Origin of the sequence: Mangrovibacter plantisponsor, from assembly GCF_003182475.1 — a bacterium.
GTDB classification, from domain to species: Bacteria; Pseudomonadota; Gammaproteobacteria; order Enterobacterales; family Enterobacteriaceae; genus Mangrovibacter; species Mangrovibacter plantisponsor.
On sequence record NZ_QGTS01000005.1, the window covers coordinates 1 to 57,671 of the forward strand.

A 57,671-nucleotide genomic window follows, 5' to 3' on the forward strand; every position below is an offset into this window, starting at 1 on the left:
GGTGTGTAAGCGCAGCGATGCGTTGAGCTAACCGGTACTAATGAACCGTGAGGCTTAACCTTACAACGCCAAAGATGTTTTGGTGTGAGAGACGACGATTTTTAGCTTGTTAACGGATAAGTAAAGTCGTGATGGATTTTACGTTATGGCAAGGCGCAGAGCCGCACAGCGCAGGGAGCATACTGAAGTATGTGACTGAGCGAGCAGGCGAAAGCAACACAGCAAGAACGTAAAAGAGACACGACCGAGCACAAAGAATATGCCTGGCGGCAACAGCGCGGTGGTCCCACCTGACCCCATGCCGAACTCAGAAGTGAAACGCCGTAGCGCCGATGGTAGTGTGGGGTCTCCCCATGCGAGAGTAGGGAACTGCCAGGCTTCAATTAAGAAGAACCCTCAGCGAAAGCTGGGGGTTTTTTGCTTTTGTGTTTCAGCATTCAGCAAATTAACAGTCAGGCAGAAGAGAACCAGCCTGTACAGGGTTAACATAGACAACACCACAAATATGTTAAGCCGCAATGGAAAACAAATACGAGCAGTATCAAATAAGAGTGGGAATAACTGGCTTAATAAGACAGGAATAGCAGGAGAGAATAAAACCTTGCCTGGCGAACCCAGACAAGGAAATAAAGGCAGGTTACAACATTCTGCTAATCAACTTATCGATACGGATTCGGCGTAAACGGCGAATGAGTTTACGCACTTTAACCGGGTAGTCTGCAATACTTTGCAGGTCACGATAATGCTGAACTATAGTTGTGTGCTGGCGAATTAACTGGAGTTCGTGCTCTCGTGAAGCTTCCAGTTCATTAAGTGGGTCGTGCACCAGAATGGCATTTTCAAGATCAAGCCGCCACGCGCGGGGATTCAGGTTGTTGCCCGTTAATAGCATCCATTCTGTATCTACCCACATACCTTTCAGGTGATAGCTGTTGTCTGCATCTTTCCATAAACGAACAATTAACTGGCCACTGTTGACATAATATTGCAGCCGGCTAATAAACCTGCGCAAATTGATCTCATAAAGATATGGCAGGGCACCAATAATTTTAAAAGGCTGATCTTCGGGGATGTAAAAATCATTGGCCGTTTTATCGCCCACAATAATTTCGACTTGCTTACCTGCTCGTAGTAGCCCAATGATATTACGCACTAAAATAGCGGGTAAATTAAAATAAGGTGTGCAGATAGTCAGCTTATGTTCAGTGCACGGAATCAGATGGCAAATGGTTCTGTTCAGTAAACTGGATTTACCGAGACCAACTAGTGGTGTCACCGATAATGTTTCGTTATCTGACCGCCCGGTATAGTGGTAGCTACTTTCCCGTAGTTTCTGCCGGTATAAGCGAATATCATTTTTGATATCCTGGCTTTTTGGCCGCTCAGGCGCATCGAGCCGGTTTACCGCCATGCCAGCTACCAGATTTTGTTTTACCCAAACATACAGCGTATCTGCCAACGCGCCGTTGCGGATTAAGTGGTAGCGGTCGTAGCGGTATTTATCATGCTGATGAAGGTATACATCGTTCAAACTGGCCCCGCTGTACAAAACAGCGTTATCAATGATGAACCCCTTAAAATGCAGTACGCCCAATGCTTCACGTGTGTTGACAGGAACGCCATAGACGGGAATAACCGTACCCGGATGTTCAGACGCCATTCTGGCGTACCAGTCTGCGTTTGTATCAGATGCCGCAACACCTATGCGGCCGCGCTGTGCACGGTGCCAGTCAACCAGCACCGTTACCTCTAATTCTGGCCGGAGCTTTTTAGCCTGATACAGAGCCGCAAGCACTGCCTGTCCGCCATCGTCCTGCTCCAAATACAGCGCAACAATACAGATGCGCTTTGTCGCCGTCGCTATTTTTTCCAGCAGCGTTTCCCTGAAATCTGCAGGGGAAAAAAAGAACTCAACATCATCAACTGACTGAGGAAGCTTGGGTAACTGGGCAAGGTGTTGTTGATGTTTATTTCGCTTAAGTCTGGACAACATCACAGTGCTAATCTTCTCTCTATTTAGGGCAGCCAGGCGCTTAAGCCTGGCGACAGAATCTGTCGATGATACCACTACAAGGCATGAATGTAGCTAACATATTCATAATTCAGACTCTGTTGATAGTGGCAGGGTCAGGCTGACAATACCATCTTCCAGCATCGTCTCTATGCGAAACCCCAACTTTTTAGCCAGTGTTATCATCCCCTGATTTCCTGGCATGGTGATACCGTTTAAGTTATTGAGCCCATGATCCCGAGTATAGCTGATGAGTTTTTCCATCAATTTTCTTCCCAACCCCAGGCCCTTAAGATCAGAACGAACCAATACGGCAAATTCGGCATCGACATTATCGGGATCTGATATTGCCCGTGATACACCGATAATTTCATCTCCTCCATGTGTTGAACGAACGGCGACAAAAGCCATTTCTCGATCGTAGTCTATCTGCGTCATGTTAGCTAAATCATCATGGGTAAATTCATTGATTTCGCTGAAATAGCGGTAATAGAGATCTTCTTTTGTCACCTGGCTGATAAACAGCTGCAGCAGGGGTTCATCCTCTGGAAGAATGGGGCGAAATAAACAGTTGGCTCCACTTTTCAGTACGACTTGCTCTTCGAGTTCATGGGGATAAGGGCGAATAACAAGCTGGTGTGGTGTTGTATTTTCTGGAGAAGCCAGTTGCAATGTTACATCCAGCAAACTGAAATCACTGCCAGAAACCAGCAACGGATGAATATCCAGCTTACTGATTTCCGGGCAATCAATAATCAGGTTGGATACTTGCACCAGAATGTGGCTCAGGCCAGCAATATCGAGTGGTGATAGCGCACTTTGCCCCCGAATTTTCCCTAATTTAATTGCCTGAATGATCAAATAGCGCGCCAGATTCATATTCAGGGGAGGTAAGGCAACAACGGCTTGTTTATCCGGTTGCCAGTCTCGGCCACCTTCACCCAGCATGATCAGCGGGCCAAACAGTGGGTCGTTATCCACCTGAATACGGAGTTCCTGCGCTCCCGCCCGGTTAGCCATGCTTTGAACTAACAGACCATGAATACTTGCCTGAGGCCAGGTCAGCCTGACACGGTCAATAATTGCTTCTGCCGCATGCTCAACTTCGGCGGGAGTCCTGAGGTACAACATCACCCCCTGAACTTCAGATTTATGAGGAATGTCTGGGGAACGTAATTTCAGGGCGACCGGGTAGCCAATTTGCTCCGCAATATGCACGGCTTCAGCACTGTCACCTGCAATCCATGTTGGCAGTGTTTTCAGACCGTAAGCTTCCAGAATTGGGCGAACCTCATGGGTATCGAGGGTGGTGACGCCTTGCTCTAATGCCTGCTGTAATCTCCGGTGCGCTTCTGTTGTATTCTGTTGCAGGTTTGCGGGCAAGGCTGGGGTTTCACGCAATTGCTTTTGGTTGCGCCGGTATTCAACCATATGCATGAATGCGGTGATGGCACCCTCTGGCGTCCGGTAAGTAGGGATGGCTGCGTCACTGAATAACCGCCGGGCCTCAATCGAGGAATGCTCCCCACACCAGTTAGTCAGGATGGTCAGGCGTTTGCCACGCGGGTGCTGTTTCAATTGCTGAATAATCGCCTGAGCACATTCTGTTGCCGGGGCTGCAGCACTGGGGGCGTGAATAATCAGTAACGTATCAATATTGCTGTCATCAAGCATACAGCTTAATGCCTGGCAATAATGCTCAGGAGTGGCATCATCCCGTAAATCAAGCGGGTTACTGGCCTCCACACTGGCAGGAAGCAGCTTTGCCAGATGGCTGCAGGTCTCTTCTGTTAGTTCACTTAGCTTGCCGTTTCTTAACCACAAAGCATCAATTGCCAGTGCGGCAGGGGCCGCCCCATTGCTCATGATCATAATTTTCTCGCCCTTTAGTGGGCGCATGTGGCTGAGGGTTTCTACTGCAGAGAAGAGATCATGGGTATCCTGAACTCGGAGCATACCCGCGCGCTGAATGGCCGCATCCCATGCAATATCCAGCCCACCGTGGGTTTTGAGCAACTTCCAGGCTTGTTCACTACGCCCACTTTTGATAACAACCACAGGTTTGTTACGGGAGGCACTTCTGCCGGCAGATACAAAACGGCGGGCATCAGAGAGGTGTTCAAGATACAACAGAATAGCGCTGGTCTTGCTGTCCCGGGCTAAAAAGTCGAGCAGTTCATCTACGCTGATGTCCAGGCTGTCACCAAGCGCGACAAAATAAGAAAAGCCCATTTCACGCTGTTGAGCCCAGTCAAGGATAGTGTTGGAGACAGCCGCCGACTGAGAAATAAATGCCAGTTTCCCCTTGCGAATAGGAACAGGAGAAAAGCTGGCATTCAACCCTTGCCATGGCGCAAGTAACCCTAGGCTATTAGGGCCAAGAATGCGCATTTGCCATTGTTGAGCACAGGCGAGTAGCTCAGCCTGTTGCTCCGGGGGAGAAGAAAGCACAATGCACGTTTTGCAGCCTTTTTTACCCAAGGCCGCCAGCAATTCAATATTGCGTTTGGCATGAGTGCAAAGTACCGCGAGATCTGGCGAAAAAGGTAATGCACTGACTTCAGGCCATGCCAGAACACCACAAACAGCTTTCCATGCGGGTGTGACGGGCAATACTGGGCCTTTAAACCCTCCGGCCAGTAAGTTTTGCATCATCAGAAAACCCGCACGCCCTGGTTTCATTGACGCGCCAATAACGGCAATTGATGCAGGCCGTAATAGTGCTTCCAGTCCTCTCTGGCTCATCTTCCTCTCCCTAAGAGATATGACTCGCTGAGTTTAAATGCTTTCTTCCAGTTTTGCTGTGACCTTGTGTGAATGATGAGCTTTTCCGGCAAGATAACGTTCGCGGAACAGCGTGAAATGCCGGGTTAATTGACGGGATGCAACAACATCGCCAGCAAGTTCCAGTAAGGCAATTGCCACTTCAGCTGTGCAATACTGCCCTTCACCGTGAGCTTCACGTAACTGGTAGCTGGAAGTGGCATTCAAATCCACAGAAATGACCGGTAGCGTGTCCAGCCAGGGGCTTTTGCGAAACATTTTTCGGGCTTCGCTCCATGTCCCATCCAGCATAATAAACAGTGGCGGTTTCCCGGTAGTTGGGGGGCGATGATATACCTTGCGTGATTCACCCGTATCGTTGGCTGGAAACACGACCATAGGTTGCCAGTTACCTGATGAAATTACTGATAATAGCGGTTCTGGTGGTTCGGTGCGTGACCACTGAAATGCGGTTGTTTCCGGCAGAATATCTGCAATCAGGCGGCCTGTATTACTCGGCTTCAATGGTTCAGTATCATACATAAGCAAACTGAACTGGCTGCGTGAAGGTGCTGTAACCAGGGTGTCACACAAGCATTGCGTCAGCGCAAGCAGGCAGCGCTGGCAGCGACGCACCTTGTTGCCACGGGCAAGAAATGGGCGAGTAGAACGGGCAAGTCTTGCCTCGCGTAAGCGGAGAACGGCGTTATCGTGCATGGAAGTGGCTTACAAGAAAAACGCCATTCTCTCAGAGTGGAGATATTGGAACAAGTGATTCAGGATTGTGGTTCCAGGCATTCATTCAACCATTCATCAAACGGAGCTTTTGGCATAGCACCATTGAGCATATCCACCAGTTCGCCTTGTTTAAACATCATGATGGTGGGGATACTGCGGATACGAAAACGCGCACTCAGTTCTTGTTCGGCTTCGGTGTTGATTTTCACGAAACGTATATGTTCACGGCGTTCCTCCGCGACTTCTTCAAAAACAGGTGCGAAGTTACGGCACGGGCCACACCAGGGAGCCCAAAAATCAATAACTACAGGCAGGTCATCTTTGAGGATAGTATCCAGTGTTTTACTGGTAGCATTGATGATACTGCCATCGAACAGTGCGTGACCGCACCGGCCACATTTTGCGCCATCCTGGAGGCGTTCTTCGGGAAGGCGATTGATGGACTGGCAGGCGGTACATACTGTTTTCATAGTTAACCTCAACGATAATTCGTCACTGTGAAGTTACGGATAAATGTTTAATATATGTTGCGTATTATTATTGTTAAGGTTGCTAACAGCAATGCGATTTATTCGATGGGTACAATAGTTGTTAGCTTTTGCGTAAAGGAAATAGATAACGCTTGCTACATCAGGTAATCTTCGCGCTTCGCGCAGCGCTGGTGGAGAATGAGAATGAGCGACGAAATGAAAGGTAAGAGCGGTAAAGTTAAGGTGATGTATGTTCGTTCGGATGATGCCTCAGGTGAACGTGGGCGTAATCCTCGCACAGGCAAGGGCGGCGGTCGTCCGGATAAGCCATCCCGGGGGCAGGGGAAAGGTCCACGTAAAGACACAGACAGCAAGGCGTCGCGCGAACGTTCTCCATGGCGTACTGTGTCCAGGGCGCCCGGCGAAGCAGAACAGCCTGAAGTGGATCATGGTGGCATTAGTGGCAAAAGCTTTATCGACCCGGAAGTTTTGCGTCGGCAGCGGGCAGAAGAAACGCGCGTATATGGCATCAATGCCTGTCTGGCATTATTCCAGAACCGCCCTGAGGCGATTGTCCGTGGTTGGTTTGTTCAGAGCGTAACCCCACGCTTTAAAGAAGCTTTGCGCTGGATGGCAGCTAACCGCAAAGCGTATCACGTGGTTGATGATGAAGAACTGGCGAAAGCGTCAGGTACTGAACATCATGGCGGCGTGTGTTTCCTGATTAAAAAGCGCCGTGGTATTGAAGTGGATACCTGGGTAAGCCAGGCGGGCGAAACAGATTGTGTTCTCGCGCTTGAAGATGTCAGTAACCCTCATAACCTGGGGGGGATCGTCCGCTCCTGTGCTCACTTTGGTGTGAACGGGGTTCTGGTGAATGATGCCGGGTTACTGGAGTCTGGCGCTGCAGTGAGAACAGCAGAAGGTGGAGCCGAGCATGTTAGCGCGATTACCTCCGGTAGTGTTGAGGAAGCGCTGCGCCAGTTCAGGGCTGCAGGCTACACCATTGTTGGCACTTCCGGGAAAGGTGGTACACCTTTATTTTCAGCAGAGTTGCCGAAAAAGGTTGTTTTGCTGATTGGCCGTGAAGGCAGCGATGAGAAACATGAAGCTCTGCTCAATTCCGATTTGCATGTCTCAATTGATGGGACCGGCAGCGCCAGCAGCCTGAACGTTTCCGTAGCCAGCGGGATTATTCTTGCTGAATGGTGGCGCCAGAATCACTAAGTTTTCTCAGGCGTAATGAACAAGCCGGTGCATTGATTTTGCACCGGCTTTTTTACAGGTGTTACGCTTGTGCTGCTTCAGGTAAATGAGGTACCCAGTCGATGGGAGGCAGACCACGTTCAGCTAAATACTCATTGGCCTTAATAAAATGCCCACACCCAAAGAAACCACGGTGAGCAGATAACGGCGACGGGTGAGGAGCCTGTAAAACGAAATGTTTTTGCCGGTCGATTATACTGCCTTTTTTCTGGGCATGGGCGCCCCATAACAGAAAAACGACACCTTCACAGTGCTCATTAATCAATGAAATCACTTTATCTGTGAATGTTTCCCAGCCAAAACTGGCGTGAGAATGTGCTTTTCCTGCCTCAACGGTCAGCACTGTGTTGAGCAGTAATACCCCCTGGCGTGCCCAGCTTTCAAGATAGCCATGGTTTGGGCGTTGAAAACCGGGTAACGAACCTTCCAGCTCTTTATACATATTCACCAGTGATGGTGGCGGTGCAATGCCTGGCAGCACAGAGAAAGCCAGACCATGGGCTTGCCCCGGGCCATGATAAGGGTCCTGACCCAGAATCACGACTTTGATATCACTTAATTCTGTATAACGAAATGCATTAAACACATCTTTTGCTGGTGGGTAGACTGTAATACCAGACCGGCGAACATCTGCCACTCTTTGCAGTGTTTCGATGAAATAAGGTTGCTGTTTTTCCTCAGCCAGCACATCGTGCCAGGTTAGTTTTCCTGCCATGCCTCTCTCCCACAATTTTTCTGGAGCTAGCTTACCGTGTTCCCCCTGCGAAGAAAAATGGCACCTTCATTTTTGTCTATTTCATTCAAATTTTTTTGAAAATTTACAAAACTTTTATCCATCAATGAAATGCATAAGTTGATGTAAAACAAATAGAACCATTAATGACCATTTTAGCTGCATGGTTTTTATTGATTAAAATCAAAGAATGCAAACCTGGCGACTGGTATATAAACAATATCGCAACAATGGTTTTACCAATTGGCCAGGCACTGGCCATTAAAATCACGAAGAACTGCTCTTAGGGAGACATAGCATGATTACTGGTATTCAGATTACAAAAGCTGCAAATGACGATTTGATGAACTCTTTCTGGCTGCTGGACAGCGAAAAAGGTGAAGCACGTTGTGTTTGTGCGAAAGCAGGCTTTGCCGAAGATGAAGTGGTTTCAGTTAGCAAACTGGGTGAAATCGAATATCGTGAAATCCCAATGGAAGTTAAACCAGAAGTTCGTGTTGAAGGTGGTCAGCACCTGAACGTGAACGTACTGCGCCGTGAAACACTGGAAGACGCAGTGAAACACCCGGAAAAATACCCGCAGCTGACTATCCGTGTTTCTGGTTACGCAGTGCGTTTTAACTCACTGACGCCAGAACAGCAGCGTGATGTTATTGCCCGTACTTTCACTGAAAGTCTGTAATAGTACGCTAACCGTTTTTTTCAGCGCCATACCTGCGGGTGTGGCGTTTTTTTTTGTGTTCATGGCCGGTCAATACAAATAAATAAGCCCGTGCATGAGCACAGGCTTATCGTGTGGAATAACGTGTCTGCGGCAATTATGACTGTTTGTCCGTGCCTTCTGCTTCTGGTGAAGTCTGTTTAGCAGCGGCTGGCTGGCGCCTTTTACCTACATTTTTGGTGTCACGGTGGCGCTGCTTCACTCGCCCTTTGGTTTTATCCTGCTCTTTTTTCTTCTCTTCACGGCGAGCTTTAACCTTTTTGGACGGTTTCCCTTTCAATTTGTCACTTGGGGTTCGCGTGGTGGGGCGAAGCTCCTCAATGACTCGTGATTTGAGTGGCTCCTGAATATAACGCTCAATTTTACCCAGCAATAAATGGTCGTGTGCTTCAACTAGCGAAATGGCTGTCCCTTTGCGGCCGGCGCGGCCGGTTCTGCCAATGCGGTGAAGGTAAGTGTCGCTCCCACGCGGCAAGTCGAAGTTAAATACATGGCTGACATCAGGAATATCAATACCACGAGCGGCAACATCCGTTGCAATAAGCACATTAACCCGGCCATCGGTCAGGCGTTTGATTGCTTCATTACGTTTAGCCTGAACCATTTCACCTTCGAGATAACAGGTTTGAATTCCTGCATCGCGCAGCCACCCGGCTAACTCATGCACACGCTCACGCTTACGCACAAAAACAATGGAACGAGTAACATCAGGCTGACCCAGCAGGTTTACCAGCAACGCAGTTTTATGCTCAACGTTGTCAGCACGGTAATACCACTGGTGTATTTTTTTTCGCTCACGAACGGATGGCGTGGCAGACACTTCGGCCGGGTCTTCAAGTAAACGTTCAGCAAAATCTTTTATCGCCTGCCCTTCAAGAGTGGCGGAAAACAACATGGTTTGTTTACGCCAGCGAGTTTCCCCTGATATATGCTCAATATCTTGGGCAAAACCCATATCCAGCATCCGGTCTGCTTCATCGAGAATCAGCATTTCAACGGCGCGGCAGTCGAAATTCTCTTCTTTAATGTATTGCAGCAGGCGGCCAGTTGTTGCAACAACAATGTCCTGGTTTTCACTGAATACTTCCGCATGGTTCATGTAAGCAACGCCGCCAGTAATGGTGGCAATATCCAGCTTTGTATGGGTAGCCAGCTCTTTGGCATGCTCTGCAACCTGCATTGCCAGCTCGCGAGTTGGCGTTAGGATCAACACCCGAGGAGGCCCTGACTTTTTACGCGGGAAATCGAGCAGATGTTGCATCACCGGCAGTAAGTAAGCCGCAGTCTTCCCGGTTCCGGTTGGTGCGGAGCCCAGGATATCGCGGCCCTCCAGTGCAGGAGGGATTGCCTCAGCCTGAATAGCTGTTGGGCGAGTAAAGCCTTTATCCTGGAGTGCATCCAGCAGGCTTTCATCAAGTTCGAGTTCGGAAAAAGTGGTTACAGTCATCATCTACCTCTGAGTGGGGGGGCGATTATAGACGTTTAGGCTAATATGTTCATCTCTAATATCATGAACCCCTTTTCCCGTAACGCCCTTTCTCCTATGCTACAACGGATTCAGGTAAAGGTAGCAAGTATGACCGGGCATAAAGCAGTACTTCGTCGGGGTGGGTTCACCTTCAAACAATTTTTTGTGGCGCATGACCGTTGTGCGATGAAAGTCGGAACTGATGGTGTACTCCTGGGTGCCTGGGCGCCTGTGGCCGGCGTGAAGCGCATCCTGGATATTGGCACGGGAAGTGGCTTACTGGCATTGATGCTGGCTCAGCGTACCCATGGGCATGCGTCCATTGATGCTGTTGAGATTGATAATGAAGCAGCTGTTCAGGCCCGGGAAAATGCCGCAGCTTCGCCATGGGCCGATAAAATTACGGTTCACCAGTCTGATATTAAACAGTGGCATTTGCAGCACACTGAACGTTATGAACTTATTGTCAGTAACCCGCCGTATTTCGACAAAGGTGTATCCTGCGCAACACCTCAGCGCGAGCATGCCCGTTACACTACGCAACTCGATCATAGCTCTCTTTTGCAGTGTGCGGCAGACCGCATTACTGAACAGGGCTTTTTTTGTGTTGTGTTGCCAGAATCAATAGGGCAGGCTTTTGTGTCGCAGGCAGAACAACAAGGCTGGCATTGCCGTTTTCGTGCAGATATCACTGAGCATGAAGGTAAGCCTCCACACCGTGTGTTGCTTGGTTTGTCGCCAACTGCCGGGGAATTCTTTGCGGAGCGAATAGTTATCCGCGGGCCAGACCAGCATTACTCAGAGGCTTACACCGGCCTGACCCAGGATTTCTATTTATTTATGTAGCTGGTGGGCGAAAGAATGGTTGGCCCGGATTCAGGCAACGTATCCGGGTAATCCAGCGTGTAATGAAGCCCACGGCTCTCTTTACGCATCAGAGCGCAACGGACAATTAGCTCAGCAACCTGAACCAGGTTACGCAGTTCCAGCAAATTATTGGAAACGCGGAAATTGGCATAATACTCATGGATTTCTTGCTGCAGCATCATGATACGCCGTAACGCCCGCTCAAGGCGTTTATTGGTTCGAACAATCCCCACGTAATCCCACATCAACAGGCGAAGTTCATGCCAGTTATGCTGAATGACCACCCGCTCATCGGCATCATCAACCCGGCTTTCATCCCAGACTGGCAGGTGTTGGACATGTTTGGTTGCAGGCAGCCGTTTGTTAATATCTTCTGCTGCAGACCAGCCATATACCAGGCATTCCAGCAATGAATTCGATGCCATGCGGTTGGCTCCATGCAGCCCGGTATAGCTTACTTCACCAATGGCATATAACCCGTCAATATCGGTTCTCCCGTGTTCATCAATCATTACACCGCCGCATGTGTAATGCGCTGCGGGAACAACGGGAACAGGGTCAGTAGTTAAATCAATACCCAGCGTTAACAGCTTCTCGTAAATCATGGGGAAGTGCTGGCGAATGAAAGGTGCGGGTTTATGGCTAATATTGAGGTACATGCAATCTGCGCCAAGGCGTTTCATTTCATGGTCAATTGCCCTGGCAACTACATCCCGGGGAGCAAGCTCTGCACGCGGATCGATCTCTGGCATGAAACGGGAACCATCTGCGCGGGTAAGATATGCGCCTTCGCCCCGGAGTGCTTCCGTTAATAAGAAGTTGCGTGCCTGTGGGTGAAATAACGCAGTGGGATGGAACTGGTTAAACTCAAGGTTTGCCACCCGGCAACCTGCGCGCCAGGCCATAGCTACGCCATCACCAGAAGCAATATCCGGGTTTGTCGTATACTGGTAGACCTTTGATGCACCTCCGGTAGCCAGTACCACAGAACGCGCCTTGCAGGTTTCCACTTTCTCTTTTTCACGGTTCCAAATCCACGCGCCGACCACTCGTCGGGTGCCGGATAAGCCAATCTTGTCGGAAATGATAAGGTCGACGGCATTAAACCGTTCGAGAACGCGAATATTGGGGTGGCTTAACGCCTGGCTGACAAGCGTGGTTTCGACAGCTTTACCGGTGGCATCTGCAGAGTGCAGAATTCGGCGATGGCTGTGTCCCCCTTCACGAGTCAGGTGATAGCCAGCTTCACCGTTTGGCTGAGTTTCAGTATCGAACATTACGCCCTGGTCTATCAGCCACTGAACGCAATGACGGGCATTGCTGGCAACAAACTCAACAGCACTCTGTTCGCAAATGCCCGCTCCGGCTACCAGCGTATCTTCCACATGTGCAGTGACACTGTCTGTTTCATCAAAAACAGCAGCAATTCCGCCTTGCGCATAAAAGGTGGAGCCTTCGCTGATGGGGCCTTTACTCAGTACAATCACCTTGTGGTTACTGGCAAGGCGTAACGCCAAAGACAAACCAGCAGCACCACTCCCTATAATCAGTACGTCACTAATATAATCAGATGAAGTTGTCATGATGTTGTGTTTAATTTACTAAACAAGATTTGCTGAGCATAGCACCAGGCTGTGAAAAAATGCACAATTTTTTTATTTTCGTAGCAAAGACTAAACAGGTAAGGTGGCGCAGGCAGGGATAAAGCGCAAATTTAAGTAAATATTTGCGAGGCTTGTCCTTAGTCTGTGATTTTGAGGTGAAAAAACATGATGCATGAGATACCCTGCACAAGCCTGAACGCAAATTTCGGTTGCTAATATTTGCGTTCAGCTGCGGCAAAAAAGAATGAAAATGATATTTGTCCGTAATCAATGAACAAAAACAATAGCGTAATGGAACTCTGGTTGTTTCTGCGTGTCTTAGCTGGTGCTTGCTCATTGTGCGAAGACAGAGTGGCAGTTTGGTTACGCGTGGAAATTTGGGTTTGGGGAGAAATTACCTCGGATGAGCGAGCAGTTAGCGGATCAGGTTCTTGTCGAACGGGTCCAGAAGGGAGATCAAAAATCATTCAACTTACTGGTTGTTCGCTACCAGCATAAGGTTGCGAGTCTGGTTTCCCGTTATGTTCCTTCAGGTGATGTACCTGATGTGGTTCAGGAATCTTTCATTAAAGCATATCGCGCACTGGATTCTTTCCGGGGTGAAAGTGCTTTTTATACCTGGCTATATCGTATTGCGGTGAATACCGCGAAAAATTATTTGGTTGCTCAGGGGCGCCGCCCGCCATCCAGCGATGTTGATGCAAATGATGCTGAAAATTTCGAAACTGGTGGGGCATTGAAAGAAATTTCGAACCCTGAGAACTTAATGTTGTCTGAGGAACTGAGACAGATTGTTTTCCGGACAATTGAGTCCCTCCCGGAAGATTTGCGCATGGCTATTACATTGCGGGAGATTGAAGGGCTGAGCTATGAAGAAATAGCTGCCATCATGGACTGCCCTGTGGGTACGGTTCGTTCTCGTATCTTCCGGGCCAGGGAAGCAATTGATAATAAAGTTCAACCGCTTATCCGGCGTTGACGATAGCGGCATACTGGAAAAAGGTATCTAGGCATGCAGAAAGAAAAACTTTCCGCTCTTATGGATGGTGAAACACTGGACAGTGAAACTATCAGCGAGTTATCGCGCGATAAATCACTGTTACAGACGTGGGAAAGCTATCACCTTATCCGTGACACTCTTCGTGGCGATACAGGACCAGTCCTGGATTTTGATATTTCCGCCCGTGTTATGGAAGCCATTGAAAAAGAGCCCGCACGTAATCCGTCGCCTCTTATTACAGAATCTCAGCCAACGCCTCACCAATGGCAAAAAATGCCATTTTGGAAAAAGCTTCGCCCCTGGGCGAGCCAGCTTACCCAAATTGGTGTTGCCGCGTGTGTATCGCTTGCCGTGATAGTCGGCGTGCAGCAATATAATACCGGTGGCAGAGCAGCCGATTCAGTTGCTCAGCCTGAAACTCCGGTGTTTAATACCTTACCCATGATGGGGAAAGCCAGCCCGGTTAGCCTTGGTGTGCCATCTGACAGCATGAGTGTTGATGGTGGCCAGCAACAAATGCAGGAACAGCGCCGTCGCATTAATGCCATGTTGCAGGACTATGAACTGCAGCGCCGGTTGCACGCAGAAAAACTGCAATTTGAACAGGCACAAACTAAGCAGGCGGGTATTGAAGTTCCCGGCAATCAAACTTTAGGAACGCAATCGCAGTAATGAAGCAGCTTTTGTGCGTTGTCTCTTTACTGGCTGGTAGTATTTTTTTTACGCATAACGCCTCGGCAGATACTACATCGCCCGGGGCGTTGTTGCAGGAAATGAACCAGGCCAGTCAGTCTCTGAACTATGAGCTTTCTTTTATCAGCATCAATAAACAGGGTGTGGAATCACTACGTTATTCTCATGCCCGGCTGAACAATGAAACTCTGGCTCAACTCCTTCAGATGGATGGCCCACGCCGTGAAGTCGTTCAGCGCGGCAATGAAATCAGCTATTTTGAGCCTGGTCTGGATCCTTTCACGCTTAACGGCGATTATATCGTCGATTCATTACCCTCTCTGGTCTACAGCGACTTCAAGCGTCTTGCGCCCTATTATGATTTTATTCCGGTAGGCCGTACCCGGGTTGCTGACAGGCTGTGCGAAGTGGTGCGTATTGTTGCCCGCGATGGTACTCGCTACAGCTACATTGTCTGGCTGGACAGCGAAACACACCTTCCGTTACGGGTTGATTTACTTGACCGCGATGGCGAAACACTGGAGCAGTTCCGGGTTATCTCCTTTACCGTTGAGCAGCAGGTACCGGACAAAATCAAGAAACTTGAAAAGGCCAGTTTACCGCCTCTGCTTTCTATGCCAGATACGGAAAAAAACAACTTCACCTGGGCTCCTACCTGGTTGCCACAGGGGTTTACTGAAGTATCCAGTAGCCGTCGCCCGATACCAACTCTTAGTGTTCCCGTAGAGTCTCGTCTCTATTCTGATGGCCTGTTCAGTTTTTCAATTAATATTAATCGTGCTGAAGGTGTTACAGGTGATCAGGTATTACGAACTGGCCGGCGAACTGTCAGCAGTGAAGTGCGTAACAGTATGGAAATTACTGTTGTGGGTGAGTTGCCTCCACAAACAGCAAAACGTATTGCAGACAGCGTAAAATTCAGGGCTACACAATGATTAAAGAGTGGGCAACCGTAATATCCTGGCAAGATGGCACTGCGACAGTGCAGTGCGATGTGCAAAGTGGCTGTAGCCAGTGTTCATCGCGCAAAGGTTGTGGTAGCCGGGTATTAAACAAACTTGGGCCAGAAACGGTACACCAAATTTCGGTTCACTCGACAGAGCCACTCAGCGCCGGGCAAAAAGTGGAACTGGGTATTGCTGAAAGCAGTTTGCTGGGCTCTGCTTTACTGGTTTATATGGTGCCACTGATTGGCCTGTTTATGGTGGCCGGTATCTGCCAGGGTGTTTTTGCCAGCAACCTCTGGACAGGCATTGGTGCACTGGCTGGTGGCCTGCTGGGGTTTTATGTTGCGCGTTGGGGCGCCTCCCGCCTGAGTGCACGCGCTTCAATGCACCCGGTTATTTTGAGCATTGGGTTGCCACCAGACGCCTGGCGTACTGTTGATTCATCCCCTGCCACCCCCAGGTAATCCCTCCCAAACACAACGGGTGCCCGCTGCTGCCTCTCAATAAATGAAGCAACCGTGATGCTGGAGTGCATGAGCATTTCCTCGCTTTCTGGTTGTAGTGTAGAATGCAGCGTTTCAGGCACCAGTCGGCCATAAAGATAGCAGGCTTATACTGCGCATAGCGCGGAGCCTCCCAGGATTTGAAAGGCATAAATCTCCACATATGAAGAACATACGCAACTTTTCTATCATCGCCCATATCGACCACGGTAAGTCGACTCTGTCGGACCGAATTATCCAGATTTGTGGCGGTTTGAGTGACCGGGAAATGGCCGCGCAGGTGCTGGATTCCATGGATCTTGAACGTGAGCGCGGTATTACCATTAAAGCGCAAAGCGTGACACTCGACTACAAAGCAACTGATGGCCAGGTTTATCAGTTAAACTTTATCGATACCCCGGGGCATGTTGACTTCTCCTATGAAGTTTCACGCTCGCTGGCCGCTTGTGAAGGGGCTCTGCTGGTGGTGGACGCCGGGCAAGGGGTTGAAGCGCAGACCCTGGCAAACTGCTACACCGCTATTGAGATGAATCTTGAAGTGGTGCCCGTACTGAACAAAATTGACTTACCGGCTGCAGACCCTGAGCGTGTCGCAGAAGAAATTGAAGACATTGTCGGTATTGATGCCGCTGATGCTGTGCGTTGCTCGGCTAAAACCGGTGTCGGTGTACCTGATGTGCTGGAACGCCTGGTACGGGATATTCCGGCTCCGGAAGGCAGCCCTGAAGCACCGTTGCAGGCTCTGATTATCGACTCATGGTTCGATAACTACCTGGGCGTTGTCTCTTTGATTCGTATTAAAAACGGTAGCCTGCGCAAAGGCGATAAAGTCAAGGTGATGAGTACCGGGCAAACCTACAACGCAGACCGTTTGGGTATCTTTACGCCAAAACAAATTGATCGCGATGTCCTTAATTGCGGCGAGGTGGGTTGGTTAGTTTGCGCGATTAAAGATATCCATGGCGCGCCAGTGGGCGATACGCTGACTTTGGCTCGGGCACCAGCAGACAAAGCTCTGCCCGGTTTCAAAAAAGTGAAGCCGCAGGTATACGCAGGGTTATTCCCGGTCAGTTCCGATGACTATGAAGCGTTTCGTGATGCGCTGGGTAAACTCAGCCTGAACGATGCGTCTTTGTTCTATGAGCCGGAAACGTCCAGTGCACTGGGCTTTGGTTTCCGCTGCGGCTTCCTTGGCCTGCTCCATATGGAGATTATCCAGGAGCGTCTGGAGCGTGAATACGATCTGGACCTGATAACAACAGCGCCAACAGTGGTATATCAAATTGAAACCACGGCAGGTGAAGAGCTGTATGTTGACAGCCCCTCCAAATTACCTGCTATCAATAATATTGCGGAATTACGCGAACCCATTGCTGAATGTAACATGCTGTTGCCGCAGGAATATCTGGGCAACGTGATCACGCTGTGCATTGAGAAACGTGGTGTGCAGACAAACATGGTCTACCACGGCAACCAGGTCGCGCTGACTTACGAAATTCCAATGGCCGAAGTGGTTCTGGATTTCTTCGACCGCCTGAAATCAACCTCGCGTGGATATGCTTCGCTTGATTACAACTTCAAACGTTTCCAGACTTCCGACATGGTGCGTGTAGATGTATTAATCAATGGTGAGCGCGTGGATGCCCTGGCAATCATTACTCACCGGGATAACGCACCTTATCGTGGCCGTGACCTGGTTGAGAAAATGAAAGAGTTGATTCCGCGTCAGCAATTCGACATTGCAATTCAGGCCGCGATTGGTAACCACATTATTGCCCGTTCTACGGTGAAACAGTTACGTAAAAACGTACTGGCAAAATGTTATGGTGGTGACGTCAGCCGTAAGAAGAAACTGCTGCAGAAACAGAAAGAAGGTAAAAAACGCATGAAGCAGATCGGTAACGTAGAACTGCCTCAGGAAGCCTTCCTTGCAATTCTGCATGTGGGTAAAGATAGCAAATAATAAGGAGTTGGCATGGCAAATATGTTTGCCCTGGTCCTTGTCATTGCAACACTGGTGACGGGCGTATTATGGTGCATTGACAAGTTTATCTTTGCACCAAAACGACGTGAGAAGCAGGCCGCCGCACAGGCGGCCACAGACGGTACACTTGATGCAAAAACATTGAAGAAAGTTGGGCCTAAGCCTGGCTGGATGGAAACCGGCGCATCAATTTTTCCGGTTCTTGCCATTGTTTTGATTGTCCGTTCATTTATCTTCGAACCCTTCCAAATTCCATCGGGTTCTATGATGCCGACGTTGTTGATAGGCGATTTTATTCTGGTAGAGAAATTCGCCTATGGCATTAAAGATCCTATTTTCCAAAAAACACTGATTGAAACCGGGCACCCTAAACGTGGCGATATTGCGGTATTCAAATATCCCAAAGACCCGAGTCTTGATTACATTAAACGTGTTATTGGTCTGCCCGGTGATCGCATTACTTATGATCCATCAACCAAAGAACTGACTATTCAGCCGAATTGCAGTTCAGGCCAGGCATGTGGCAGCGCGTTGCCGATTACTTATTCGAACGTTGAAGCCAGTGATTTTGTTCAGACATTTGAACGTACCAGCGGTGGTGAGGCTTCAAGTGGTTTCTGGCAATTACCGCAAAACCAGACAAAAGATGGCGGTATCCGCCTTGCTGAGCGTCAAGAGAGCCTGGGTAACGTAACTCACCGTATCCTCACGGTGCCTATTGCTCAGGATCAACTGGGGATGTATTACCAACAACCTGGCCAGCCACTGGCGACCTGGGTTGTGCCACCTGGTGAATATTTTATGATGGGTGACAACCGTGATAACAGCGCAGACAGCCGTTATTGGGGTTTTGTACCTGAGGCTAATTTGGTTGGTAAAGCTACTGCAATCTGGATGAGTTTCGAAAAACAGGAAGGTGAGTGGCCGACTGGCATTAGATTTAGCCGAATAGGTGGAATTCATTAATTAAAAGATTAATCAGATAACGACATCCCTTGTCGTTGTGTATAGAATATCCCCCCGTGTTTTTAGGTTGGCTCCCTTAAATGGGAGCCACAGCACACGAAACAGGTTTGGAAATCAGCTCTGTTCCGTGTGCTGAATTGTTGACGCATTCATTAATTGGTATCACATGAACCCCATCTTAATTAATCGGCTTCAGCGGAAGCTGGGCTACACTTTTCATCATCAGGATCTTTTGCAGCAGGCATTAACCCACCGTAGTGCCAGTAGCAAGCATAACGAACGTCTGGAGTTTCTTGGTGACTCTATTCTTAGCTATGTTATTGCTAATGCGCTCTATCACCGTTTCCCTCGGGTGGACGAAGGGGATATGAGCCGTATGCGTGCCACATTGGTGCGGGGTAATACACTGGCGGAAATTGCCCGTGAATTTGAATTGGGTGAATGCCTGCGTTTGGGACCGGGCGAATTGAAAAGTGGGGGGTTCCGTCGGGAGTCTATTCTGGCGGACACAGTAGAAGCACTGATTGGCGGTGTTTTTCTCGACAGTGATATCCAAACGGTTGAACGTTTGATCCTTAGTTGGTATCAAACGCGCCTGGATGAAATCAGCCCGGGTGATAAACAAAAAGATCCGAAAACGCGTTTACAAGAATTTCTGCAAGGGCGTCATTTACCGTTGCCTGGTTATCTGGTTGTTCAGGTACGGGGCGAAGCCCATGACCAGGAATTCACGATTCACTGCCAGGTTAGTGGCCTGAACGAACCCGTGGTTGGCACTGGTTCCAGCCGCCGCAAAGCGGAGCAGGCAGCCGCTGAACAGGCGCTAAAACAGCTGGAGCTGGAATGAGCGAAGAAAATACTTACTGCGGGTTTATTGCAATAGTAGGGCGTCCGAACGTGGGTAAATCCACGTTGTTGAACAAACTGCTGGGGCAAAAGATTTCCATCACCTCGCGTAAAGCGCAGACGACACGTCACCGTATCGTCGGCATCCATACTGAAGGCCCGTATCAGGCAATTTATGTTGATACCCCAGGCTTACATATGGAAGAAAAACGGGCGATTAACCGCCTGATGAACCGTGCTGCAAGTAGCTCGATTGGCGATGTAGAACTGGTCATTTTCGTTGTTGAAGGCACTCGCTGGACGCCAGATGACGAAATGGTGCTCAACAAGCTAAAAGATGGCAAAGCCCCGGTCATTCTTGCTGTGAATAAAGTGGATAACGTGGCAGACAAAGCCGACCTGTTACCCCATTTACAGTTCCTGGGCCAGCAGATGAACTTCCTCGATATTGTGCCGATTTCCGCAGAAGACGGTACTAATGTTGACACCATCGCGAGCATTGTCCGTAAACATCTGCCGGAAGCTATTCACCATTTCCCGGAAGACTATATTACGGATCGCTCACAGCGCTTTATGGCCTCAGAAATCATTCGTGAAAAACTGATGCGTTTCCTGGGTGCTGAATTACCGTATTCCGTTACCGTCGAAATTGAGCGTTTTGTTACCAACGAACGTGGTGGATACGATATCAATGGCCTGATTCTGGTGGAGAGAGAAGGCCAGAAAAAAATGGTTATTGGCAACAAAGGCGCCAAAATAAAAACCATTGGTATTGAAGCCCGCAAAGACATGGAAGACATGTTCGAAGCCAAAGTGCATCTTGAACTGTGGGTGAAGGTGAAATCAGGCTGGGCTGATGACGAACGGGCTCTGCGTAGCCTGGGTTATGTCGATGATCTTTAAGGTCTGATTCAGTGGAAGGCTGGCAGCGGGCTTTTGTTTTGCATGGTCGCCCCTGGAGCGAAACCAGCCTTCTTCTGGATTTGTTCACTGAAGAACAGGGGCGCATACGCGTAATTGCCAAAGGTGCCCGTTCCCGCCGTTCCCACCTTAAAGGCACTCTCCAGCCCTTCACTCCACTTCTGGTTCGTTGGGGTGGTCGGGGTGAGGTGAAAACCCTGCGCAGTGCTGAAGCCGTCTCACTGGCATTACCTCTTACTGGTATTGCGCTGTACAGCGGTCTGTATATCAATGAGCTGCTTTCCCGGGTACTTGAGCAAGAGACCCGCTATTCCGCACTGTTTTTCGACTATCTGCACTGTATCCAGAATCTGGCTGGAGCCACCGGTTCCCCGGAACCTGCGTTACGCCAGTTTGAACTGGCGCTGTTGTCCTGCCTGGGTTATGGCGTTGATTTTCTGCACTGTGCTGGTTCAGGAGCACAGGTGGATGACACCATGACTTATCGTTACCGCGAAGAAAAAGGCTTTATTGCCAGCCTGGTCATCGATAACACCAGTTTTACAGGACGGCAACTCAAGGCGCTCGCCAGCCGTGAGTTTCCTGATGCAGATACCCTTCGTGCCGCCAAACGGTTTACCCGTATCGCCCTCAAACCTTATCTGGGTGGAAAACCGCTGAAAAGCCGGGAACTTTTCCGCCAGTTCCTGCCGAAAAGATCACCACTTACTCCCGATGGCGGTAGTGAACATTAAGCGAACGTAGCCAGGCTTTCGGTGCGCGGTGTACACTCCGCTAATATCGTATTCATAACGGAGAGCTGTCATGGCTGATTTGTTGTTAGGCGTTAACATTGATCACATTGCGACGTTGCGTAATGCACGCGGAACCGCATACCCGGATCCCGTTCAGGCTGCGTTTATTGCTGAGCAGGCAGGAGCCGATGGCATCACGGTGCATTTACGTGAGGATCGCCGCCACATTACTGATCGTGATGTGCGTATTTTACGCCAGACACTGCATACCCGAATGAACCTCGAAATGGCAGTAACAGAAGAGATGGTTGGCATTGCCTGTGAAACCCGCCCGCATTTTTGCTGCCTGGTGCCAGAAAAACGCCAGGAGGTAACGACGGAAGGTGGTCTGGATGTCGCCGGGCAACCTGAAAAACTGGCAGACGCCTGCAAACGCCTGGCTGCGGCAGGCATTCAGGTTTCTTTGTTTATCGACCCTGAACATACTCAAATTGATGCCGCAGTGGCGGCTGGTGCCCCCTATATCGAACTGCATACCGGTTGCTATGCTGATGCAGAAGATGAAGTCTCGCAGGCGAAAGAGCTGGCCCGTATTAAAGAGGCTGCTCAGTACGCAGCAAGCAAAGGCCTGAAAGTGAATGCAGGGCACGGTCTGACTTACCACAATGTCCAGGCAATAGCAGCCATTCCGGAAATGCATGAACTGAACATTGGCCATGCGATTATTGGCCGTGCGGTAATGTCCGGGCTGAAAGAAGCTGTCAGTGAAATGAAACGCCTGATGCTGGAAGCCCGTGGCTGATGGCTATTGTTGGTATTGGTACGGATATCGTTGAAATTGCCCGTATCGAAGCTGTGATGGCGCGCACTGGTGAACGTTTTGCAAAGCGAATTCTTCATGCAAACGAATGGCAGCAGTTTGCCGCTCACCAGCAGCCAGCACGTTTCCTGGCAAAGCGTTTTGCAGTGAAAGAAGCTGCATCGAAAGCCATGGGGACAGGTATTCGCAATGGCCTGGCATTTGAGCAGTTTGAGGTGGTGAACGATGCGCTTGGCAAACCTCAACTCTGCTTACATGGTGAAGCAGCAGCACTGGCTGAAAAGCTGGGAGTGAACTTCATGCATGTTTCTATTGCCGACGAACGGCATTACGCCTGTGCTTCAGTGATATTTGAGCGCTAGATTTTATCCGCATGATGGAGCAGGACGAATTTATCCCATAACTGCTCCTCATTTTCCTGGTGTGCCGGGTCCGTAATAATGGTATTGGGGATGGGGCACACTTTCTGGCAGGTTGGCGTTTCGTAGTGGCCGATACACTCTGTGCACCGGTCTGCGTCAATCTGGTAGATATCCGCGCCCATGGAGATAGCCTGGTTCGGGCACTCTGGCTCACACATATCGCAGTTAATACATTTTTTAGTGATCAGTAGTGCCATGATGCAGTCTCGGTAACGCAGAAAAAATGGGCTGGCATTATACGCTTTAACTGAGTTTTTTTACCAGTTCCTCACTGTGGCGGATGCGATCCGGAGCATTATCGATATCCTGCTGTACCAACCCCATGAATAAGAGGTCAGCCAGCATCATTTGAGCTGAATTTGCGGATATCGACGCACTGCGTGTCGCCTGCTCTTCGGCAATGGTATACAGGCAGTGTGTTGCCCGTTGTTGCAGGCTATTCGGTGTAAAACCGGTAATCGCCAGCACTTTTGCTCCCACCCGTAGTGCTTCATCTGCGGCAAGATTAATCTCGCGTCGCTCTCCCGTATAGGAAATAGCCAGAAATACATCTTCCTGGTTCATTGCCTGCACACTGGATAATAATGCGTGGGTATCTAATACGGGGGCGGCGCGCAGGCCTATTTTCATCATCTTCCAGGCCATGTTCTGCGCCACTAACCCGGATGCGCCAATCCCGGTAAGAATGATTTGCCGCGCACGGCGCAATAAGGTGACACTGCTGACCAGTTTTTCTTCGGTGTTGACATCCAGCGAAGCATGCATCGCCGCGACGTTATCTTTTATGAGTTTTTCACCCACCAGGCGTAAAGGGTCATCGCCCAGAATCTGGTTATGAACCGGCACGGAATGGGGGTTAGGCGAATTGGCAAGCGCATCGCTGATTGCCAGTTTCAGGGCGGGAAAACCTTTATATCCGAGCTTCTGCGCAAACTTTACCACACTGGACTGGCTGACACCGGATTCTTGCGCCAGTTGCTGTGAGCTTAAATGGCGGGCATGATCAGGATTAGCCAGGATGAAATCAGCAAGTTTACGGTCACTCTGAGCCAGTACAGGGTAACGCTGGCGAATGCGAATCAGGCAGTTCATGGTCATTCCATTTGTCAGTATGCGGGCCGGTTGGTTAGCATGCGGCCAGAAATCTCGCAGAAAAGAATTTAATATTCCATTATAACGCGATTGTTGTGAATTAAATATTCTGAGGAAAAGAAATGAATCTTGGTGCTCTGGTATCAGAAAGCCGCAATCCCGAAACTATGGATTTAGACGCACTCTCTACACTGGAGATGGTGACACGCTTTAACCAGCAGGATGAGCGTGTTGCTCCGGCAGTTCAGCTTACATTGCCAGAAGTGGCGAAGGCGGTTGATGCTGCGGCAACAGCATTAAAGTCCGGTGGGCGAATCATCTATATGGGGGCGGGAACAAGTGGCCGCCTGGGAGTGCTGGATGCATCTGAATGCCCGCCAACTTTTGGGGTACCTCACGGTTTGGTTATTGGCCTGATTGCGGGTGGCCCCTCTGCGTTACTGAAAGCGGTAGAAGGTGCAGAAGACTCCCCGGAGCTGGGCGAAACTGACCTGAAAAACCTTAATTTGGCTGAAAACGACATTGTTATCGGGCTGGCGGCTTCCGGCCGCACACCTTACGTGATTGGCGGCCTGAAGTATGCCCGTAGCCTGGGGTGTTGCGCGGTGGCAATTTCATGCAACCCGGATTCCCCTATTGCGCAGGTGGCGGACATCGCTATTTCACCTGTCGTTGGGCCAGAAGCACTTACCGGGTCGACTCGCCTGAAATCCGGCACCGCGCAGAAACTGGTACTGAACATGATCTCTACCGGTGCAATGGTTCGGTTTGGCAAGGTCTGGCAAAACTTAATGGTGGATGTGAAAGCCACTAACGTGAAACTTGTCGACCGTACCTGCCGCATTGTTACCGAGGCGACAGGCCTGAGTTATGAGGCGGCAAAAGCCTTACTGGAGCAAACAGGGTATGAAGCGAAACCCGCTATTCTGATGGCGCTCTCCGGGCTCAATGCTCCTGCCGCAAAAGACAGGCTGGCTCGCCATAACGGTTTTCTGCGTGAGGCGCTGAATGATAAAACCTGAGGAAAATCAGCCAGCGGTAACACAGCAATCTGCAGAGCGGCGCATTGTCTTTTTTGACCTGGACGGTACATTGCACCGGGAAGATTTATTCGGTGAATTTATGCTTTTTTTACTCCGCCGCCAGCCATTGAATGTTCTTTTATTGCTCATGGTATTGCCGCTGGTGGTGGTGGGGTTTTTGTTGCAGGGTAGGGCTGTGCGCTGGCCAGTGAGCCTGCTGCTATGGAGTTTAACTTTTGGGCGCAGGCAGTCGCGGTTGTTAGCGCTGGAACAGGAATTCACGCTGGCGTTTCGTGAACGGGCGACAATATTTGAGAGAGTTCAGGCAAGGCTCGAAGATTACGCCCGTCAGGAAAATGTCGATATCTGGTTAATTACTGGTTCACCAGAAAGCCTGGTGCGCAAAGTGTATGGCCAGGCCCCCTGGTTTGCATCCGTAAACCTGATAGGCAGCAAGATAACCCGGGGGCGTGGCGCCTGGTGCCTGTCACGGCGCTGTTTTGGTAAAGAAAAAGTAGCGCAGCTCAGGTTGCGTATTGGCGAGCCACTGTCGCTATACAGCGGTTACAGTGACAGTGTCCAGGATAACCCTTTGCTGGCTTTCTGCCAGCATCGCTGGCGTGTTACACCGGGTGGTGAACTGGAACAATGGCGCTGAACTTGCCCGCTTCTTCTTATGTGCTGTCTGTGTATAATGCGCGGCGCCTGGTTAATTTAGCCTTTAGCCTGGTATCTCAGGTGTAACTGCGTTGTTCGCCATGTTCAGGCCGGTGCCCCGGTGCCGGGTATCAGGCTGCTTGTGCAACTCTGCCCGCCAGAACCATTATGAGGAGGCACCAGCTATGCCAATCCTTTTGCTACTCACTGGAGAGAATTGTGACCGGAAGTGAAACTGACCATATCCGCTGGATGCGCCATGCGCTTACCCTTGCTCAGCGCGCCTGGGATGAGGGCGAGGTTCCGGTTGGAGCTGTGCTGGTTTACCAGGGCCAGGTGATTGGTGAGGGCTGGAACCGGCCTATTGGTCACCATGACCCAACAGCGCATGCTGAAATGATGGCTCTGCGCCAGGGGGGAATAGTGCTGCAAAACTACCGCCTGCTTGATACCACGCTATATGTTACGCTGGAACCCTGCGTAATGTGTGCCGGGGCTATGGTACACAGCAGAATAGGGCAGTTAATATACGGAGCCAGTGATGTCAAGACAGGGGCTGCGGGCTCGCTGATGGATGTTCTCGGGCATCCTGGCATGAATCATAAAGTATCAGTGGCTGGCGGTGTGTTGGCGCAAGAGTGTGCTGGTTTACTGAGCGATTTCTTTCGTATGCGCCGCCAGGTGCACAAGGCTAATAAACAGGCAGCCAGGCAACAATCCGAAGATCAGTGATTATCAGCGCAACCTTATATCAGGCATCAATTCTGCCAGTTGTGTTTTGTTCTGGTCGCTCTGTGCCACTTTCTCTTTTTCACGCAGGTATCCGGCAAGGCTCAACTGATAGCGCCGGATATTTTCAACATATTTATAAGCTTCATTACCGCGCGCATAGCCGTATGTCGTTTTACTGTAATAGCGCTTCTGGCTAAGCAGTGGCAAACGCTGTTTAACATCAGACCAGCTGTCAGGGTTACCTTTCTGGCGGGCAGTAAGTGCTCTGGCATCCATCATATGCGCATATCCCATATTGTAGGCGGCCAGCGCAAACCAAATCCGCTCATCTTCCGGAATGGTTTGTGGAATTTTGTCCATCAGCCTTGACAGGTAACGTGCACCACCGCTGATACTCTGCTCCGGGTCGAGCCGGTCAGACAGGCCCATGCTTTGCGCTGTGTTGCGGGTTAACATCATCAACCCGCGAACACCTGTTGGTGACGTTGCCAGCGGATCCCAGTGGGATTCCTGGTAGGAAATCGCTGCCAGTAACTCCCAGTTCATACCTGTGGCATATTTCTCAAACAGGGGGCGTAAATCGGGCAATATGTTGTCAATTGCGCGCAAAAAAGTTCGTGTGTCGACATAGTCAAAATCACCAACGTGCCCCAGGTATTTTTCTTCCAGCCGTGCAAGGGTACCGTCTTCTCCCATGCGGTTAAAAAAATCCAGCATCGCAGCAGGCAGGCTGCCATCACTTTCTTTGCGGCTGAACCAGGTAACGGGTTGTTCATCGGTGACATCCTGCACAATCGCCAGTTGTGGATGAACGCGCTGAAATACACTGATTGCGACGGAATCGGCAATAGTAAAGTTAATTTTCCCTTCAACCACTTGCTCCATCAGCGTTGTCATGTTGTGCCGGGCATCGGTTTGCCAGGTTAGATCCGGGTAGTGGGTTTCTTTCAGCGCTTTCAGGTCATCAATAACAGCCTGGCCTGGGGAGAGCACCAGTTCACCGGGTTTGACACCCCCCAGAGAACGCGGGTGCGGGCTACCCATGCGATACACCATTTGTTGTGATACTGAATAGTAGGTTGGCCCGGCCTGGTAATTTTTAGTGCGTTGCGGGCTGTAGATAAGCCCGGCAGCAAGAATGTCTGCTTTACCACTGTCCAGGTCATCGAACAGTTGGTTCACGTTCTGGCGAACGGTGACTTCGAGTTTAACACCCAGGTAATCGGCAAACTCACTGGCAAGTTGGTAATCCAGCCCATCGGGTTTGCCATTGACTGAGTTCCAGGTAAGAGGTGAGCTGATTGTGCTGACGCGTAAAACCCCCCGGGACTGAATTCCGGCGATTTCATTTTCGGCTTTGCCTAACCAGGAAATTGAGGGCCACAATGCCACTGCAAGCAACAAGGTTACGACACCGATGAGAAGATAATTAATTTTTAACTTTTTCAATTAGTTAAATCTTTACGGTGTAAAACAGTCAGCTAACAATAGTCATTCAATAGTGGTATCCAGTGAGGAACTGAGCGGCATTTTGCTTAACAAAACGCCAGTTGGCAACCCGTCCGCACAAATTGCCACAATAACAGACATGGCTGGTGAGGGATTTTATTTCTGCGCAAACGGTTTCGTCAGAGGCCGGTATTCTCTATAATGACGCCCGTTTTCCCCCGAAATACCTGGCTAAGCGTCTATTGGCCCTTCGAAGACGAGAGATTTAATGATGGAAATTCTGCGTGGTTCGCCTGCATTGTCGGCATTTCGTATTAATAAACTGCTGTCCCGCTTTAAGGATGCTCATCTGCCTGTGAGCAATATTTACGCCGAGTATGTTCACTTTGCTGACCTCAAAGCACCACTCAGTGCCGATGAACTCGCCCGCCTGCAACGCTTGCTGAAATATGGCCCGACGCTGGCGGAAAACGCACCGGTTGGGCAGTTAATACTTGTCACGCCGCGTCCTGGCACCATTTCTCCATGGTCTTCTAAAGCGACCGATATCGCACATAACTGCGCTCTGGATCAAGTCAGTCGTCTGGAACGTGGTGTTGCTTACTATGTTCAGAGCTCACTGTCAGAGCAACAGTGGCAGCAGGTGGCTGAGCTACTGCATGACCGCATGATGGAAACCGTGTTCAGCAATATGAATGATGCTGAGCGTCTGTTTGCTCACCACGAACCCGCACCTGTTCAATCGGTCGATATCCTTAATCAGGGTCGTCAGGCGTTGGTTGATGCCAATATTCGTCTTGGTCTGGCACTGGCTGAAGATGAAATTGATTACCTGCAGGATGCGTTTACTCAGCTTGGTCGTAACCCGAACGACATCGAACTGTATATGTTCGCTCAGGCGAACTCAGAGCACTGCCGCCATAAAATCTTTAACGCCGACTGGGTTATTGATGGTGAAGAACAGCCTAAATCGCTGTTTAAAATGATTAAAAATACATTCGAAACCACGCCAGACCATGTGTTGTCAGCCTACAAAGACAACGCTGCTGTTATGGAAGGTTCAACGGTTGGGCGTTTCTTCGCTGAGCGCGGCTCTGATCACTATGATTTTCACCAGGAAGACGCTCATATCCTGATGAAAGTTGAAACCCATAACCACCCAACGGCAATTTCACCATGGCCGGGTGCTGCAACGGGTTCCGGCGGGGAAATTCGTGATGAAGGCGCAACCGGGCGTGGTGCAAAACCCAAAGCTGGTCTGGTTGGGTTCTCGGTATCCAACCTGCGTATCCCGGGTTTTGAACAGCCATGGGAAGAAGACTTTGGTAAGCCTGACCGGATTGTTTCAGCACTGGATATCATGCTGGAAGGCCCACTTGGTGGTGCGGCGTTTAACAACGAATTTGGCCGCCCGGCACTGAATGGCTATTTCCGTACTTATGAAGAGCGGGTGACCAGCCACAACGGCGAAGAACTGCGTGGTTACCACAAACCGATTATGCTGGCGGGTGGTATTGGTAATATTCGTGCCGATCACGTTCAGAAAGGGGAAATCCCCCCCGGTGCCAAATTGATTGTGCTGGGTGGCCCGGCGATGAACATTGGTCTGGGTGGTGGCGCTGCATCTTCCATGACTTCCGGCCAGTCTGATGCCGACCTGGATTTTGCCTCTGTGCAGCGTGATAACCCGGAAATGGAACGCCGTTGCCAGGAAGTTATTGACCGCTGCTGGCAGTTGGGTTCTGACAACCCGATTCTGTTTATTCATGATGTTGGCGCGGGTGGTTTGTCAAATGCGATGCCTGAGCTGGTCAGTGACGGCGGGCGTGGCGGGCGCTTTGAATTGCGCGATATCCTGAATGATGAACCCGGAATGAGCCCGCTGGAAGTGTGGTGTAACGAGTCCCAGGAGCGTTATGTCCTGGCCGTGGCTCCAGAACAACTGGCCTTGTTTGATGAATTGTGCCGCCGTGAGCGTGCGCCTTATGCGGTCATTGGCGAAGCCACTCAGGAACAACATCTGACCCTGAATGACCGGCACTTTGATAACCAGCCAATTGATATGCCGCTGGATGTGTTGCTGGGCAAAACACCGAAGATGACCCGCAATGTAACCCGCCTTAAAGCCGAAGGTAAGGCGCTGGCATGTTCAGCGATTAATCTTGCCGATGCGGTAAAACGCGTAATGCATTTGCCGGTGGTTGCGGAGAAAACCTTCCTGGTCACGATCGGTGACCGTACTGTAACCGGAATGGTTGCGCGGGATCAGATGGTTGGCCCGTGGCAGGTTCCGGTGGCAAACTGCGCTGTTACCACCGCCAGCCTGGACAGCTACTATGGTGAAGCAATGTCCATGGGCGAGCGTGCTCCGGTAGCACTGCTGGACTTCGGCGCCTCTGCACGCCTGGCTGTTGGCGAAGCGCTGACCAATATCGCAGCCACACACATTGGTGATATCAAGCGGATTAAATTGTCTGCAAACTGGATGGCAGCAGCCGGGCACCCGGGTGAAGACGCCGGGTTATACGAAGCAGTGAAAGCCGTTGGCGAAACACTGTGCCCGCAATTGGGTCTGACCATCCCGGTGGGTAAAGACTCCATGTCAATGAAGACCCGCTGGCAAGAAGGCAACGAACAGCGCGAAATGACTTCTCCGCTGTCGCTGGTTATTTCGGCCTTTGCGCGTGTGGAAGACGTGCGCAGTACCGTAACACCACAATTACGCACTGGTGCCAACGCACTGTATCTGGTTGACCTGGGTGAAGGGGCAAACACGCTGGGTGCAACTGCACTGGCTCAGGTTTACCGCGACCTGGGGGATAAACCAGCTGATGTCCGCGATGCCGCGAAGCTGAAAGGCTTTTACGATGCAATGCAGGCACTGGTAGCCGAAGGTAAATTGCTGGCTTACCACGACCGTTCTGATGGTGGTCTGCTGGTGACTCTGGCGGAAATGGCCTTTACAGGGCACTGCGGTGTTCAGGCGGATATTTCTGGGCTGGGTGACACATTGCCTGCTCTATTCACTGAAGAACTGGGCGCAGTTATTCAGGTTGCCGAAGCCGACCGTGCTGTTGTTGAACAATGCCTGCAAAGCTATGGCCTCGGAGCCTGCGTTCACTACCTCGGCCAGGCCGTCGAAGGGGACAGCTTTACCCTGACAGCCAACGGTGACACGGTCTATAGCGAAAAACGCTCTCAACTGCGCATGTGGTGGGCGGAAACAACCTGGCAGATGCAGCGTCTGCGTGATAACCCGGATTGTGCTGACCAGGAACATAACGCGAAAGCCAACGAGCAGGACCCCGGCCTGAATGTAGCGTTGACCTTCGATATTAACGAAGATGTTGCCGCTCCATATATTGCTACTGGCGCTCGTCCAAAAGTGGCAGTACTGCGTGAGCAGGGTGTCAACTCACATGTGGAAATGGCTGCGGCATTTCATCGTGCAGGTTTTGACGCTATCGATGTCCATATGAGTGACTTACTCTCTGGCAAGCGAGACCTGGAAGCCTTCCAGGCGCTGGTTGCCTGTGGTGGTTTCTCTTATGGTGATGTGTTAGGCGCCGGGGAAGGCTGGGCAAAATCCATTCTGTTTAATGAACGCGTTCGTGACACTTTCCAGACTTTCTTCCACCGTCCACAAACCCTGGCTTTGGGGGTGTGTAACGGGTGCCAGATGATGTCCAACCTGAAGGAATTAATTCCTGGCAGTGAATTGTGGCCGCGTTTTGTTCGTAACCATTCAGACCGCTTTGAAGCTCGTTTCAGCCTGGTTGAAGTGGCGCAGAGCCCGTCATTGTTGCTTGATGGCATGGCAGGTTCACATATGCCGGTTGCCGTTTCCCATGGTGAAGGCCGTGTGGAAGTGCGTGATGCTGCACATCTGGCAGCACTGGAAAGCAAAGGGCTGGTGGCATTGCGCTTTATTGATAACGCAGGTGGCGTCACTGAAAACTACCCGGCTAACCCGAATGGTTCCCCTAATGGTATTACAGCGGTTACCAGTGAAAGTGGTCGTGCGACAATCATGATGCCGCACCCGGAGCGTGTATTCCGTACCGTCAGTAACTCATGGCACCCGGAAAACTGGGGTGAAGACAGCCCCTGGATGCGGATTTTCCGTAATGCCCGTAAGCAGTTGGGGTGATATTGTTTCAGGCAGAATCATTTCACAAAGCCTTCCTTCGGGAAGGCTTTTTTGTTTTTCAGGCACTATCTGGCTTGTTGTGTGGCTGGGTGTCTCTATTTGCCAACAGAGTGATTACTACGCTGTCGCCATTTGGTGACACTTAATTAATTGATTATATTTGTATTTATTGTATTTAATTTATGCTGTCTCTTTTTGGCGACATTTTGATTGTGCGGTTACTCAGCTTTTTACTGACCAGGTTAGGTTAATATTATAATAATCAATATGTTATGTTTTATTTTTATACCTGGCACACTCTGTGCATATATTTATGCAGTGGCTCATTCACCTGTTTATGTCAGCCCCATTTGGCCGCGCTACATAAAAACCGAATGACGCACAAAAAGGTGCCTGCCGTCCAACTACTGATTATTGCATTGCTTTATCAGGCTCAGGGCGAAACGTTGAGTTAGGCACCGCCTGAATTCTGAACAAAGGCAGGGTTTTATTCCCTGCCTTTGTTGTTTCTCCGTCTGGTGCTTTTCACCGGCTTACTGGTCAGTTAGCATCGAATGATTCAGGATGATGTGAGACAACCATGTTACTACCCCGCCAGCTTATTCCCCGCTCACTTCGCCAACTGGTTATTATGGCGTTCTTGTTAGTGCTGGTTCCTCTGTTGGTTCTGGCCTGGCAAGCCTGGCAGAGCCTGAATGCTCTGAGCGACCAGGCCGCGCAAACCAACCGCAATACTTTGGTGGATGCCCGCCGAAGTGAAGCCATGACCAGCCTGGCGCTGGAAATGGAGCGCAGTTACCGCCAGTTTTGTGTGCTGGACGATAATACATTACGCAATGTTTACCAGACGCAGCACAGCCGATACCTGGCGTTGCTGGATGCGTGGAACAGCGGGTTGCCAGACAGCACAATTTTGCAGCAACTGCGGGCGAATCTGGATGCCCTTTCACACCTGCAGTGTACCAACAGCGTGCCGGAGAAACGGTCTGCCCGGAATCTGGAGATCTTTGCCGATAACAATGCATCACTGGTTCAGGCGACAAGGGCAATGGTTTATTCCCGCGGCCAGCAACTCCAGCAAGAGATTGCTGAACGGGGTCAGTTCTTTGGCTGGCAGGCTTTAATTTTATTTATTGTCACTCTGGTGCTGGTGATGCTGTTTACCCGCACCATCATCGGCCCGGTAAAAGCAATAGAAGCAATGATCAACCGGCTGGGAGAAGGGCAATTCCTCTCCAGTGAAGAAAGTGTCAAAGGACCGAAAGAACTCCAGGTAATCAGCCAGCGTATAGTCTGGTTAAGTGAGCGCCTGGCCTGGCTGGAATCTCAAAGGCATGAGTTTCTGCGCCATATTTCTCATGAATTAAAAACGCCTCTTGCGAGCCTGCGTGAAGGCACTGAATTGCTGGCCGATGAAATCGCCGGGCCGCTCAATACTGACCAGCAGGATATCGTACAAATACTGGATTCAAGTAGTATCCAGTTACAAAAGTTGATTGAGCAATTGCTGGATTACAACCGGAAAATAGCGGAGAGCGCAGTCGAACTTATGCCGGTAGATCTGGGAGTATTAGTCAACCAGGTTGTCAGTGCTAATGCGTTGCCCGCAAGAGCGAAAATGATGCATACCGTGATTGAACTGGAAGTGCCATATTGCCTGGCAGACCCGGCTCAGCTCACCACTGCGCTGGATAATCTCTACTCCAACGCCGTGCACTATGGTAATGAATCCGGTAGTATTTACCTGCATTCAGCCCGCTCTGGTCAGTACATCAGCATTGATATAGTGAATACCGGTACGCCCATTCCTGATTCTGAAAAGAATATGATTTTTGAACCCTTCTTTCAGGGGCGCCAGCAACGCAAAGGTGCCGTGAAAGGTAGTGGGCTTGGCCTCAGTATTGCTCGCGACTGTGTACATCGTATGCAGGGGGAACTGAGCATAGTTGAACACGAAAAAGGTGATGTCTGTTTTCGCATTACGTTGCCTGTAGTTAAAACGGAAGTTGAGACGGAACACTTAAAAAATGCCTAATCCTTTTAGTACCTGTAGTGCACCTGTACGCAGGTTTTCTTTGCGGGCTATGTTATACCGGGTTTTATCGGGGGGAGTCTTGCTGGTACTGGCAGGTTGCCAGTCTGTGGGAGAAAATACCTCATCATCCGGCACATTCAAAGCGCCACCGGTACCGCAAACTGAACTGACGGATTACCTGGCAATGCGTTGCTCTGATTTACTGCAAATGCGTACCCGGGAAACGAATATCATTGAGAATCCGCTTTACTGGGCGGCTTTCATTTCCTGTGCGCGCCAGACTGAACCGAATACTGCCCGAGTGATTGCAAGCCGCTGGGCTGAGTCTGGGTGGTATAACACTTTGCGTACCGCTATTGTGTTGTCCCGCTCTTTGCCGGAAAACACAGTACGCCAGAATTACCTTAACCAGGTATCGCTGGTACATGAACAGATCCCTGCCAGCGTCACTCCTTTATTCAACATGTGGTGGGACAATGAACAACTGGCTCTTAAACTGGCAGAACAACAAAGCCAGTATGCGTTGTTGAAGAGTAACACTGACCAGGAGCTTGAAACGTTGCGCCAGCAGCAGCAACTCCTGCACCAGCAACTGGAAACCACAACGCGCAAGCTGGAAAATTTAACGGATATTGAGCGCCAACTTTCAACACGTAAAGCGGGTGGCGCCTATACCCCTGATACAGGTGCGGGCCATTCAGGTACTACGCAATCATCAGGCAGTGCATCAGGGCAGGCAGGCTCTGGTGGAGAGGAAACACCATGACATTAGTGGTCAACGCACATTTATTATTAGTGGATGATGACCCGGGATTATTGAAACTCCTGGGAATGCGGCTTGCCAGCGAAGGTTACCAGGTTTCAACAGCAGAAAGCGGGCTGGAAGGGCTACGGGTGCTGTCGCGTGAGAAAATTGATCTGGTGATAAGCGATCTGCGCATGGACGAAATGGATGGTCTGCAATTATTCAGTGAGATCCAGAAACGCAGCCCCGGTTTGCCAGTGATCATTCTGACTGCTCATGGATCGATACCTGATGCCGTTTCCGCTACCCGCCAGGGGGTCTTCAGCTTTCTGACCAAGCCGGTTGACAGAGAAGCACTCTACAAAGCAATTGACGAAGCGTTATCCCAAAGCGGGAGTGCTGTGGATGAAGCGTGGCGTGAAAACATTGTTACCCGCAGCCCGCTGATGCAACGCCTGCTGGAACAGGCCCGAATGGTTGCGCAGTCTGATGTCAGCATTTTGATTCAGGGGCAAAGTGGTACCGGTAAAGAAGTGCTTGCCCGGGCCATTCATGCTGCCAGCCCCCGGTCAGGAAAGCCTTTTGTCGCTATCAATTGTGGTGCGTTACCAGAACAACTCCTTGAGTCGGAACTGTTTGGTCATGCCAGAGGCGCATTTACAGGGGCTGTAAGTTCCCGGGAAGGGTTATTTCAGGCGGCTCAGGGTGGTTCACTGTTTCTTGATGAAATAGGCGATATGCCACTGGCATTGCAGGTTAAATTACTGCGGGTGCTTCAGGAGCGCCAGGTGCGCCCGTTAGGCAGCAACAGCGATATTGCTGTAGATGTGCGTATTATTTCTGCCACACACCGTGACTTGCCTAAAGCGATGGAGCTGGGTGAGTTCCGGGAAGATTTGTTTTACCGGCTGAATGTTGTCAGCCTGAAAATACCGCCGCTACAGGCCCGCCCTGAAGATATTCCCTTGTTGGCAAACCACCTGCTGCGCCAGGCTGCTGGCCGTAATAAACCTTTTGTTCGCCGTTTCTCAACCGAAGCCATGAAATTGCTGGTTGCGGCTGCATGGCCGGGGAATGTGCGGCAGTTGGTGAATGTGATTGAGCAGTGCGTGGCGCTGACGGCCGCGCCGGTGATTAATGAAGCACTTGTCGCTCAGGCGCTGGAAGGGGAAAATACAGCACTGCCAACATTTGCAGATGCCCGTAGCCAGTTTGAACTCAATTACTTGCGCAAGTTACTGCAAATAACCAAAGGGAATGTTACTCAGGCTGCGCGAATGGCCGGGCGTAACCGTACTGAGTTTTATAAGTTACTGGCCCGTCACGAACTGGACGCCAGCGATTTTAAAGGTGCATGATTTTTTTGGCGCATTTACGTACCGCTGCCTACCCGGTATGTGTTACCGTTAGCGCCCGCTTATGCTGTTCGTTGTTGCCTCCCCTGCGTGGCGTTTTAAGGAACCACCATGAAAAAGATTGATGCGATTATTAAACCGTTCAAACTGGATGATGTGCGTGAAGCTCTGGCTGAAGTGGGCATCACAGGGATGACGGTCACCGAAGTGAAGGGTTTTGGCCGCCAAAAAGGCCATACAGAGCTCTACCGTGGCGCTGAATACATGGTGGATTTCCTGCCGAAAGTTAAAATTGAAATTGTCGTGACTGACGACCTGGTTGATATGTGTGTTGATACCATTACACGCACTGCTCAGACCGGTAAAATTGGTGATGGCAAGATTTTTGTGTTCGACGTGGCACGCGTAGTACGTATCCGTACTGGTGAAGAAGACGACGCTGCAATCTGATAATCATCAGCGCCTAATCACCTCTGTTCTGAGCCCTCGCAATGTGCGAGGGCTTTTTGTATTTACAGCACTTTATGCGGGCCAAAGCATTCGTAGTGAATGTGTTCGGCATTAACTCCGTTATCCACTAACTGCCGGGCAATAAATTGCATAAACCCAACCGGTCCGCACAACCACCAGGTCATTTGTGGGTCGTTCAGGCTGGAGATGTACGGGGTCAGGTCCATATGGCCTGCTTTAATGCTGCCTGTCTCTATGGCATCTGTCTGCTCAGGTTTGCTGTACCATACCTGCTGCGTAAAGTGGCGCAACTGTGCACCGGTATGGTTTACCTGGCCCGCAAATGCATGCCGGCGCCCATTTTCTGCTGCATGAAACCAGTTAACCTGGGCCTGGTGTTCGCCCCGGGCCAGTGAGCCCAGCATGGCGAGCAATGGGGTCTGCCCGGTACCCGCTGAAATTAAGCTCACCGGGGTCTGGGGGGTAACATCAAGGTAAAAATCGCCAGCCGGAGGAGCCAGGTGGATAATATCACCGGGCTCAGCGCAATCATGTAGCCAGCGAGAAACCAGCCCTTTATCGTCACGCTTAACAGCAATACTGTAGTGTTGCCCGTCAGGCTGGTGGGTCAGGGAATACTGGCGGATTTCCTGGTTCTCAAAACCAGCAGGTTTGATCCATACCGCCGTATATTGGCCCGGCAGGTAAGGCATTACGGGGCCACCATCTGCGGCGGCAAATTTAAAACCGGTAATGGTTTCACTTTCACGTATTTTGGCGACAAGGCGGAAAGGGCGTGTACCTTGCCAACCGCCATCCTGATTCTGGTTACTTTGGTAGATTGCAGCTTCGCGGCGAATAAATATCCCGGCCAGCACCTGGTAAGCCTTTCCCCATGCATCCAGCACATCCTGCCCCGGGTTGAGCATTTCTTTGAGTGTTGCCAGTAAGTGATAACCCACGATGTCATATTGCGCAGGCTGAATACTGAAACTGGTGTGTTTTTGGGCGATTTTCTCAACGGCGCTGGCCAGAACCTCCGGTGTTTCCAGGTGGCTGGCCCAGGCGCAAATTGCATTGAACAGCGCTTCACGCTGGTCCCCATTACGCTGATTGCTCATATTGAATATTTCTTTGAGTTCAGGGTTATGGTTGAACATGCGCTGGTAAAAGTGTGCTGTCAGCGCCGGTCCGGTTTCAACAACGGTTGGAATGGTGGATTTCACAATGGCGATGGTTTTTGCGTCGATCATAAGATTGTCTCTTTTTTTATAACATGCATTTTATATGCATCTTATAAAATAAGCTGTGATGTTGTAAATGGCTATTTTTTGCTGGACAAAGCGAGGGCGAAGATGAAATAACATGCACGACATGTTGAGAAAATATCCTGTTCTTTATGCATGTAATTGTTTTGTTGAAAGCCTTGTGTGGCGCGATGCCAAACGTTTGCGTAAAAACCTCCGTAAGCCTCTATCTTCCCTCTGTGAATCGGTTTAAACTGTTGCCCGTTGCCCACAAGGGTCCCCTAAAGCAGTATATTTTTTACCGTTAGCTGAGTCAGGAGATGCGGATGTTAAAGCGAGAAATGAACATTGCCGATTATGATGCCGAACTTTGGCAGGCGATGGAGCAAGAGAAAGTGCGTCAGGAAGAACACATTGAGCTGATCGCCTCCGAAAACTACACCAGCCCGCGCGTTATGCAGGCACAAGGTTCCCAGTTAACCAACAAATATGCAGAAGGCTACCCTGGCAAGCGTTACTACGGTGGTTGTGAATACGTAGATATCGTAGAACAACTGGCCATTGACCGTGCTAAAGAACTGTTCGGCGCGGACTACGCTAACGTTCAGCCTCATTCAGGTTCTCAGGCAAACTTTGCCGTTTACACCGCATTGCTGCAACCGGGCGACACAGTGCTGGGTATGAACCTGGCTCACGGTGGTCACCTGACTCATGGTTCACCGGTTAACTTTTCGGGCAAACTGTACAATATCGTGCCTTATGGCATCGATGAAACCGGCCATATTGACTACGCTGATTTAGCCAAACAGGCAGAAACCCATAAACCCAAAATGATCATCGGTGGCTTCTCCGCCTACTCAGGTGTGGTTGACTGGGCGAAAATGCGTGAAATCGCTGACAGCATTGGTGCTTATCTGTTTGTTGATATGGCACACGTAGCAGGCCTGGTCGCTGCAGGCGTTTACCCGAACCCGGTTCCTCACGCACACGTCGTAACAACCACTACCCACAAAACGCTGGCTGGCCCGCGCGGTGGTTTGATTCTGGCGAAAGACGGCAGCGAAGAGCTGTATAAAAAACTCAACTCTGCTGTGTTCCCGGGTGGGCAGGGCGGTCCGTTGATGCATGTGATTGCCGGTAAAGCCGTGGCGCTGAAAGAAGCCATGGAACCTGCGTTCAAAACATACCAGCAACAGGTTGCTAAAAACGCGAAAGAGATGGTGTCTGTATTCCTGTCTCGTGGCTATAAAGTGGTTTCTGGTGGCACAGATAACCATCTGTTCCTGCTGGATCTGGTCGATAAAGAGATCACTGGTAAAGATGCCGATGCTGCTCTGGGCCGTGCCAATATCACCGTAAACAAAAACAGTGTGCCGAACGATCCGAAGAGCCCGTTCGTGACTTCCGGTATCCGTGTTGGTACACCTGCGGTGACTCGCCGTGGCTTTAAAGAAGCCGAAGTGCGTGAACTGGCAGGCTGGATGTGTGATGTGCTGGATAATCTTAACGATGAAGCCACCATTGAGCGTATCAAACAAAACGTACTGGCAATCTGCGCACGTTTCCCGGTTTACGCATAATTCCGTATTACCTTGTTAAAATGCATACAACAGGCCGCACAGTCGGCCTGTTTTTTTATGTGTTATCACGCTGTTAATTACTACTTGCATGCCAGGTGCCCCTCAGCGAAACTATCGCCCTTGCACAGGGAGGCAGAATGGTTATGCAGTCTACGCGCTGGCTGGCGCTCAGTTATTTCACCTATTTTTTCAGTTACGGTATTTTCCTCCCCTTCTGGAGTGTCTGGCTTGAAGGCCGCGGGCTGAAGCCCGACACCATAGGTTTATTATTGGGGTGTGGGCTGGTTGCCCGCTTTCTGGGAAGCCTGTTGCTGGCTCCGCGTGTTAACGATCCTTCCCGTTTGGTTTTTGCTCTGCGCCTGCTGGCCTCTCTGACCTTCTTCTGTGCACTCGGTTTTTGGGCAGGAAACCAGGTGGTTTGGTTGTTACTGGTCATGGTCGGGTTCAACGTTTTCTTCTCGCCACTGGTTCCCCTGACTGACTCTCTCGCCGGAACATGGCAACGGCAGTTCCCTCTGGATTATGGCCGGGTACGCCTGTGGGGGTCTCTGGCATTTGTTATTGGCTCTGCACTGACAGGAAAACTGGTTAGTTTGTATCAGTCAGATGTGATTCTGGTACTGCTGATGTCAGGTACCGGAGCAATGGTGGCTGGGATGATGCTTCGCCCGTCTGTCATGCCTCAGGGGGCGTTACGCCAGCAGGATCATACTGGCTTTGCCGGGTGGTGGGCCCTGGTTGTACGCTCATGGCGTTTTATTGCCTGTGTGTCACTGTTGCAGGGCGCACATGCCGCTTATTACGGTTTCAGTGCTATTTACTGGAAAGATGCCGGTTATTCTGCCGCGACTGTCGGGTATTTGTGGTCGCTGGGCGTGGTGGCGGAAATTGTCATCTTTGCATTAAGCAATCGCCTATTTCGCCGCTGGAGTGCCAGCCAGTTGTTACTACTTTCGGCATTCTGTGGTGTCATTCGCTGGTCAATTATTGCTGAAACTACCGCTTTGCCTTTTTTACTGGTGGCGCAGGTACTGCATTGCGGCAGCTTTACCGTCTGCCACCTGGCGGCTATGCGGTATATTTCGGCACGTCAGGGCGCAGAAGTCATTCGTCTGCAGGCTATTTATTCGGCAGTGGCAATGGGGGGAAGTATCGCGCTAATGACGTTGTTTGCTGGTTTCCTGTACCAGCATTTGGGCGCGGGGATGTTCTGGGTGATGGCGGCTGTCGCCTTCCCGGCAATATTTATCCGCCCGGCACGCCCGGTAGCTAACCAGCCTTAACCTTCGAGAATCGCGCGGATACGTTGCTGCTGGTGGAGTGTTAAAGGCTCCACCGCGTGAATCAACGGGGGCGATACCAGCGGAAAATGTGTTTCATATGGGCTTATCACCAGGTCAATTTCCCCTGGTGTGCCCTCGTGGTGAAAGGCCTGAACCGTCTGGTACTGGATATTTAACGGTAATAGCGTTAATTCCCGCACTTGTTTTTCCAGCTCTTTTTCGCGTGGTGGGTTATCACCCGTCAGTAACAGTACTTGTTTCTCATGTAATGCATCAGCCTGCATAAGCCATGCCCCAAAAATCACGGCAATCAACCCTGTTTCCTGGGCGGAGAAATGCAGTTGGTACTGCCCGGATAACGGTTGCAGCACTTGTTGTGTTGTACCAATTAACCGCGGGTACAGGCGCACAATCTCGTCAGGCAGGTTGGTTTCAATACCAATTCCCAGTATCACTCGTTCCAGTGCCTGAAACAGGTGAATATACAACTGCCGGTGCAGGCCTTCTTCATCACTAAAGTGCAGGCCTGTTTGGGTGCGAAAATCATGGATCATCCGCCGGATTGCGAAATGTAATTGCTCTTCATGTTGGCCTGTTATGCAGACCGGATCGGGGATTTTCAGTAAAGAAAAGATAAAACCCAGCAGGTGAGAATGGCCGCTGTGCAGTGGAACTGATAATTGCCGGCTGATATGTTCGAATACTTCACTGGCGGCTGAAAACTCACTACGGCTTTCAATCCATTCACGCTGGGGGCGATTAAATTCAGGTAAACAGGCTGCCAACTGGTGATGCAGGCTGTAGAGTAGCCAGAATCGCAAAAAACGCTCATCACGCTCGCTGAACTGCCGGTTCAGGCGGCGGGCACTTAGCGAGACTAATGCATGCAGATTCATTTCATCGTATAAAGCGCGTGTGATGCCTTGCTGTTTGAGGCCTGCTTTAACACGGGGAATAATCTGGTTTTCGACGAATCCCGGTGAGATACGCAATGCACGCCTTAACCAGTGGAACAGGCACAGTTGTTTGTCGAGGCTGGTTCCTTCAATAATGTAGCCGCCTGTAGTTTGCGGGCGGATAGCTAACCGGTGGCAGGCATGAATTTCTTCATGTGTATCAGCAATATCGCTATGCAGTGTTTCTATATCAGTATCATTAATGGTACTAAGTAATTCCGCTGTGAAATGTTGTTCTGAGAGCAGTAGCAATAACAACAATTGGCACTGGCGTTGCTGACGCGTAAGCACTGTTTTTGCTGGCGCTGGCGTCGTTGTTGTCATGCTGCCTCTCCTGAAGATACATTAAGTAAACTTAAGCATATACGCTGTCAGGCAGCCAGATACGTTTTTATCCGCGGAATTTTGACTGGCTCACAAAATTTTATGTTGAGGAACTCTGTTTTGAGAAACGCCATGAAATATAAATGGATTTTACTTATGACGTTGACCTGTACTGGCCCGCTTCTGGCTCATCCCCATAGTTTTATTGATATTCAAACTCATGCGGTGGGCGATACACAGTTATCCAGTCTGCAAATGCGCTGGGAGATGGATGAAGTAACATCGGCAGACTTGCTATACGACGCAGGCGAGGCACCTGAAGGTGATGCTGTGTGGCAGAAACTGGCGCAGGAAGTTATGGACACGATTCGCCAGCAGCACTATTTCACCACGCTGTGGTATGACCAAAAACCGGTGAAATTGCAGGCTGGGCCAGATAGCGGGAAGCTGTATAAAACAGGGCACAAAGCTGTGTTGTCTTTCACGCTCGTGCCGGATACACCTTTAGCGCTTGCCGGGCACACCTTTCGCCTGCAAACCTATGATCCAACCTACTATGTAGACATGTCCTGGGTGAAAGACAGCGATGTCACCTGGCCTGGCGAGTGTAAAGTTGCAGTAAAAACCCCCAAACCCGATGCTGATATGCGGGCCTGGGCGTTATCGCTGGATAACCAGTCTGTACCAGACGAAGACCTGGCTTTAGGCGAGCATTTTGCCCAAAAAGTGGAGGTGACATGTCCTTGATCTTCACCCCACGCAGCCAAAAGGTCCGGGGCAGAGATCTCTGGCCGTTATTCGTCTTTGTTGTTGGTCTGGTGGTTGCCTGCGCCTGGTTGTGGGCTAACTGGTCACTAGTGTTGTTGCAAAGTGCTGCCTGGCAACGGGAACTGAATCAACTGGCGAGCCAACTATTGCGGGGTATCGCCAGTACGCCTGTTAAGTCCGGCGTTATGCTGGTTGGCGTGAGTTTCTTATATGGGTTTTTGCACGCGCTGGGGCCGGGGCATGGGAAAGTGGTTATTGCGACATGGCTGGCAACAAACCCTGCAAAACTAAAAACCAGCCTGCGTATGACACTGGCGGCTTCTTTGCTGCAGGGCCTGGTCGCTGTGATGCTGGTTTTTGTGGTTCTCTATTTGTTGGGGCTGCCATCGCGCCAGCTTCATTACAGCCACTATTTGCTGGAAAAAGCGAGCTTTATAGTGGTGACTTTGCTGGGTGTTATGCTCTGTTTGCGGGCTGTACGCCAACTGTGGCGCACACTAAAACATCCACTACGTTTTAAGCGCCTGTACCCTGCAGGCAGCACAACTCCGGCTCATATCCATTCTGCTCATTGTGGTTGTGGGCACCAGCATATGCCTTTATCTGAACAGGTTTCGCAGGCAACCACCTGGCGCGAGAAAGCTTTAGTTATTGGTTCTATGGGGATGAGGCCTTGCTCCGGCGCAATCATGGTTCTGCTGTTCAGCAAAGTGGCTGGCGTATTTTTCTGGGGAATTGTTGCGGCGATGGCTATGGCGGCGGGCACAGCGCTTACTATTTCATTGTTAGCTTTTTTAACGCACGGCTGCCGGGCCCTGGCGCAACGCCTGGTACGGGAACGTGGGGTGGTTTACTGGCAACAAACTGCCTGGGCAACTCTTGCTCTTGCTGGAGGAGTGGTGCTTTGTGTCTGCGGCATTGTGTTGTGGCAAAGTACTGAACTGGTCTTGCCTGGCTTACGGGGAAGGGGGTAAATCCACAGTTCCCTTCTCCGCATGGCAGAGAAGGGAAAAGCGTAACTTAGCGTTTCAGTGCTTCGCTCAGCTCATCACGCATGGTAGACAGCATGTTTTTTACTACACGCGGGTTACCAGCAACGATGTTACCGGTGGTCAGGTAGTTGTGGCCACCAACAAAGTCGCAAACCAGGCCGCCAGCTTCACGCACCAGTAATTCACCAGCCGCGAAATCCCACGGGCGCAGGCCAATTTCAAAGTAGCCATCCACGCGGCCAGCGGCAACGTATGCGAGATCCAGTGCAGCAGAACCGGTACGGCGGAAGTCAGCACATTCAATGAACAGTTTGCCCATAATATTCATATAGGTAGTGGCGTACTGTTTGGCCTTGAATGGGAAGCCGGTTGCCAGAATGGTTCCGTCCAGATCACGGGCAGTGCTGCCACGCAGACGGTAGCCATTGAGCTGTGCGCCCTGGCCACGAACGGCAGTGAAAAGTTCATTGCGCATTGGATCGTAAACAACAGCCACTTCGGTGCGGCCTTTGATACGAACAGCAATAGAAACAGAGAAGTGCGGTAAACGCTTAACGAAGTTGGTCGTGCCATCCAGCGGATCGATAACCCATTGTACATCCTGGTCAGTACCGGCCAGTTCACCACTTTCTTCAGTAATAATAGTGTGCTGAGGGTAAGACTTTTGAATAACCTCAATAATCAGACTTTCGGCGGCTTTGTCCACGTTAGTCACGAAGTCGTTGGTGCCTTTCTGGCTTGTTTCAACGCTATCCGGGGTTTCGTAATTTTTGGCAATTAGGTTACCCGCCTTGCGTGCAGCGCGCACGGCGATATTGAGCATTGGATGCATCAGGTTTCTCTCGCTGGATGTTAAAGAACAGGAAAACGGGCGGAGTATAGCAGAGGGTTCGGAATATGTCTCAGGTTTATGCTAATATGGCGCGATATTCTTAATCTGCTGTGAACATTATGCTGCAAAACATACGCGTAGTACTGGTTGAAACGTCTCATACCGGCAACATGGGTTCTGTTGCCCGTGCCATGAAAACCATGGGGTTAACCAATCTTTGGCTGGTGAATCCATTGGTAAAACCTGACTCACAGGCAATTGCACTTGCTGCGGGCGCCAGTGATGTCATTGGTGATGCACAGATTGTAGATACACTGGATGAAGCTCTGGCAGGATGCAGCCTGGTGGTGGGCACCAGCGCACGTTCCCGTACTTTACCCTGGCCAATGCTGGATCCGCGTGAATGTGGTCTGAAAGCAGTAGAAGAAGCGCAACATGCGCCTGTCGCTATTGTCTTTGGCCGTGAGCGTGTTGGCCTGACGAACGATGAACTGCAAAAATGCCACTACCATGTTGCTATTGCAGCAAATCCGGATTACAGCTCCCTTAACCTGGCTATGGCTGTGCAGGTCATTGCCTATGAAGTGCGTATGGCATTTTTAGGCCAGAGCGACGCTCATAAAAGTGAGTCTGAACCTGCTCCTTATCCCCTTGTGGATGACCTGGAACGTTTTTATACGCACCTGGAACAGGTGTTGCTGAATACCGGGTTTATTCGCGCCAACCACCCCGGCCAGGTCATGAATAAACTGCGCCGTTTGTTTACCCGGGCACGCCCGGAGAGCCAGGAATTGAACATTCTGCGTGGCATTCTGGCGTCGATTGATCAGGGTGAACACCCGCACGAAAAATAGTTGACTAAAATAGTCAGGTAAATAGTTGACCAATTTACTCAGGAATGTCAGACTTGTCTTCGCTGTGCAAAACTATTCTATGATAAACCCCCGGCTCGAGGGGCATTTTTGAGGTTAAGTAAGACATGAGACTGACATCAAAAGGGCGCTATGCCGTCACCGCAATGCTGGACGTTGCACTTAACTCCGAAGCGGGCCCGGTTCCGTTGGCTGATATCTCTGAACGCCAGGGAATTTCGCTCTCTTATCTGGAGCAGTTATTCTCCCGCCTGCGTAAAAACGGCCTGGTTTCCAGTGTTCGCGGTCCTGGCGGCGGATACCTGCTGGGTAAAGATGCCACATCCATCGCTGTGGGTGAAGTGATTAGTGCAGTAGACGAATCGGTAGATGCCACCCGTTGTCAGGGTAAAGGCGGCTGCCAGGGCGGAGATAAATGCCTCACTCATGCTTTATGGCGTGATCTGAGTGACCGCCTGAGTGAATTCCTCAATGGTATTACGCTGGGTGAACTGGTGAATAACCAGGAAGTGCTGGATGTTGCTGACCGCCAGCACGGCGATAACACCCTTCGCAGTTCGCGTCCGCAAGACGCCATCAATGTTAAATTACGCGCATAAAAACGTAATAATATAGTTATTTCGAATCAGGCCAGGGTTTCCTGGCCGCTGATATTACGCCGTTATTGGCCTGGTTCGCCGCATTGAAGTGATGTACGGAGCTTAAGAGCGATGAAATTACCGATTTATCTTGATTACTCAGCCACAACGCCGGTTGACCCGCGTGTTGCTGAGAAGATGATGCAGTTTATGACAATGGATGGGACTTTCGGCAACCCGGCCTCCCGTTCTCACCGTTTTGGCTGGCAGGCAGAAGAAGCTGTGGATGTGGCTCGTAACCAGATTGCTGAACTGGTTGGTGCAGACCCGCGCGAAATCGTCTTCACCTCTGGCGCAACAGAATCCGACAACCTGGCAATTAAAGGTGCTGCAAACTTCTATCAGAAAAAAGGCAAGCACATTATTACCAGTAAAACAGAACACAAAGCAGTTCTGGATACTTGCCGCCAGCTAGAGCGTGAAGGTTTTGAAGTGACTTACCTGGCACCGCAAAGCAACGGTATTATTGACTTAAAAGTTCTTGAAGCAGCAATGCGTGATGACACCATTCTGGTTTCTGTCATGCATGTGAATAACGAAATCGGCGTGGTTCAGGATATCGAAGCTATCGGCGAGTTGTGCCGTGCGCGTGGCATTATCTACCATGTCGATGCGACCCAGAGCGTAGGTAAATTACCTATCGATCTGAGCAGCCTGAAAGTTGACCTGATGTCTTTCTCTGGCCACAAAATCTATGGCCCGAAAGGTATTGGCGCGTTGTATGTTCGCCGTAAACCGCGTGTGCGTATTGAAGCGCAAATGCATGGCGGTGGTCATGAACGTGGTATGCGTTCAGGTACGCTGCCGGTTCACCAGATTGTTGGTATGGGTGAAGCCTACCACATTGCCAAACAAGAAATGGCAAGTGAATCTGCTCGCCTTGGTGCACTGCGTGAACGCCTGTGGAATGGCATTAAAGACATTGAAGAAGTCTACCTCAATGGTTGCCCGGAACACACCGCACCAAACATCCTGAACGTCAGCTTTAACTATGTTGAAGGTGAGTCACTGATTATGGCACTGAAAGACCTTGCGGTTTCTTCCGGTTCCGCCTGTACGTCAGCAAGCCTTGAACCTTCTTATGTGCTGCGTGCTCTTGGTATGAGCGATGAGCTGGCTCACAGCTCTATTCGTTTCTCATTAGGGCGTTTTACGACAGAAGAAGAAATTGATTACACCATCGAACTGGTTCGTAAATCTATCGGTCGTCTGCGTGAACTTTCTCCGCTGTGGGAAATGTTTAAACAGGGTATCGATCTGACGACCATCGAATGGGCTGAACATTAATCAATAAGCAGGACATAAGGAGAATTCACCATGGCATATAGCGAAAAAGTGATTGATCACTACGAGAATCCCCGTAACGTGGGTTCCTTTGATAACAACGACGAAAACGTTGGTAGCGGTATGGTTGGCGCCCCGGCATGTGGCGACGTCATGAAACTGCAGATCAAAGTAAATGATAACGGCGTGATTGAAGACGCACGTTTTAAAACCTATGGTTGCGGTTCCGCAATTGCATCCAGCTCACTGGTTACTGAGTGGGTAAAAGGGAAATCCCTGGATGAAGCACAGGCGATTAAAAACACTGACATCGCTGAAGAGCTTGAATTGCCGCCAGTGAAAATTCACTGCTCCATTCTGGCAGAAGATGCTATTAAAGCCGCAATTGCTGATTACAAAAGTAAACGCGAATCAAAATAATGTCTTCCGGGCTTGCCCGGAAATCTGAAAGCTTATTGAGGTTGTTGTATGTCGATTACCCTTAGCGACAGTGCTGCTACTCGAGTTAACACTTTTTTAGCTAACCGCGGAAAAGGTTTTGGCTTGCGCCTTGGGGTGCGTACCTCGGGTTGCTCCGGCATGGCTTATGTACTGGAGTTTGTTGACGAGGCGGCCGCAGAAGATGTGGTGTTCGAAGACAAAGGCGTCAAAGTGGTTGTCGACGAGAAAAGCCTGCGTTTTCTTGATGGCACTCAGTTGGACTTCGTAAAAGAAGGCCTGAACGAAGGGTTTAAATTCACTAACCCTAACGTGAAAAATGAGTGTGGCTGCGGCGAAAGTTTTAACGTCTGACAGCACACCCTCCACCGACCCCATAGCAACATGTTTGCTGTGGGGTATTGCTTTTAGTCTGCAAACTCCGGAACGTTTATGGATTACTTTACCCTGTTTGGGGTGCCGGTAAGTTATTCGCTCGACAGCAGTCAACTGGCGGACCGGTACCAGGAACTGCAGCGTCAGTTTCACCCCGATAAATTCGCCAGCCGCCCACAAGCGGAACAATTACTGGCGGTTCAGCAGTCCGCCAACATCAATCAGGCGTGGCAGACCCTGCGTCATCCTCTTTCTCGTGCAGAATATATTTTGTCCTTGCATGGCTTTGACCTGGCAAGTGAACAACATACGGTGCGTGATACCGCATTTCTGATGGAGCAACTGGAATTACGTGAAGAACTGGATGGCATTGAGCAAAAACGTGATGAGGTTCGTCTGGAAGCGTTTTTAGCACGCGTCACGCAAATGTATAATTCGCGCCATAAAGATATGGTGTTGCTGCTGGATGCCGAACAGTGGGAAAGCGCCGCAGACAGTGTGCGTAAGTTGCGTTTTCTGGACAAATTACGCTCGCAGGCAGAACAACTCGAAGAAAAATTGCTCGATATTTGATGCTGGTGTTTTCCGGCAACCATCAACCACCTGGTAACCCAGGTGATGAATTTGGAAGCTTAACATGGCCTTATTACAAATCAGTGAGCCCGGCATGAGTGCTGCGCCGCATCAGCGCAAGCTGGCGGCGGGGATTGACCTGGGGACCACAAACTCGCTGGTGGCGACGGTCCGTAGTGGGCAAACCGAAACCCTGGCTGACCATGAAGGGCGTCATTTGCTGCCATCAGTGGTGCACTATAGTGCCACGCAACATTTGGTCGGTTGGGAAGCGCGTACCAATGCCGCCCAGGATCCTGCCAATACCATCAGCTCAGTAAAACGCCTGATGGGCCGTTCACTGAGTGATATTCAGGCTCGCTACCCGCATTTACCCTACCAATTCCAGTCCAGTGAAAATGGCCTGCCGCTTATCGTTACTCCGGCTGGCGCACTGAACCCGGTACGGGTTTCAGCAGATATTCTCAAAGCGCTGGCGGCAAGAGCGGTTGAAACACTCAATGGCGACCTGGACGGTGTGGTTATTACTGTACCGGCTTATTTTGATGATGCTCAGCGCCAGGCAACCAAAGATGCAGCCCGTCTGGCGGGTTTGCATGTACTGCGTTTGCTGAATGAACCTACTGCTGCGGCGATTGCGTATGGCCTGGACTCCGGCCAGGAAGGCGTGATTGCCGTGTATGACCTGGGCGGTGGTACTTTTGATATTTCTGTTCTGCGCCTGAATCGCGGTGTGTTTGAAGTGCTGGCAACCGGTGGGGATTCCGCGCTGGGTGGTGATGACTTTGACCATTTGTTGGCAGACTGGCTGTGTGAGCAGGCAGGGCTGAATACTCCGCTGGATAGCCGCCTGCAACGCCAGGTGCTGGATACAGCAATCGCCACTAAAATTGCGCTGAGCGATGCACAACAAACTGAAGTGCGTATAGGCGACTGGCAGGGCACAGTTACGCGTTCACAATTTAACGAACTGATTGGCGCACTGGTTAAACGGACTTTACTCTCCTGCCGCCGTACGTTGAAAGATGCCGGTATCGATGCCAGTGAAGTGCTGGAAGTCGTGATGGTGGGGGGCTCTACTCGTGTACCACTGGTGCGTGAACGGGTAGGTGAGTTTTTTGGCCGTACCCCGCTGACGTCAATCGACCCGGATAAAGTTGTGGCAGTTGGCGCGGCGATTCAGGCCGATATTCTGGTGGGTAACAAACCTGACAGCGAAATGCTGTTGCTGGATGTCATCCCCTTGTCACTGGGCCTGGAAACGATGGGTGGCCTGGTGGAAAAAGTCATTCCGCGTAACACCACGATCCCGGTGGCCCGCGCCCAGGAGTTCACCACCTTTAAAGATGGCCAGACTGCAATGGCGATTCATGTCTTGCAGGGGGAACGTGAGCTGGTCACTGATTGCCGTTCACTGGCTCGTTTTACCTTGCGTGGTATCCCGGCAATGCCGGCTGGTGGTGCGCATATCCGTGTCACTTTCCAGGTGGATGCGGACGGGCTGTTGAGTGTAACAGCAATGGAAAAATCGACCGGAGTAGAAGCGTCGATTCAGGTCAAACCGTCTTACGGTCTGTCGGATGGCGAAATTGCGTCCATGATCCAGGATTCCATCAGCTTTGCTGAGCAGGATGTCAGCGCTCGTATGCTGGCAGAACAAAAGGTTGAAGCTGCCCGTGTTCTGGAAAGCCTGGCCGGAGCTCTTGATGCAGATGGTGCCTTGCTGGACGAAGAAGAGCGCCAGGCGATAGATACTGCAGCAGCACAACTGCAGGATGCCGCTCAGGGAAACTCCCCTGACGCCATTGAAAATGCAATAAAAAATGTTGATAAGCAAACCCAGGAATTCGCTGCGCGCCGGATGGATGCCTCCATTCGTCGGGCGTTGAAAGGCCATTCCGTCGACGAGGTTTAATATGCCTAAGATTGTTTTTCTGCCCCACCAGGATCTTTGCCCGGATGGCGCAGTTTTGGAAGCACAGACGGGTGAGACGATTCTTGACGTTGCTCTGCGCAACGGCATCGAAATCGAACATGCCTGTGAGAAATCCTGCGCCTGCACTACGTGCCACTGCATTGTGCGTGAAGGTTTTGATTCCCTGCAAGAAAGCAGCGAAGATGAAGACGATATGCTGGATAAGGCCTGGGGGCTGGAACCAGAAAGCCGCCTGGGTTGCCAGGCGAAAGTTACGGATGAAGACCTGGTGGTTGAGATCCCGCGCTATACCATTAACCATGCACGTGAACACTAACAGGAGAGCGACATGGGGTTAAAATGGACCGATAGCCGTGAAATAGGTGAAGCGCTGTACGACAGCCGCCCGGATGTTGATCCGAAGACGGTGCGCTTTACCGATATGCATCAGTGGATTTGCGAACTGGATGAATTCGACGATGATCCCAGTGCATCCAATGAAAAAATTCTTGAAGCCATCCTGCTGGTTTGGCTGGATGAAGCGGATTGATACCAGGTACGGGCTGCATTTAGCGGCCCGTTTTTGCGTCTGTCCGCGGCATATTTTTTGTGTGAATCGTTACACACAGTTTTAAGGATACCAACAATGACAACTGAAGTGATGAACATCACGCTGTCCAGCACACCCGCCGATGCGCGCTGGGGCGAAAAAGCACTGTACAGCATCAATAATGAAGGGATTACCCTGCATTTAACCGGCAACAATGATAATGCGTTGATCCAACGTGCTGGCCGCAAAATTGATGGCCTGGGGTTCAAACAGGTCGCTCTGGCTGGCGAAGGTTGGGATGTTGAAAAAAGCTGGGCGTTCTGGATGGGCTACCGTGCGCCAAAAGGTGTGCGCAATGTTGAATGGCCGGTGCTTCCTGAGTCAGAGCAGCAGGAGCTCAATAACCGCCTCAAGATTATTGACTGGGTGCGTGACACTATTAACCTGCCGGCAGAAGACTTGAGCCCGGAACAACTGGCAACCCGTGCTATTGATTTATTAGTGGATGTCGCGGGTGACCAGGTGAGTTACCGCATCACTAAGGGTGAAGATTTACGTGAACAAAACTATGCCGGTATCCATACCGTTGGGCGTGGTTCTGCGCGTTCACCCGTGTTGCTGTCCCTGGATTTTAACCCCACGGGCGATGCAGATGCTCCGGTATATGCCTGCCTGGTGGGTAAAGGTATCACCTTCGATTCTGGTGGCTACAGCCTGAAACAAAGCAGCTTTATGGATTCCATGAAGTCTGACATGGGTGGGGCTGCGCTGGTGGCGGGCTCACTCGCTTTCGCGATTACTCGTGGCCTGCAAAAGCGCGTCAAACTGCTGTTATGCTGTGCCGATAACATGGTGAGTGGTAACGCGTTTAAACTGGGTGACATCATTCGCTACCGCAACGGCAAAACCGTTGAAGTGATGAACACTGACGCCGAAGGCCGCCTGGTGCTGGCCGATGGCCTGATTGATGCCAGCGCATTAAAGCCAGAGTTGATTATTGATTGTGCGACATTAACCGGTGCGGCGAAAACTGCGTTGGGTAACGACTACCATGCGCTGCTGAGCTTTGACGATGCACTGGTCAGTAAATTGATGACCAGTGCAACTGCGGAAAATGAAGCCTTCTGGCGTCTGCCGCTTGCGGAGATCCACCGCCATCAGTTGCCATCAAACTTTGCTGAGCTGAATAACACTGCCGGAGCTGTTTCCCCGGCGGGTGCCAGCACAGCTGCGGGCTTCCTGTCGCATTTTGTCGAAAACTACCAACAGGGTTGGTTGCATATCGACTGCTCAGCGACATACCGTAAGTCTGCTGTTGATCTGTGGTCTGCTGGTGCGACCGGGATTGGTGTGCGCACACTGGCTAATCTGCTGACCAACGACTGAGTTGCCTGTGTAATCCGGAGCCTGGGGGGCTACCTCAGGCTCTTTTCTTACCTGTACTTGATGAAAGCAAGATGGCCGATAACCAATCTCAACCTACTTCTCAAAATCAACTGGAAACACTGCTGGAACAGGCTGCGACTGAACCTGCATGGCGCCCGGCATTTTTCCGCGAATTACTTGATACCAGCGTTTGGGTGCCGGGCTCTTCGCCTGATGAAGCCGTGATTACGGCAGATTCTGTAGTTGACCTGCAGCACTGGGAAAAAGAAGACGGCACATCCGTGATTCCGTTTTTTACTTCTGTGCAGGCGCTCGAACAGGTCGTGGCTCACGAGCAGGCTTTCATTGTTATACCTGCCAGAGTGCTGTTTGAGATGACTCTGGGGGAAACCCTGTTTCTGAATGCCCGTTTACCAACCGGGAAAGAGTTCCTGCCCGGTGAAATACGCCACTTGCTGAGTGAGCAGGGTTCACCACTGGCAGAGCACACGGTGCTGGAAGGTGGCAGCCAGTTGCAACTCTCTGCTGTGGAAAACCCACCGGCACAATTAGTTGAGTCACTGACTACGTTATTTAAAAACCACAACCGGGTAAAACGCGCGTTTCTGTGCACGCTGAAAGAGTCACCTGAAGAGGCGGGTAATTACCTGATTGGTATTGAAGCCGAAGGGGATATTGAACCTCTTATCTATGAAGCCGGGAATGTGGCTGCCGATACGCTTACGGGCGATGAACCGGTAGACATTTGCCTGGTCGCAGAAGGAGAAGCGGGAATCAGCCACTTTATGCTGGCCCACCTGACGCCTTTTTATGAACGGCGCTGGGGCAGTTTTCTGCGTGATTTGAAGACACAGCGCATTCTGTAAAATTACCCCGGCAGGGGAAACTGCCGGGGTAATCTGTTAACTCAGGGTTCAACCGGTAAATCGGTTCGGCTTCCCCATTCACTCCATGAACCGTCATACAGCGATACACCGTTCACATCCAGTGAAGTGAGTGCCAGCACAACCACCGCGGCAGTGACGCCAGAGCCACAACTGGCAATAATCGGCTTGCCAAAATCCACACCAGCGCGAGTGAACACTGCGGTTAACGCTTCCGGGGTTTTTAATGTGCCATTTTCAACCAGCGTTGCCCAGGGCACATTTAGCGAACCCGGTATATGCCCACGGCGTAAACCCGCACGGGGTTCATCAACTTCTGCGTTGAAACGCGAAGCGGCCCGGGCATCAACAATTTGGGCAGTACCTTCATGGCTGACCAGTAACACATCCGTGACGTTTTTTATTACCAGTGGGTCGAAATGGACGTCAAAATCGCTTTCCGGTAGGGAAGGCGTACCTGTTTCCAGTGGCAGGCTTTGTTTGCGCCATGCGGCCAGACCACCAGACAAAATCGAAACGGTTTCCACGCCAAAAGCCCGCAACATCCACCAGGCGCGTGGGGCAGAGAACAGGCTGCCGTCATCATAAACGACCAGATGTTTATCCTGATGAATGCCCAACTCACGCATTGCAACCGCAAAGGTTTCCGGGCGCGGCATAGTGTGAGGCAACGGGCTGCTGTGGTCAGATAATGCTTCAATATCAAAAAATGGCGCACTGGGGAGATGGCCTGCCAGATACTCTTGCTGCATATCGCAATTTTCATTGCCCACTGCTGCCATGCGGGCATCAATGACCTGGACTTCCGGGTCGCTCAGGTGCTCAAGAAGCCACTCAGGGGTGACAAAAAAAGCAGTACTCATGTTGGCCTCCTTTAATCATTTATTGGTTAATTCTCGGTGTTTACGTATGTAATTACAACCAACACGCGCATGACATTGACCGGGCTAACATACCGAATCCAGGGATATGGCAAAAAGCGAATCTTTAGCATAATACTGCTTTATCTTTTTACCGGCCTTTTTCGGCCAGGGATACCGCCATGAAATATGCCCGCTATGCTTGTGTGGCAGCCTTATTCTGCGCCCTCAGCGCACTGAGTGGCTGCGATGATAATACAACGCCTGCGTCAGGTTCAGCGCCGCAGTCACAGGCTTCTGCCCTTCAAGAACAAAAAACGGATGCCGCACAACGGGAAAAACTGGCGAAAGCGAGTGCAGGAAAGCCGTTTACACTCCAGGATTCCTCTGAAATTCAGCTCGACGGTGCCAGCACGTTGGCACTGACATTCTCGGTTCCCCTCGACCCTGACCAGGATTTCTCCCGGTTTGCACATGTAGTGGATAAAGAAAAAGGCAAAGTGGATGGCGCCTGGGAGTTATCAGACAATTTAACCGAATTGCGCCTGCGTCACCTTGAACCTCGCCGTGAGTTAACGATTACTCTCGACCCGGGTCTGAAAGACATTAATGGCCAGGCCTTTGGGAAAACCTGGCAATCTTCACTGACCACGCGTGATATTGAGCCGGTAGTAGGTTTTGCCAGCCGAGGCTCACTGCTCCCGACAAAAGTGGTAAAAGGCCTGCCAGTTATGGCACTTAATATCAGCCAGGTAGACGTCAATTTCTACCGGGTAAAACCCGAGTCTCTGGCGGCGTTTATCAGCCAGTGGGAATACCGTAACAGCCTGAGTAACTGGGAATCAGACACCCTGCTGAAAATGGCAGACCTGGTGTATACCGGGCGGTTTGAACTCAACCCGGCAGCCAATACCCGGGAAAAACTGCTGCTGCCGCTTGGGGATATCACTCCGCTACAGCAGCCCGGTGTTTACCTTGCAGTAATGAACCAGGCGGGGCATTACAACTACAGTAACCCGGCAACGTTATTTACCCTTAGTGATATCGGGCTGTCACTGCACCGCTATCACCAGCAAATGGATATTTTCACGCAAAGCCTGGAAAACGGTAGCGGGCAACAGTCCGTTGATATTCAGTTGCTCAACGATAAAGGCCAGGTGCTGGCGAATGCCACAACGGACAACCAGGGCCATGCCAGCCTGAAAACCCCAGAGGGTGCTGCACTGTTACTGGCAAAACATGACGGGCAAACCACAATGCTGGATTTAAGCCAGCCGGCACTGGACCTGGCAGAGTTCGATATTGGTGGTCAGCCTGGTTACAGCAAACAGTTTTTCATGTTTGGCCCACGGGATCTTTACCGCCCAGGAGAGACTGTTGTCATCAATGGGTTACTGCGTGACAGTGATGGTAAACCCGTGGCAGACCAGCCGGTAAAACTGGACGTGGTTCGCCCTGACGGGCAGGTAGCACGCACCACTGTTTTGCAGCCGCAAAACGGCTTGTACCAGTACCGTGTCACTCTGGATAAAAATGCATTAACCGGCCAGTGGCATCTGCGCGCCAATGTGGGCGATAACCAGGCGCGAAGCTGGGATTTCCAGGTTGAAGATTTTATGCCTGAACGCATGGCGTTACGTGTCGATGTTCAGCCGCAGCCTCTGGCTCCGGGAGCTGATGCGGTATTCCGCGTTCAGGGGCGCTATCTGTATGGTGCTCCGGCTTCGGGTAACACCCTGCAAGGGAAACTTTTCTTGCGCCCATTAAGGGATGCTGTTCCTGCACTGCCTGGCTTCGAGTTCGGCAACATCAGTGAAGCAAATCTTAGCCGCAGCCTTGATGAAGTCCAGACCACGCTGGATGATACTGGCCGGGTAGATATTTCCGAAACCAGCCAGTGGAGTGATACCACTTCACCAGTAAAAGTGATTTTCCAGGCAAGTTTACTGGAATCAGGTGGTCGCCCGGTTACGCGCCAGCGTGAACAGGCTGTCTGGCCGGCAGAAGTGTTACCGGGTATTCGCCCGCAGTTTGCTAAAAAAAGCACTTACGATTACCGCACGGGGAGTGAATCCAGCCAGGCGGTGGTTGATGAAAATAGCCAGGCCGGGTTCGATATTGTTTATGCCCGCCCGGATGGTTCACGAGTGGCAGTTAATGGGCTTACTGCGCGGCTCATTCGGGAACGGCGCGATTATTACTGGAACTGGTCCGAAGATGATGGATGGACATCGCGCTACGATCAGAAAGACCTGGTAGAAGGGGAACAAACCCTGAATCTTGCTGCTGGTGAAACCGGCAAAGTGAGCTTCCCGGTAAGCTGGGGATCTTACCGCCTTGAAGTGAAAGACCCGGAGGGGAACCTCAGTAGTGTTCGTTTCTGGGCCGGTTACAGTTGGCAGGATAACAGTGACGGCACCGGTGCCCAGCGCCCGGACCGCGTGACGATGAAAATCGATAAACCCTCTTATCAACCAGGCGACACTATTCAGTTGCATCTGGCGGCACCGCAAGCCGGTAAGGGATATATCATGGTGGAATCCAGTGATGGCCCACTATGGTGGCAGGCTATTGATGTTCCCGCTGATGGCATGGACCTGAGTATTCCGGTAGACAAAACCTGGCATCGCCACGACCTCTACCTCAGCGCTCTGGTTGTCCGCCCTGGTGACAAAACACAGGCGCTTACCCCGAAACGGGCTGTTGGCCTGCTTCATCTGCCATTAGGTGACCAAAGCCGTCGCCTGGATGTGACACTGCAGGCACCGGTTAAAATGCGCCCCAACCAGCCGCTTACTGTGAAGGTTCAGGCCAAAGCTGCCAACGGTGCTTTGCCGGATAAAGTCTACGTGTTGCTCTCAGCTGTAGACAGTGGTGTGCTGAATATCACTGACTATGTTACGCCAGACCCTTGGCAGGCGTTCCTGGGGCGTAAACGCTATGGTGCCGATATTTATGATATCTACGGCAATGTGATTGAAGGCCAGGGGCGGATGGCGGCACTGAAATTTGGTGGTGACGGCGACGACCTGAAGCGTGGTGGTAAGCCGCCAGTGAATCACGTCAACATTATTGCCATGCAGGCTCAACCGGTGGCGCTAAATGCCCAGGGGGAAGGTACGGTCACATTGCCCATTGGTGATTTTAATGGGGAACTGCGCCTGATGGCACAGGTGTGGTCAGCAGACCGCTTTGGCAGTAGTGAAAGCAAAGTCGTTGTTGCCGCACCGCTGGTGGCTGAGCTCAGTACACCACGATTTTTGGCCGGAGGCGATCACTCTCGCCTGGTGCTGGATCTCTCTAACCTGACGGATAAACCCCAGCATCTGACTATTTCCATGGCTGCCAGTGGGCTGCTGAGCCTTGATGCCGGCAACACACAAAGTGTGGCGCTGGCTCCACAGCAACGTACCGCGCTGGCGATTCCGGTTCAGGCCGGGCAAGGTTATGGCGATGGAGTACTGGACGTTACGATTAACGGCATTTCCCTGCCTGGTGAAACATTCAATCCGCTGAACAAACAATGGAAAATTGGGGTGCGCCCGGCTTTCCCTGCACAAACTATCAGTGCCGGTACCCAATTAATGCCTGGTGAGCAGTGGCGCTTGCCAGCAGGCTGGCTGGACGGGCTATCGGCGTCAACACTGGAAGGTAAGCTGCTGATAAGTGGGCGGCCACCGCTGAATCTGGCCCGTTATATCAGCGAACTGTATGCCTGGCCTTACGGTTGCCTTGAACAAACCACCAGTG

At 50.8% G+C, this 57,671-nt stretch carries 52 protein-coding genes and 1 rRNA gene (1 of these 53 running past the window's edge); 39 read left to right on the forward strand and 14 right to left on the reverse strand.

Going from position 1 to position 57,671, the window contains the following annotated elements; translation table 11 throughout:
- Positions 1 to 262 precede the first annotated feature (262 nt).
- A 5S ribosomal RNA gene (rrf, locus tag DES37_RS08755) occupies positions 263 to 378 on the forward strand.
- A gap of 259 nt (positions 379 to 637) precedes the next feature.
- Here the strand turns inward: rrf and pssA are convergent.
- The 4 genes from pssA to trxC form a co-directional block, all read right to left on the reverse strand.
- Complete coding sequence (gene pssA, locus DES37_RS08760; RefSeq protein ID WP_110025570.1) at positions 638 to 1,993, reverse strand: CDP-diacylglycerol--serine O-phosphatidyltransferase; 1,356 nt, start codon at positions 1,991 to 1,993, stop codon at positions 638 to 640.
- A 102-nt stretch (positions 1,994 to 2,095) separates the two neighbouring features.
- The gene (locus tag DES37_RS08765; RefSeq protein WP_110025571.1) at positions 2,096 to 4,756 is read right to left on the reverse strand and encodes a bifunctional acetate--CoA ligase family protein/GNAT family N-acetyltransferase; all 2,661 of its coding nucleotides are present in this window, start codon (positions 4,754 to 4,756) and stop codon (positions 2,096 to 2,098) included.
- Between the two features lie 33 nt (positions 4,757 to 4,789).
- The gene (locus tag DES37_RS08770; protein ID WP_110025572.1) at positions 4,790 to 5,491 is read right to left on the reverse strand and encodes a tRNA-uridine aminocarboxypropyltransferase; all 702 of its coding nucleotides are present in this window, start codon (positions 5,489 to 5,491) and stop codon (positions 4,790 to 4,792) included.
- A gap of 59 nt (positions 5,492 to 5,550) precedes the next feature.
- Positions 5,551 to 5,982, reverse strand: coding sequence for a thioredoxin TrxC (gene trxC / locus DES37_RS08775; protein WP_036116436.1), 432 nt, complete (start codon positions 5,980 to 5,982; stop codon positions 5,551 to 5,553).
- A 204-nt stretch (positions 5,983 to 6,186) separates the two neighbouring features.
- Between trxC and DES37_RS08780 the strand changes: the two genes are divergently transcribed.
- Positions 6,187 to 7,209, forward strand: coding sequence for a tRNA/rRNA methyltransferase (locus DES37_RS08780; RefSeq protein WP_110025573.1), 1,023 nt, complete (start codon positions 6,187 to 6,189; stop codon positions 7,207 to 7,209).
- A gap of 61 nt (positions 7,210 to 7,270) precedes the next feature.
- On the opposite strand, the gene ung is transcribed toward DES37_RS08780, so the two are convergent.
- Entirely contained in the window at positions 7,271 to 7,963 is a 693-nt protein-coding gene (ung, locus tag DES37_RS08785; RefSeq protein WP_110025574.1) for a uracil-DNA glycosylase, read from the reverse strand.
- A 316-nt stretch (positions 7,964 to 8,279) separates the two neighbouring features.
- On the opposite strand from ung, the gene grcA reads away from it, so the two are divergent.
- A complete protein-coding gene (gene grcA / locus DES37_RS08790; protein ID WP_036116431.1) occupies positions 8,280 to 8,663 on the forward strand; it encodes an autonomous glycyl radical cofactor GrcA in 384 nt (127 codons plus the stop codon).
- A 136-nt stretch (positions 8,664 to 8,799) separates the two neighbouring features.
- Here the strand turns inward: grcA and srmB are convergent, their stop codons facing one another.
- A complete protein-coding gene (gene srmB / locus DES37_RS08795; RefSeq protein WP_110025575.1) occupies positions 8,800 to 10,149 on the reverse strand; it encodes an ATP-dependent RNA helicase SrmB in 1,350 nt (449 codons plus the stop codon).
- 129 nt (positions 10,150 to 10,278) lie between these two features.
- On the opposite strand from srmB, the gene trmN reads away from it, so the two are divergent.
- The gene (gene trmN / locus DES37_RS08800) at positions 10,279 to 11,016 is read left to right on the forward strand and encodes a tRNA(1)(Val) (adenine(37)-N(6))-methyltransferase TrmN (RefSeq protein ID WP_036116429.1); all 738 of its coding nucleotides are present in this window, start codon (positions 10,279 to 10,281) and stop codon (positions 11,014 to 11,016) included.
- On the opposite strand, the gene nadB is transcribed toward trmN, so the two are convergent.
- Positions 11,001 to 12,620 (reverse strand): L-aspartate oxidase, encoded by a 1,620-nt coding sequence (gene nadB / locus DES37_RS08805; protein WP_036116427.1) that lies wholly within the window; start codon positions 12,618 to 12,620, stop codon positions 11,001 to 11,003. The two genes, trmN and nadB, sit on opposite strands and share 16 nt — an antisense overlap.
- A gap of 424 nt (positions 12,621 to 13,044) precedes the next feature.
- On the opposite strand from nadB, the gene rpoE reads away from it, so the two are divergent.
- The 11 genes from rpoE to acpS all read left to right on the forward strand — a co-directional run bounded on the left by rpoE (position 13,045) and on the right by acpS (position 22,417).
- Positions 13,045 to 13,620 carry an RNA polymerase sigma factor RpoE gene (gene rpoE, locus DES37_RS08815; RefSeq protein ID WP_036116426.1) on the forward strand — a complete coding sequence of 192 codons (576 nt, stop codon included), beginning with the start codon at positions 13,045 to 13,047 and terminating at the stop codon, positions 13,618 to 13,620.
- Between the two features lie 33 nt (positions 13,621 to 13,653).
- Positions 13,654 to 14,313 carry an anti-sigma-E factor RseA gene (rseA, locus tag DES37_RS08820; protein ID WP_036116423.1) on the forward strand — a complete coding sequence of 220 codons (660 nt, stop codon included), beginning with the start codon at positions 13,654 to 13,656 and terminating at the stop codon, positions 14,311 to 14,313.
- Positions 14,313 to 15,269, forward strand: a complete 957-nt coding sequence (gene rseB / locus DES37_RS08825; RefSeq protein WP_110025576.1) for a sigma-E factor regulatory protein RseB — start codon at positions 14,313 to 14,315, stop codon at positions 15,267 to 15,269. Before rseA ends, rseB begins: the two co-directional genes overlap by 1 nt.
- Positions 15,266 to 15,745, forward strand: coding sequence for a SoxR-reducing system protein RseC (gene rseC / locus DES37_RS08830; RefSeq protein ID WP_036116418.1), 480 nt, complete (start codon positions 15,266 to 15,268; stop codon positions 15,743 to 15,745). The genes rseB and rseC overlap by 4 nt, the downstream gene beginning before the upstream one ends.
- 202 nt (positions 15,746 to 15,947) lie before the next feature.
- Entirely contained in the window at positions 15,948 to 17,747 is a 1,800-nt protein-coding gene (gene lepA / locus DES37_RS08835) for a translation elongation factor 4 (protein WP_036116416.1), read from the forward strand.
- Positions 17,748 to 17,759: 12 nt separating this feature from the next.
- On the forward strand, positions 17,760 to 18,734 hold the full coding sequence (gene lepB, locus DES37_RS08840) for a signal peptidase I (RefSeq protein ID WP_036116414.1): 975 nt from the start codon (positions 17,760 to 17,762) through the stop codon (positions 18,732 to 18,734).
- 166 nt (positions 18,735 to 18,900) lie between these two features.
- On the forward strand, positions 18,901 to 19,581 hold the full coding sequence (gene rnc, locus DES37_RS08845) for a ribonuclease III (protein WP_036116412.1): 681 nt from the start codon (positions 18,901 to 18,903) through the stop codon (positions 19,579 to 19,581).
- A complete protein-coding gene (gene era, locus DES37_RS08850) occupies positions 19,578 to 20,483 on the forward strand; it encodes a GTPase Era (protein WP_036116411.1) in 906 nt (301 codons plus the stop codon). The genes rnc and era overlap by 4 nt, the downstream gene beginning before the upstream one ends.
- 11 nt (positions 20,484 to 20,494) lie before the next feature.
- On the forward strand, positions 20,495 to 21,235 hold the full coding sequence (gene recO / locus DES37_RS08855; RefSeq protein ID WP_110025577.1) for a DNA repair protein RecO: 741 nt from the start codon (positions 20,495 to 20,497) through the stop codon (positions 21,233 to 21,235).
- Positions 21,236 to 21,305: 70 nt separating this feature from the next.
- Entirely contained in the window at positions 21,306 to 22,037 is a 732-nt protein-coding gene (gene pdxJ / locus DES37_RS08860; RefSeq protein WP_110025578.1) for a pyridoxine 5'-phosphate synthase, read from the forward strand.
- Entirely contained in the window at positions 22,037 to 22,417 is a 381-nt protein-coding gene (gene acpS / locus DES37_RS08865) for a holo-ACP synthase (RefSeq protein ID WP_036116404.1), read from the forward strand. The genes pdxJ and acpS overlap by 1 nt, the downstream gene beginning before the upstream one ends.
- Here acpS and DES37_RS08870 read toward each other — a convergent pair.
- Both DES37_RS08870 and DES37_RS08875 read right to left on the reverse strand, forming a co-directional pair.
- Positions 22,414 to 22,674 carry a YfhL family 4Fe-4S dicluster ferredoxin gene (locus DES37_RS08870; protein WP_036116401.1) on the reverse strand — a complete coding sequence of 87 codons (261 nt, stop codon included), beginning with the start codon at positions 22,672 to 22,674 and terminating at the stop codon, positions 22,414 to 22,416. The genes acpS and DES37_RS08870 overlap by 4 nt on opposite strands.
- Before the next feature lie 46 nt (positions 22,675 to 22,720).
- On the reverse strand, positions 22,721 to 23,569 hold the full coding sequence (locus DES37_RS08875; RefSeq protein ID WP_110025579.1) for a MurR/RpiR family transcriptional regulator: 849 nt from the start codon (positions 23,567 to 23,569) through the stop codon (positions 22,721 to 22,723).
- A 122-nt stretch (positions 23,570 to 23,691) separates the two neighbouring features.
- Here DES37_RS08875 and murQ point away from each other — a divergent pair, with 122 nt between their 5' ends.
- From murQ to tadA, 3 genes are all read left to right on the forward strand, one after another.
- Positions 23,692 to 24,591: an N-acetylmuramic acid 6-phosphate etherase gene (gene murQ / locus DES37_RS08880; protein ID WP_110025580.1), complete on the forward strand. Its 900-nt coding sequence runs from the start codon at positions 23,692 to 23,694 to the stop codon at positions 24,589 to 24,591.
- Positions 24,578 to 25,249 (forward strand): phosphatidylglycerophosphatase C, encoded by a 672-nt coding sequence (yfhb, locus tag DES37_RS08885; RefSeq protein WP_051691532.1) that lies wholly within the window; start codon positions 24,578 to 24,580, stop codon positions 25,247 to 25,249. The genes murQ and yfhb overlap by 14 nt, the downstream gene beginning before the upstream one ends.
- A gap of 218 nt (positions 25,250 to 25,467) precedes the next feature.
- On the forward strand, positions 25,468 to 25,980 hold the full coding sequence (gene tadA / locus DES37_RS08890; protein ID WP_281271476.1) for a tRNA adenosine(34) deaminase TadA: 513 nt from the start codon (positions 25,468 to 25,470) through the stop codon (positions 25,978 to 25,980).
- A gap of 3 nt (positions 25,981 to 25,983) precedes the next feature.
- On the opposite strand, the gene mltF is transcribed toward tadA, so the two are convergent.
- Positions 25,984 to 27,429, reverse strand: a complete 1,446-nt coding sequence (gene mltF, locus DES37_RS08895; RefSeq protein WP_110025582.1) for a membrane-bound lytic murein transglycosylase MltF — start codon at positions 27,427 to 27,429, stop codon at positions 25,984 to 25,986.
- Positions 27,430 to 27,697: 268 nt separating this feature from the next.
- Between mltF and purL the strand changes: the two genes are divergently transcribed.
- The 5 genes from purL to glnB all read left to right on the forward strand — a co-directional run bounded on the left by purL (position 27,698) and on the right by glnB (position 36,164).
- Positions 27,698 to 31,579 carry a phosphoribosylformylglycinamidine synthase gene (purL, locus tag DES37_RS08905; protein ID WP_110025583.1) on the forward strand — a complete coding sequence of 1,294 codons (3,882 nt, stop codon included), beginning with the start codon at positions 27,698 to 27,700 and terminating at the stop codon, positions 31,577 to 31,579.
- Positions 31,580 to 32,159: 580 nt separating this feature from the next.
- Positions 32,160 to 33,614 (forward strand): sensor histidine kinase, encoded by a 1,455-nt coding sequence (locus DES37_RS08910; protein ID WP_110025584.1) that lies wholly within the window; start codon positions 32,160 to 32,162, stop codon positions 33,612 to 33,614.
- 49 nt (positions 33,615 to 33,663) lie between these two features.
- Positions 33,664 to 34,380 (forward strand): two-component system QseEF-associated lipoprotein QseG, encoded by a 717-nt coding sequence (locus DES37_RS08915; protein ID WP_170123751.1) that lies wholly within the window; start codon positions 33,664 to 33,666, stop codon positions 34,378 to 34,380.
- The gene (glrR, locus tag DES37_RS08920; RefSeq protein ID WP_110025586.1) at positions 34,377 to 35,717 is read left to right on the forward strand and encodes a two-component system response regulator GlrR; all 1,341 of its coding nucleotides are present in this window, start codon (positions 34,377 to 34,379) and stop codon (positions 35,715 to 35,717) included. Before DES37_RS08915 ends, glrR begins: the two co-directional genes overlap by 4 nt.
- A gap of 108 nt (positions 35,718 to 35,825) precedes the next feature.
- Positions 35,826 to 36,164 (forward strand): nitrogen regulatory protein P-II, encoded by a 339-nt coding sequence (gene glnB, locus DES37_RS08925; protein WP_036116390.1) that lies wholly within the window; start codon positions 35,826 to 35,828, stop codon positions 36,162 to 36,164.
- Between the two features lie 62 nt (positions 36,165 to 36,226).
- Here the strand turns inward: glnB and hmpA are convergent, their stop codons facing one another.
- Complete coding sequence (gene hmpA, locus DES37_RS08930) at positions 36,227 to 37,417, reverse strand: NO-inducible flavohemoprotein (protein WP_110025587.1); 1,191 nt, start codon at positions 37,415 to 37,417, stop codon at positions 36,227 to 36,229.
- A gap of 320 nt (positions 37,418 to 37,737) precedes the next feature.
- On the opposite strand from hmpA, the gene glyA reads away from it, so the two are divergent.
- Positions 37,738 to 38,991, forward strand: coding sequence for a serine hydroxymethyltransferase (glyA, locus tag DES37_RS08935; RefSeq protein WP_036116387.1), 1,254 nt, complete (start codon positions 37,738 to 37,740; stop codon positions 38,989 to 38,991).
- 137 nt (positions 38,992 to 39,128) lie between these two features.
- A complete protein-coding gene (locus DES37_RS08940; protein ID WP_036116386.1) occupies positions 39,129 to 40,274 on the forward strand; it encodes a 3-phenylpropionate MFS transporter in 1,146 nt (381 codons plus the stop codon).
- Here DES37_RS08940 and csiE read toward each other — a convergent pair.
- Entirely contained in the window at positions 40,271 to 41,554 is a 1,284-nt protein-coding gene (csiE, locus tag DES37_RS08945; RefSeq protein ID WP_110025588.1) for a stationary phase inducible protein CsiE, read from the reverse strand. The two genes, DES37_RS08940 and csiE, sit on opposite strands and share 4 nt — an antisense overlap.
- Positions 41,555 to 41,710: 156 nt before the next feature.
- Between csiE and DES37_RS08950 the strand changes: the two genes are divergently transcribed.
- Positions 41,711 to 42,301 (forward strand): DUF1007 family protein, encoded by a 591-nt coding sequence (locus DES37_RS08950; protein WP_036116478.1) that lies wholly within the window; start codon positions 41,711 to 41,713, stop codon positions 42,299 to 42,301.
- On the forward strand, positions 42,292 to 43,296 hold the full coding sequence (locus DES37_RS08955) for a nickel/cobalt transporter (RefSeq protein WP_110025589.1): 1,005 nt from the start codon (positions 42,292 to 42,294) through the stop codon (positions 43,294 to 43,296). Before DES37_RS08950 ends, DES37_RS08955 begins: the two co-directional genes overlap by 10 nt.
- Positions 43,297 to 43,342: 46 nt before the next feature.
- On the opposite strand, the gene suhB is transcribed toward DES37_RS08955, so the two are convergent.
- Complete coding sequence (gene suhB, locus DES37_RS08960) at positions 43,343 to 44,146, reverse strand: inositol-1-monophosphatase (protein WP_036116379.1); 804 nt, start codon at positions 44,144 to 44,146, stop codon at positions 43,343 to 43,345.
- A gap of 119 nt (positions 44,147 to 44,265) precedes the next feature.
- Between suhB and trmJ the strand changes: the two genes are divergently transcribed.
- The 11 genes from trmJ to sseB all read left to right on the forward strand — a co-directional run bounded on the left by trmJ (position 44,266) and on the right by sseB (position 53,043).
- The gene (trmJ, locus tag DES37_RS08965; RefSeq protein WP_110025590.1) at positions 44,266 to 45,000 is read left to right on the forward strand and encodes a tRNA (cytosine(32)/uridine(32)-2'-O)-methyltransferase TrmJ; all 735 of its coding nucleotides are present in this window, start codon (positions 44,266 to 44,268) and stop codon (positions 44,998 to 45,000) included.
- Between the two features lie 125 nt (positions 45,001 to 45,125).
- Positions 45,126 to 45,617, forward strand: a complete 492-nt coding sequence (iscR, locus tag DES37_RS08970; RefSeq protein ID WP_036116374.1) for a Fe-S cluster assembly transcriptional regulator IscR — start codon at positions 45,126 to 45,128, stop codon at positions 45,615 to 45,617.
- A gap of 111 nt (positions 45,618 to 45,728) precedes the next feature.
- A complete protein-coding gene (locus tag DES37_RS08975) occupies positions 45,729 to 46,943 on the forward strand; it encodes an IscS subfamily cysteine desulfurase (protein WP_110025591.1) in 1,215 nt (404 codons plus the stop codon).
- Between the two features lie 30 nt (positions 46,944 to 46,973).
- Positions 46,974 to 47,360 carry a Fe-S cluster assembly scaffold IscU gene (gene iscU, locus DES37_RS08980; RefSeq protein ID WP_036116369.1) on the forward strand — a complete coding sequence of 129 codons (387 nt, stop codon included), beginning with the start codon at positions 46,974 to 46,976 and terminating at the stop codon, positions 47,358 to 47,360.
- A 48-nt stretch (positions 47,361 to 47,408) separates the two neighbouring features.
- Positions 47,409 to 47,732 (forward strand): iron-sulfur cluster assembly protein IscA, encoded by a 324-nt coding sequence (gene iscA, locus DES37_RS08985; protein ID WP_036116367.1) that lies wholly within the window; start codon positions 47,409 to 47,411, stop codon positions 47,730 to 47,732.
- Positions 47,733 to 47,810: 78 nt separating this feature from the next.
- Complete coding sequence (gene hscB, locus DES37_RS08990; RefSeq protein ID WP_110025592.1) at positions 47,811 to 48,326, forward strand: co-chaperone HscB; 516 nt, start codon at positions 47,811 to 47,813, stop codon at positions 48,324 to 48,326.
- Positions 48,327 to 48,390: 64 nt separating this feature from the next.
- Positions 48,391 to 50,241: a Fe-S protein assembly chaperone HscA gene (gene hscA / locus DES37_RS08995; protein ID WP_110025593.1), complete on the forward strand. Its 1,851-nt coding sequence runs from the start codon at positions 48,391 to 48,393 to the stop codon at positions 50,239 to 50,241.
- 1 nt (position 50,242) lies between these two features.
- The gene (gene fdx, locus DES37_RS09000; protein WP_036116360.1) at positions 50,243 to 50,578 is read left to right on the forward strand and encodes an ISC system 2Fe-2S type ferredoxin; all 336 of its coding nucleotides are present in this window, start codon (positions 50,243 to 50,245) and stop codon (positions 50,576 to 50,578) included.
- Positions 50,579 to 50,590: 12 nt separating this feature from the next.
- On the forward strand, positions 50,591 to 50,791 hold the full coding sequence (gene iscX, locus DES37_RS09005; RefSeq protein ID WP_036116357.1) for a Fe-S cluster assembly protein IscX: 201 nt from the start codon (positions 50,591 to 50,593) through the stop codon (positions 50,789 to 50,791).
- A gap of 96 nt (positions 50,792 to 50,887) precedes the next feature.
- Positions 50,888 to 52,177, forward strand: coding sequence for an aminopeptidase PepB (gene pepB, locus DES37_RS09010; RefSeq protein WP_036116354.1), 1,290 nt, complete (start codon positions 50,888 to 50,890; stop codon positions 52,175 to 52,177).
- Positions 52,178 to 52,248: 71 nt separating this feature from the next.
- Positions 52,249 to 53,043: an enhanced serine sensitivity protein SseB gene (gene sseB / locus DES37_RS09015; RefSeq protein WP_110025594.1), complete on the forward strand. Its 795-nt coding sequence runs from the start codon at positions 52,249 to 52,251 to the stop codon at positions 53,041 to 53,043.
- A 41-nt stretch (positions 53,044 to 53,084) separates the two neighbouring features.
- On the opposite strand, the gene sseA is transcribed toward sseB, so the two are convergent.
- Positions 53,085 to 53,924: a 3-mercaptopyruvate sulfurtransferase gene (gene sseA / locus DES37_RS09020; RefSeq protein WP_110025595.1), complete on the reverse strand. Its 840-nt coding sequence runs from the start codon at positions 53,922 to 53,924 to the stop codon at positions 53,085 to 53,087.
- A gap of 179 nt (positions 53,925 to 54,103) precedes the next feature.
- Between sseA and DES37_RS09025 the strand changes: the two genes are divergently transcribed.
- On the forward strand, positions 54,104 to 57,671 hold the 5' portion of the coding sequence (locus tag DES37_RS09025; RefSeq protein ID WP_110025596.1) for an alpha-2-macroglobulin family protein. Its footprint extends 1,373 nt past the window's final position; the window shows 3,568 of its 4,941 coding nt (coding positions 1-3,568); it begins with the start codon at positions 54,104 to 54,106; its stop codon lies off the right edge, out of view.

Bases quoted from the DNA above. Each gene is read 5' to 3' on its own strand.
- pssA (WP_110025570.1), bottom strand. From the start codon at position 1,993: ATGTTGTCCAGACTTAAGCGAAATAAACATCAACAACACCTTGCCCAG.
- DES37_RS08765 (WP_110025571.1), bottom strand. From the start codon at position 4,756: ATGAGCCAGAGAGGACTGGAAGCACTATTACGGCCTGCATCAATTGCC.
- DES37_RS08770 (WP_110025572.1), bottom strand. From the start codon at position 5,491: ATGCACGATAACGCCGTTCTCCGCTTACGCGAGGCAAGACTTGCCCGT.
- trxC (WP_036116436.1), bottom strand. From the start codon at position 5,982: ATGAAAACAGTATGTACCGCCTGCCAGTCCATCAATCGCCTTCCCGAA.
- DES37_RS08780 (WP_110025573.1), top strand. From the start codon at position 6,187: ATGAGCGACGAAATGAAAGGTAAGAGCGGTAAAGTTAAGGTGATGTAT.
- ung (WP_110025574.1), bottom strand. From the start codon at position 7,963: ATGGCAGGAAAACTAACCTGGCACGATGTGCTGGCTGAGGAAAAACAG.
- grcA (WP_036116431.1), top strand. From the start codon at position 8,280: ATGATTACTGGTATTCAGATTACAAAAGCTGCAAATGACGATTTGATG.
- srmB (WP_110025575.1), bottom strand. From the start codon at position 10,149: ATGACTGTAACCACTTTTTCCGAACTCGAACTTGATGAAAGCCTGCTG.
- trmN (WP_036116429.1), top strand. From the start codon at position 10,279: ATGACCGGGCATAAAGCAGTACTTCGTCGGGGTGGGTTCACCTTCAAA.
- nadB (WP_036116427.1), bottom strand. From the start codon at position 12,620: ATGACAACTTCATCTGATTATATTAGTGACGTACTGATTATAGGGAGT.
- rpoE (WP_036116426.1), top strand. From the start codon at position 13,045: ATGAGCGAGCAGTTAGCGGATCAGGTTCTTGTCGAACGGGTCCAGAAG.
- rseA (WP_036116423.1), top strand. From the start codon at position 13,654: ATGCAGAAAGAAAAACTTTCCGCTCTTATGGATGGTGAAACACTGGAC.
- rseB (WP_110025576.1), top strand. From the start codon at position 14,313: ATGAAGCAGCTTTTGTGCGTTGTCTCTTTACTGGCTGGTAGTATTTTT.
- rseC (WP_036116418.1), top strand. From the start codon at position 15,266: ATGATTAAAGAGTGGGCAACCGTAATATCCTGGCAAGATGGCACTGCG.
- lepA (WP_036116416.1), top strand. From the start codon at position 15,948: ATGAAGAACATACGCAACTTTTCTATCATCGCCCATATCGACCACGGT.
- lepB (WP_036116414.1), top strand. From the start codon at position 17,760: ATGGCAAATATGTTTGCCCTGGTCCTTGTCATTGCAACACTGGTGACG.
- rnc (WP_036116412.1), top strand. From the start codon at position 18,901: ATGAACCCCATCTTAATTAATCGGCTTCAGCGGAAGCTGGGCTACACT.
- era (WP_036116411.1), top strand. From the start codon at position 19,578: ATGAGCGAAGAAAATACTTACTGCGGGTTTATTGCAATAGTAGGGCGT.
- pdxJ (WP_110025578.1), top strand. From the start codon at position 21,306: ATGGCTGATTTGTTGTTAGGCGTTAACATTGATCACATTGCGACGTTG.
- acpS (WP_036116404.1), top strand. From the start codon at position 22,037: ATGGCTATTGTTGGTATTGGTACGGATATCGTTGAAATTGCCCGTATC.
- DES37_RS08870 (WP_036116401.1), bottom strand. From the start codon at position 22,674: ATGGCACTACTGATCACTAAAAAATGTATTAACTGCGATATGTGTGAG.
- DES37_RS08875 (WP_110025579.1), bottom strand. From the start codon at position 23,569: ATGAACTGCCTGATTCGCATTCGCCAGCGTTACCCTGTACTGGCTCAG.
- murQ (WP_110025580.1), top strand. From the start codon at position 23,692: ATGAATCTTGGTGCTCTGGTATCAGAAAGCCGCAATCCCGAAACTATG.
- yfhb (WP_051691532.1), top strand. From the start codon at position 24,578: ATGATAAAACCTGAGGAAAATCAGCCAGCGGTAACACAGCAATCTGCA.
- purL (WP_110025583.1), top strand. From the start codon at position 27,698: ATGATGGAAATTCTGCGTGGTTCGCCTGCATTGTCGGCATTTCGTATT.
- DES37_RS08910 (WP_110025584.1), top strand. From the start codon at position 32,160: ATGTTACTACCCCGCCAGCTTATTCCCCGCTCACTTCGCCAACTGGTT.
- DES37_RS08915 (WP_170123751.1), top strand. From the start codon at position 33,664: ATGTTATACCGGGTTTTATCGGGGGGAGTCTTGCTGGTACTGGCAGGT.
- glrR (WP_110025586.1), top strand. From the start codon at position 34,377: ATGACATTAGTGGTCAACGCACATTTATTATTAGTGGATGATGACCCG.
- glnB (WP_036116390.1), top strand. From the start codon at position 35,826: ATGAAAAAGATTGATGCGATTATTAAACCGTTCAAACTGGATGATGTG.
- hmpA (WP_110025587.1), bottom strand. From the start codon at position 37,417: ATGATCGACGCAAAAACCATCGCCATTGTGAAATCCACCATTCCAACC.
- glyA (WP_036116387.1), top strand. From the start codon at position 37,738: ATGTTAAAGCGAGAAATGAACATTGCCGATTATGATGCCGAACTTTGG.
- DES37_RS08940 (WP_036116386.1), top strand. From the start codon at position 39,129: ATGGTTATGCAGTCTACGCGCTGGCTGGCGCTCAGTTATTTCACCTAT.
- csiE (WP_110025588.1), bottom strand. From the start codon at position 41,554: ATGACAACAACGACGCCAGCGCCAGCAAAAACAGTGCTTACGCGTCAG.
- DES37_RS08950 (WP_036116478.1), top strand. From the start codon at position 41,711: ATGACGTTGACCTGTACTGGCCCGCTTCTGGCTCATCCCCATAGTTTT.
- DES37_RS08955 (WP_110025589.1), top strand. From the start codon at position 42,292: ATGTCCTTGATCTTCACCCCACGCAGCCAAAAGGTCCGGGGCAGAGAT.
- suhB (WP_036116379.1), bottom strand. From the start codon at position 44,146: ATGCATCCAATGCTCAATATCGCCGTGCGCGCTGCACGCAAGGCGGGT.
- trmJ (WP_110025590.1), top strand. From the start codon at position 44,266: ATGCTGCAAAACATACGCGTAGTACTGGTTGAAACGTCTCATACCGGC.
- iscR (WP_036116374.1), top strand. From the start codon at position 45,126: ATGAGACTGACATCAAAAGGGCGCTATGCCGTCACCGCAATGCTGGAC.
- DES37_RS08975 (WP_110025591.1), top strand. From the start codon at position 45,729: ATGAAATTACCGATTTATCTTGATTACTCAGCCACAACGCCGGTTGAC.
- iscU (WP_036116369.1), top strand. From the start codon at position 46,974: ATGGCATATAGCGAAAAAGTGATTGATCACTACGAGAATCCCCGTAAC.
- iscA (WP_036116367.1), top strand. From the start codon at position 47,409: ATGTCGATTACCCTTAGCGACAGTGCTGCTACTCGAGTTAACACTTTT.
- hscB (WP_110025592.1), top strand. From the start codon at position 47,811: ATGGATTACTTTACCCTGTTTGGGGTGCCGGTAAGTTATTCGCTCGAC.
- hscA (WP_110025593.1), top strand. From the start codon at position 48,391: ATGGCCTTATTACAAATCAGTGAGCCCGGCATGAGTGCTGCGCCGCAT.
- fdx (WP_036116360.1), top strand. From the start codon at position 50,243: ATGCCTAAGATTGTTTTTCTGCCCCACCAGGATCTTTGCCCGGATGGC.
- iscX (WP_036116357.1), top strand. From the start codon at position 50,591: ATGGGGTTAAAATGGACCGATAGCCGTGAAATAGGTGAAGCGCTGTAC.
- pepB (WP_036116354.1), top strand. From the start codon at position 50,888: ATGACAACTGAAGTGATGAACATCACGCTGTCCAGCACACCCGCCGAT.
- sseB (WP_110025594.1), top strand. From the start codon at position 52,249: ATGGCCGATAACCAATCTCAACCTACTTCTCAAAATCAACTGGAAACA.
- sseA (WP_110025595.1), bottom strand. From the start codon at position 53,924: ATGAGTACTGCTTTTTTTGTCACCCCTGAGTGGCTTCTTGAGCACCTG.